General features: G+C 44.9%; 49 protein-coding genes and 1 rRNA gene (1 of these 50 cut by a window edge). 29 read left to right on the top strand and 21 right to left on the bottom strand.

The window, feature by feature from the left end; translation table 11 throughout:
• The first annotated feature begins 192 nt into the window (after window positions 1-192).
• A 5S ribosomal RNA gene (rrf, locus tag BMX95_RS16890) occupies window positions 193-304 on the top strand.
• Between the two features lie 278 nt (window positions 305-582).
• Here the strand turns inward: rrf and BMX95_RS16885 are convergent.
• Together BMX95_RS16885 and BMX95_RS16880 are read right to left on the bottom strand one after the other, a co-directional pair.
• Window positions 583-1,029 (bottom strand): hypothetical protein, encoded by a 447-nt coding sequence (locus tag BMX95_RS16885; protein WP_081203602.1) that lies wholly within the window; start codon window positions 1,027-1,029, stop codon window positions 583-585.
• 211 nt (window positions 1,030-1,240) lie between these two features.
• Window positions 1,241-2,497 carry an aminotransferase class I/II-fold pyridoxal phosphate-dependent enzyme gene (locus BMX95_RS16880; RefSeq protein WP_081203601.1) on the bottom strand — a complete coding sequence of 419 codons (1,257 nt, stop codon included), beginning with the start codon at window positions 2,495-2,497 and terminating at the stop codon, window positions 1,241-1,243.
• A 296-nt stretch (window positions 2,498-2,793) separates the two neighbouring features.
• Between BMX95_RS16880 and pafA the strand changes: the two genes are divergently transcribed.
• The 4 genes from pafA (at window position 2,794) to BMX95_RS16860 (ending at window position 10,688) form a co-directional block, all read left to right on the top strand.
• Window positions 2,794-4,446 (top strand): alkaline phosphatase PafA, encoded by a 1,653-nt coding sequence (gene pafA, locus BMX95_RS16875; protein ID WP_165759075.1) that lies wholly within the window; start codon window positions 2,794-2,796, stop codon window positions 4,444-4,446.
• Between the two features lie 304 nt (window positions 4,447-4,750).
• A complete protein-coding gene (locus tag BMX95_RS16870) occupies window positions 4,751-7,603 on the top strand; it encodes a M16 family metallopeptidase (protein ID WP_081203599.1) in 2,853 nt (950 codons plus the stop codon).
• 1,019 nt (window positions 7,604-8,622) lie between these two features.
• A complete protein-coding gene (locus BMX95_RS16865; protein ID WP_081203598.1) occupies window positions 8,623-9,162 on the top strand; it encodes a hypothetical protein in 540 nt (179 codons plus the stop codon).
• A gap of 347 nt (window positions 9,163-9,509) precedes the next feature.
• Window positions 9,510-10,688 (top strand): trypsin-like serine peptidase, encoded by a 1,179-nt coding sequence (locus BMX95_RS16860; RefSeq protein ID WP_081203597.1) that lies wholly within the window; start codon window positions 9,510-9,512, stop codon window positions 10,686-10,688.
• 130 nt (window positions 10,689-10,818) lie between these two features.
• Here BMX95_RS16860 and BMX95_RS16855 read toward each other — a convergent pair whose 3' ends face one another.
• From BMX95_RS16855 to BMX95_RS16830, 6 genes are all read right to left on the bottom strand, one after another.
• Window positions 10,819-11,877, bottom strand: coding sequence for a class I fructose-bisphosphate aldolase (locus tag BMX95_RS16855; RefSeq protein WP_081203596.1), 1,059 nt, complete (start codon window positions 11,875-11,877; stop codon window positions 10,819-10,821).
• 259 nt (window positions 11,878-12,136) lie between these two features.
• The gene (gene fbaA, locus BMX95_RS16850) at window positions 12,137-13,204 is read right to left on the bottom strand and encodes a class II fructose-bisphosphate aldolase (protein ID WP_081203595.1); all 1,068 of its coding nucleotides are present in this window, start codon (window positions 13,202-13,204) and stop codon (window positions 12,137-12,139) included.
• 144 nt (window positions 13,205-13,348) lie between these two features.
• A complete protein-coding gene (locus tag BMX95_RS16845; protein ID WP_081203594.1) occupies window positions 13,349-14,224 on the bottom strand; it encodes an MBL fold metallo-hydrolase in 876 nt (291 codons plus the stop codon).
• 189 nt (window positions 14,225-14,413) lie between these two features.
• Window positions 14,414-15,514 (bottom strand): hypothetical protein, encoded by a 1,101-nt coding sequence (locus BMX95_RS16840; protein WP_081203593.1) that lies wholly within the window; start codon window positions 15,512-15,514, stop codon window positions 14,414-14,416.
• Between the two features lie 14 nt (window positions 15,515-15,528).
• The gene (locus BMX95_RS16835) at window positions 15,529-16,305 is read right to left on the bottom strand and encodes a helical backbone metal receptor (protein ID WP_081203592.1); all 777 of its coding nucleotides are present in this window, start codon (window positions 16,303-16,305) and stop codon (window positions 15,529-15,531) included.
• Window positions 16,306-17,556: 1,251 nt separating this feature from the next.
• Window positions 17,557-18,924 (bottom strand): pyridoxal-phosphate dependent enzyme, encoded by a 1,368-nt coding sequence (locus BMX95_RS16830; protein WP_081203591.1) that lies wholly within the window; start codon window positions 18,922-18,924, stop codon window positions 17,557-17,559.
• 175 nt (window positions 18,925-19,099) lie between these two features.
• Here BMX95_RS16830 and BMX95_RS16825 point away from each other — a divergent pair, with 175 nt between their 5' ends.
• The 3 genes from BMX95_RS16825 to BMX95_RS16815 all read left to right on the top strand — a co-directional run bounded on the left by BMX95_RS16825 (window position 19,100) and on the right by BMX95_RS16815 (window position 22,992).
• Window positions 19,100-19,759: an alpha/beta fold hydrolase gene (locus tag BMX95_RS16825; RefSeq protein WP_081203590.1), complete on the top strand. Its 660-nt coding sequence runs from the start codon at window positions 19,100-19,102 to the stop codon at window positions 19,757-19,759.
• Between the two features lie 78 nt (window positions 19,760-19,837).
• Complete coding sequence (locus BMX95_RS16820; RefSeq protein ID WP_081203589.1) at window positions 19,838-20,434, top strand: hypothetical protein; 597 nt, start codon at window positions 19,838-19,840, stop codon at window positions 20,432-20,434.
• 272 nt (window positions 20,435-20,706) lie between these two features.
• Window positions 20,707-22,992, top strand: coding sequence for a Tex family protein (locus BMX95_RS16815; RefSeq protein ID WP_081203588.1), 2,286 nt, complete (start codon window positions 20,707-20,709; stop codon window positions 22,990-22,992).
• Window positions 22,993-23,222: 230 nt separating this feature from the next.
• Here BMX95_RS16815 and BMX95_RS34980 read toward each other — a convergent pair whose 3' ends face one another.
• Both BMX95_RS34980 and BMX95_RS16805 read right to left on the bottom strand, forming a co-directional pair.
• On the bottom strand, window positions 23,223-23,777 hold the full coding sequence (locus tag BMX95_RS34980; RefSeq protein ID WP_081203587.1) for an anti-sigma factor: 555 nt from the start codon (window positions 23,775-23,777) through the stop codon (window positions 23,223-23,225).
• Window positions 23,778-23,801: 24 nt separating this feature from the next.
• Entirely contained in the window at window positions 23,802-24,386 is a 585-nt protein-coding gene (locus tag BMX95_RS16805) for an RNA polymerase sigma factor (protein WP_081203586.1), read from the bottom strand.
• Between the two features lie 227 nt (window positions 24,387-24,613).
• Between BMX95_RS16805 and BMX95_RS34975 the strand changes: the two genes are divergently transcribed.
• Window positions 24,614-24,979, top strand: a complete 366-nt coding sequence (locus BMX95_RS34975; protein WP_081203585.1) for a DUF6249 domain-containing protein — start codon at window positions 24,614-24,616, stop codon at window positions 24,977-24,979.
• Window positions 24,980-25,161: 182 nt separating this feature from the next.
• Here the strand turns inward: BMX95_RS34975 and BMX95_RS16795 are convergent, their stop codons facing one another.
• A complete protein-coding gene (locus BMX95_RS16795; RefSeq protein ID WP_081203584.1) occupies window positions 25,162-26,748 on the bottom strand; it encodes a S41 family peptidase in 1,587 nt (528 codons plus the stop codon).
• 519 nt (window positions 26,749-27,267) lie between these two features.
• Between BMX95_RS16795 and BMX95_RS16790 the strand changes: the two genes are divergently transcribed.
• The 14 genes from BMX95_RS16790 to BMX95_RS16725 all read left to right on the top strand — a co-directional run bounded on the left by BMX95_RS16790 (window position 27,268) and on the right by BMX95_RS16725 (window position 41,680).
• Window positions 27,268-28,116: an N-acetylglucosamine kinase gene (locus BMX95_RS16790; RefSeq protein ID WP_081203583.1), complete on the top strand. Its 849-nt coding sequence runs from the start codon at window positions 27,268-27,270 to the stop codon at window positions 28,114-28,116.
• A gap of 48 nt (window positions 28,117-28,164) precedes the next feature.
• A complete protein-coding gene (gene murQ, locus BMX95_RS16785) occupies window positions 28,165-28,983 on the top strand; it encodes an N-acetylmuramic acid 6-phosphate etherase (RefSeq protein WP_165759074.1) in 819 nt (272 codons plus the stop codon).
• A 270-nt stretch (window positions 28,984-29,253) separates the two neighbouring features.
• Complete coding sequence (locus tag BMX95_RS16780; RefSeq protein WP_081203581.1) at window positions 29,254-30,501, top strand: T9SS type A sorting domain-containing protein; 1,248 nt, start codon at window positions 29,254-29,256, stop codon at window positions 30,499-30,501.
• Window positions 30,502-30,625: 124 nt separating this feature from the next.
• The gene (locus tag BMX95_RS16775) at window positions 30,626-31,189 is read left to right on the top strand and encodes a hypothetical protein (RefSeq protein WP_081203580.1); all 564 of its coding nucleotides are present in this window, start codon (window positions 30,626-30,628) and stop codon (window positions 31,187-31,189) included.
• 311 nt (window positions 31,190-31,500) lie between these two features.
• Window positions 31,501-32,400, top strand: a complete 900-nt coding sequence (locus BMX95_RS16770) for a prephenate dehydratase (protein ID WP_081203579.1) — start codon at window positions 31,501-31,503, stop codon at window positions 32,398-32,400.
• 19 nt (window positions 32,401-32,419) lie between these two features.
• Window positions 32,420-33,595 (top strand): pyridoxal phosphate-dependent aminotransferase, encoded by a 1,176-nt coding sequence (locus tag BMX95_RS16765; RefSeq protein WP_081203578.1) that lies wholly within the window; start codon window positions 32,420-32,422, stop codon window positions 33,593-33,595.
• A 7-nt stretch (window positions 33,596-33,602) separates the two neighbouring features.
• Window positions 33,603-34,451: a prephenate dehydrogenase gene (locus BMX95_RS16760; RefSeq protein WP_081203577.1), complete on the top strand. Its 849-nt coding sequence runs from the start codon at window positions 33,603-33,605 to the stop codon at window positions 34,449-34,451.
• 108 nt (window positions 34,452-34,559) lie between these two features.
• The gene (locus tag BMX95_RS16755) at window positions 34,560-36,251 is read left to right on the top strand and encodes a DEAD/DEAH box helicase (RefSeq protein ID WP_081203576.1); all 1,692 of its coding nucleotides are present in this window, start codon (window positions 34,560-34,562) and stop codon (window positions 36,249-36,251) included.
• A 97-nt stretch (window positions 36,252-36,348) separates the two neighbouring features.
• Window positions 36,349-37,437, top strand: coding sequence for a chorismate mutase (locus BMX95_RS16750; RefSeq protein WP_081203575.1), 1,089 nt, complete (start codon window positions 36,349-36,351; stop codon window positions 37,435-37,437).
• Window positions 37,438-37,451: 14 nt separating this feature from the next.
• Window positions 37,452-37,880 carry an IS200/IS605 family transposase gene (gene tnpA / locus BMX95_RS16745; RefSeq protein ID WP_081203574.1) on the top strand — a complete coding sequence of 143 codons (429 nt, stop codon included), beginning with the start codon at window positions 37,452-37,454 and terminating at the stop codon, window positions 37,878-37,880.
• A gap of 9 nt (window positions 37,881-37,889) precedes the next feature.
• Window positions 37,890-38,909: a 3-dehydroquinate synthase gene (gene aroB, locus BMX95_RS16740; protein ID WP_081203573.1), complete on the top strand. Its 1,020-nt coding sequence runs from the start codon at window positions 37,890-37,892 to the stop codon at window positions 38,907-38,909.
• A 51-nt stretch (window positions 38,910-38,960) separates the two neighbouring features.
• A complete protein-coding gene (aroA, locus tag BMX95_RS16735) occupies window positions 38,961-40,244 on the top strand; it encodes a 3-phosphoshikimate 1-carboxyvinyltransferase (protein WP_081203572.1) in 1,284 nt (427 codons plus the stop codon).
• Between the two features lie 135 nt (window positions 40,245-40,379).
• Window positions 40,380-41,375: a chorismate synthase gene (locus BMX95_RS16730; protein ID WP_081203571.1), complete on the top strand. Its 996-nt coding sequence runs from the start codon at window positions 40,380-40,382 to the stop codon at window positions 41,373-41,375.
• Window positions 41,375-41,680, top strand: a complete 306-nt coding sequence (locus BMX95_RS16725) for a thiamine-binding protein (RefSeq protein ID WP_081203570.1) — start codon at window positions 41,375-41,377, stop codon at window positions 41,678-41,680. The genes BMX95_RS16730 and BMX95_RS16725 overlap by 1 nt, the downstream gene beginning before the upstream one ends.
• Before the next feature lie 44 nt (window positions 41,681-41,724).
• Here BMX95_RS16725 and BMX95_RS16720 read toward each other — a convergent pair whose 3' ends face one another.
• Window positions 41,725-42,447, bottom strand: a complete 723-nt coding sequence (locus tag BMX95_RS16720) for a M15 family metallopeptidase (RefSeq protein WP_081203569.1) — start codon at window positions 42,445-42,447, stop codon at window positions 41,725-41,727.
• Window positions 42,448-42,524: 77 nt separating this feature from the next.
• Here BMX95_RS16720 and BMX95_RS16715 point away from each other — a divergent pair, with 77 nt between their 5' ends.
• From BMX95_RS16715 to BMX95_RS16705, 3 genes are all read left to right on the top strand, one after another.
• Complete coding sequence (locus BMX95_RS16715) at window positions 42,525-44,219, top strand: L,D-transpeptidase family protein (RefSeq protein ID WP_081203568.1); 1,695 nt, start codon at window positions 42,525-42,527, stop codon at window positions 44,217-44,219.
• Between the two features lie 14 nt (window positions 44,220-44,233).
• On the top strand, window positions 44,234-44,668 hold the full coding sequence (locus tag BMX95_RS16710; RefSeq protein WP_081203567.1) for a septal ring lytic transglycosylase RlpA family protein: 435 nt from the start codon (window positions 44,234-44,236) through the stop codon (window positions 44,666-44,668).
• Window positions 44,669-44,730: 62 nt separating this feature from the next.
• On the top strand, window positions 44,731-45,300 hold the full coding sequence (locus tag BMX95_RS16705) for a hypothetical protein (protein WP_081203566.1): 570 nt from the start codon (window positions 44,731-44,733) through the stop codon (window positions 45,298-45,300).
• Window positions 45,301-45,372: 72 nt separating this feature from the next.
• Here BMX95_RS16705 and hisB read toward each other — a convergent pair whose 3' ends face one another.
• The 6 genes from hisB to hisG all read right to left on the bottom strand — a co-directional run bounded on the left by hisB (window position 45,373) and on the right by hisG (window position 51,585).
• Window positions 45,373-46,512, bottom strand: coding sequence for a bifunctional histidinol-phosphatase/imidazoleglycerol-phosphate dehydratase HisB (hisB, locus tag BMX95_RS16700; RefSeq protein WP_081203565.1), 1,140 nt, complete (start codon window positions 46,510-46,512; stop codon window positions 45,373-45,375).
• A gap of 23 nt (window positions 46,513-46,535) precedes the next feature.
• Entirely contained in the window at window positions 46,536-46,964 is a 429-nt protein-coding gene (locus BMX95_RS16695) for a c-type cytochrome (protein ID WP_081203564.1), read from the bottom strand.
• Window positions 46,965-46,999: 35 nt separating this feature from the next.
• Complete coding sequence (locus BMX95_RS16690) at window positions 47,000-48,286, bottom strand: PQQ-dependent sugar dehydrogenase (protein ID WP_081203563.1); 1,287 nt, start codon at window positions 48,284-48,286, stop codon at window positions 47,000-47,002.
• A gap of 61 nt (window positions 48,287-48,347) precedes the next feature.
• The gene (hisC, locus tag BMX95_RS16685; protein ID WP_081203562.1) at window positions 48,348-49,406 is read right to left on the bottom strand and encodes a histidinol-phosphate transaminase; all 1,059 of its coding nucleotides are present in this window, start codon (window positions 49,404-49,406) and stop codon (window positions 48,348-48,350) included.
• A 36-nt stretch (window positions 49,407-49,442) separates the two neighbouring features.
• Window positions 49,443-50,714, bottom strand: coding sequence for a histidinol dehydrogenase (gene hisD / locus BMX95_RS16680; protein ID WP_081203561.1), 1,272 nt, complete (start codon window positions 50,712-50,714; stop codon window positions 49,443-49,445).
• Between the two features lie 16 nt (window positions 50,715-50,730).
• The gene (gene hisG, locus BMX95_RS16675) at window positions 50,731-51,585 is read right to left on the bottom strand and encodes an ATP phosphoribosyltransferase (RefSeq protein WP_081203560.1); all 855 of its coding nucleotides are present in this window, start codon (window positions 51,583-51,585) and stop codon (window positions 50,731-50,733) included.
• 446 nt (window positions 51,586-52,031) lie between these two features.
• Here hisG and BMX95_RS16670 point away from each other — a divergent pair, with 446 nt between their 5' ends.
• On the top strand, window positions 52,032-52,520 hold the full coding sequence (locus tag BMX95_RS16670; RefSeq protein WP_081203559.1) for an OsmC family protein: 489 nt from the start codon (window positions 52,032-52,034) through the stop codon (window positions 52,518-52,520).
• Between the two features lie 34 nt (window positions 52,521-52,554).
• Here BMX95_RS16670 and BMX95_RS16665 read toward each other — a convergent pair whose 3' ends face one another.
• Entirely contained in the window at window positions 52,555-53,214 is a 660-nt protein-coding gene (locus tag BMX95_RS16665; RefSeq protein WP_081203558.1) for a hypothetical protein, read from the bottom strand.
• Window positions 53,215-53,334: 120 nt separating this feature from the next.
• On the opposite strand from BMX95_RS16665, the gene BMX95_RS16660 reads away from it, so the two are divergent.
• Window positions 53,335-53,691, top strand: coding sequence for an acylphosphatase (locus BMX95_RS16660; protein ID WP_242673226.1), 357 nt, complete (start codon window positions 53,335-53,337; stop codon window positions 53,689-53,691).
• Window positions 53,692-53,791: 100 nt separating this feature from the next.
• A complete protein-coding gene (locus tag BMX95_RS16655; protein ID WP_081203557.1) occupies window positions 53,792-54,541 on the top strand; it encodes a 3-keto-disaccharide hydrolase in 750 nt (249 codons plus the stop codon).
• A gap of 112 nt (window positions 54,542-54,653) precedes the next feature.
• On the opposite strand, the gene BMX95_RS16650 is transcribed toward BMX95_RS16655, so the two are convergent.
• Both BMX95_RS16650 and BMX95_RS16645 read right to left on the bottom strand, forming a co-directional pair.
• Complete coding sequence (locus BMX95_RS16650) at window positions 54,654-55,880, bottom strand: peroxiredoxin family protein (protein WP_081203636.1); 1,227 nt, start codon at window positions 55,878-55,880, stop codon at window positions 54,654-54,656.
• A gap of 383 nt (window positions 55,881-56,263) precedes the next feature.
• Window positions 56,264-56,503 carry the final stretch of an NAD-dependent epimerase/dehydratase family protein gene (locus tag BMX95_RS16645; RefSeq protein WP_081203556.1) on the bottom strand. The gene runs 708 nt beyond the window's last position, so only the last 240 of its 948 coding nucleotides appear in the window; its start codon lies off the right edge, out of view — the gene reads right to left on this strand; the stop codon is at window positions 56,264-56,266.

Genomic DNA, 56,503 nt, shown 5'->3' with positions numbered 1-56,503 from the left:
TGACGTTGATAGGCTACAGATGTACAGATGGTAACATCAAAGTCGAGTAGTACTAATTACCCGTACGCTTTAATTTTTTTAACAATTTTGAATACGAATAATATTTATTGTTAGTTCTATTACGATCGCATTTACAACTTCCCAATATGTAATCTTATTACGGTTTAGACATAACATCTTAACTAAAGATCTTATGGTGATTATACCGAGGGTGTTCACCTCTTCCCATTCCGAACAGAGAAGTTAAGCCCCTCATGGCCGATGGTACTACACAACAATGTGGGAGAGTAGGTAGTTGCCATATTTATTGTAAAAAGCCTCTTGACTGGTGTCAGGAGGCTTTTTGCTTTTTATACCTCCCTGGAAAGGGCAGAAGGCAAAGGGCAGAAGGCAAAAAGAAATACAACCACAAGCCACACGCAATACACTTCTTCGCAGCAAACTCCTAAGAACATTGCCCCCAGAACTTAGACCCCAAGAGCTAAGAACTCAAGAGCTAAGAACCCAAGAACTTAATAACCCAATAACGGGAACTCGAACCTTTAAACTTTAAACTTTCAACTTGAAACTTTAAACTTTAAACTATCTGAACGACTTAATATTAGTGATGGCTAAATTGGCGAAGTCAACTTCCATATCCGGTAAATAAGTGCCGGGCGTAAACTCATCATTTCGCTTTAATTTATACCGCAGGTTGTTACTGTGTCTTTTACTTACGAACATCAGGTCATTGAAAGTGTCGCGGTAGAAGCCCAAACAGAAAATATTTATATAATACTTTCCTTCTGGCACCTTGAAGATGGTGAATTGATTATCGATGGGATGGTAAATACGTTTTACAATGCCGGCTCCGGTACGATCAAAACGGTCGAATATTACCAATACAGAATCAACCAGGGGATTTTGAGCATCCCGTGGGTGCAAACGGATCAGTACATTCACACTGTCTGGTAGTTTTTTACTTTGTGCATTTGCCGTTGTAGCTGTCATAAACATCAGCAGCAAGGCCAGCACACAGACCGCTTTCATAGATATTGATGTTTGGGTACCGGAATAAAGTTCATTACATGCCTGGCAATTTTTACTTCGTCAAATTACTATTGAAACTTTTGATCTCTAATAAGTAATAACGCTTATTCGAATAATTTCTTATTTAATATCTCAGGCTTTTGGGTAATAAACATAAAAAAATCCCGGAGGTTCACCCCGGGATTAAAATAAATGCTGTAAATCAATATGTTTAAGCTTCTGCCATATCAGGAATAGCCGATACTTTATAAGCGCCGGCATCCAGCTTCTGTTTGGTTTCAGAGAAGGCAGTGAGCGTTCTTTGAATATCTTCATCAGTATGAACGGCAGTAGGAATAAGCCGGTAAATGATGTGTCCCTTTGGAATTACCGGATACACTACGATAGAACAGAAAATACCATAGTTTTCGCGCAGGTCCATTACCATGGCGGTAGCTTCTTCCACACCGCCTTTCATGTAAATAGGGGTTACCACAGAATCAGTATTGCCAATATCGAAACCTCTTTCCCGCAAACCTTTTTGCAGTTTGGTTGCTACATCCCACAACTTTTCCTTTAACTCAGGACGGGTTTGTAACAACTCCAGGCGCTTCAGGTTACCAATTACCAGTGGCATAGGTAAGCTTTTAGCGAAGATCTGGCTGCGGATGTTATAACGGATATAATCGATGATGGCTTTGGGACCGGCAATGAAGGCGCCGATTGAAGCCATAGATTTAGCGAATGTAGAGAAGTACACGTCAATTGCGTCCTGCACTCCCTGTTCTTCACCAGCACCGGCGCCGGTTTTACCCAGGGTACCAAAACCATGGGCATCATCTACCAGCAGGCGGAATTCATATTTAGATTTCAGTTCGGCAATTTCTTTTAGTTTACCCTGGTCGCCGGCCATACCGTATACGCCTTCCGTAATAACCAGGATACCACCGGCTTTTTGTTTGTCGATCAGGGCAGTAGCGCGTTGCAGCTGCTTTTCCAGATCTTCCATATCGTTGTGTTTGAAAACATACCGGTGACCGGGATGTAAACGAACACCGTCTATGATACAGGCATGGCATTCAGCATCATAAACAATAATGTCGTGACGACCGCACAACACATCGATCAGGCTTACCATACCCTGGTAACCAAAATTCAACAAAATGGCATCTTCCTTACTTTCAAATTCGGCCAGTTTCTTTTCCAGTAACTCGTGGTTGTTGCTGTTTCCACTCATCATACGGGCACCCATCGGTAATGCCAGTCCGTATTGAGCAGCACCTTCTGCATCGGCTTTTCTTATTTCAGGATGATTGGCTAAACCCAGATAATTGTTCAAGCTCCACACGATCATTTCCTTACCTCTGAACTTCATTCTGCTCCCGATCTCACCTTCCAATTTAGGAAATGCAAAATAACCATGAGCCCTTTCACGATGTTGACCTATTGGACCATAATTCTTTAGTAATCTTTCAAAAATATCTGCCATAATATGGATTTTAATTAAAGGGTTATTGCTGCTGTTTTTGGCGAATGGCGCAAAGGTAGCGTTTTTAATGTTTTGATAACCTTGCGTGGTGGTTTAATGGCTGCCCGTATGGGCGGTTTCCTGGTTTAACGGCGAATGGTCCCGATTATTTGAATGAATATTCTAAAAGTTTGTAAAATCGGGCCATTCAAACAAGTTAGCAATCAAAAGATTAAGCAATCGTTTGTCTGCCCGATTTTATGAAATTTTAATGTACGGGGTTTGGTAGCCGGTTATCTTTGCCAAAACTTTTTTTAATGCGCCTTCTATTAGCAACTACTTGTTTTTTGCTGTTTTGTTTTATTTCACCCGCTCAAACAAAAACGGCTACAACCGCTCCCACTACTGTTAACCGACCCAAATTGGTAGTAGGTATTGTTATAGACCAAATGCGTTGGGACTACCTCTATCGTTTTTATGACCGTTATGCTGCCGATGGTGGTTTCAAACGTTTCCTGAACCAGGGCTTCTCCTGCGAAAACACCATGATCCCTTACGTACCCACCATCACGGCCTGTGGCCATACCTGTATTTATACCGGCAGCGTGCCGGCTATCCATGGCATTGTAGGCAACGGCTGGTTCGATCCCCAAAGAAATAAGAATGTATACTGTACTGAAGATTCAACTGTGTCAACCGTTGGTGCGGAAGCAGGTCTGCCCGGCGCTATGAGCCCTTTTAATATGAAGGTTACCACTATTGGCGATGAGTTAAGACTGGCTACCAATTTCAAAGGCAAAGTAATTGGTGTAGCTGTAAAAGACAGAGGTGGTATTTTACCTGCCGGTCATTCAGCCAATGCGGCATACTGGTATGATTCCCGTAACGGAAACTGGATAACTTCAACATACTACATGAAGGAGCTTCCTAAATGGATGCAGGACTTCAATGCCCAGAAGCTCGTAGATAAATACTATGGAATGGGCTGGAACACGTTGTACCCAATCAACTCCTATGTACAAAGTACGGCCGACGAAAAAAGCTATGAAGGCACTCCTTTCGGCGCCGATCAAAAAGCTTTTCCATACGATCTTAAGAAATTTGCAGGTACCAATTACACTAATATTTGCACTACTCCGTATGGTAATTCCATGACGGTTGAAATAGCAAAAGCAGCTGTGATCGGCGAACAACTGGGCGCTGACAATATCACCGATATGCTGGCCGTGAGCTTTTCTTCGCCAGATTATATCGGCCATACATTCGGTCCTAATTCAGTTGAACAGGAAGATGATTACCTGCGCCTGGATAAAGACCTGGGCAGCTTCTTTAACTTCCTCGATGCCAAAGTGGGTAAAGGACAATACGTGGTGTTTTTATCAGCTGACCACGCCGTAGCACACGTGCCTGGTTTCAGCAAAGAAAATAAATTGCCTGGCGGACTGGCGCCTGCCGCCAAATGGAATACCGAGCTGGCTAAAATATTGAACGAAAAATTCGGTAACGGCAAACTGATCATTGGTAATTTCAATCATCAGATCTACCTGAACCACCAGTTGATCGATTCTATGAAACTGGATGCCAGTGCGGTTAAAAAAACGATCATTAATTACCTTATTCGTCAGCCTGAGGTAGGGCAGGTGTTTGACCTGAACAAACTGATGGAAGTGCCTTTAACGGCTAAACAACGCGATATGGTAGCCAATGGTTATAACCAGCATTTAAGCGGCGATATTCAGATGATGCTGCAGGCCGGCTATATGGAAGGTTACGCTACCGGTACTACCCACAGTGCCTGGAACCCCTACGATTCTCACATTCCGTTGCTGTTCTATGGCTGGAATATACCCAAAGGCAAAACCAATCGTGAAGTGTATATGACCGATATCGCGGCTACACTGGCAGCCATGCTGCACATACAAATGCCCAGCGGTTGTATCGGACATGTTATTGAAGAGGTAGCGAAGTAGATATAAACTAAACTTGTTATAATAAGAAGCCCGGTATTATTGCCGGGCTTTTTCGTTTTAAGTTTAAAGTTTAAAGTAGAAAGTTTAAAGTTTAAAGTTGGAAGTTTAAAGTTTAAAGTTGGAAGGAAGAAGCTCTCTGCTCTTATGTTGCCGTTATTGGGTTCGTGGGTTATTAGGTTCTGAGTTTGGGGTTTTGGGTTGCCGCGTTGCGGCCTTTCTGCCCGCTGCCTTCTGCCTTTTTTTATCAACGGCTCTTAAGGTTATTGCCTCTCCCAATATTTTTGTAGTACCAAAAACAACTAACATGATGAACTCTTTGCGTGTTGCGCGGTGGCTGTTGCTGCTGATTGGTATGTTTGTTATTCAACATACTTCGGCCCAGTTAAACCTGAAAAGCAAATTACCGGTTGATACAAAGGTTAAAATCGGAAAGCTGGCCAATGGGTTAACGTATTACATTCGTCAGAATAAAAAGCCCGAACAGAAAGTTGAATTAAGGCTGGTATTGAATGCCGGTTCCATTCTGGAAGAAGACGACCAGCAGGGGCTGGCCCACATGGCCGAACACATGGCCTTTAACGGTACCACCCATTTCAAGAAAAATGACATCGTGTCCTTTTTACAGAATATTGGCGTTGGCTTTGGGAACGACCTGAATGCGTACACCAGTTTTGATGAAACAGTATATATATTGCCGGTTCCCACAGATAAATCCGGTAACCTCGAAAAAGGTTTCCAGGTGCTGGAAGACTGGGCGCATAACGTAACCTATCTCGATGAAGATATCAATGGCGAACGCGCTATTATTCTGGAGGAAAGCCGCATGGGCAAGGGCGCCAATGACCGCATCTTCAGAAAAGTGTATCCGCATCTGTTTGAAGGATCAAAGTATGCAAAGCGTTTACCTATTGGTATCGACAGCATCATTAAAAACTTCCCGGTTGATAACATTCGCCGTTTTTATAAAGACTGGTACCGGCCCGATCTGATGGCCGTGATAGTGGTAGGGGATCTTGATCCGGCCAAAGCAGAGGAGATGGTGAAGAAACATTTTGCCGGATTGACCAACCCAACTGCTGAACGCAAAAGAGAATACGCCGATGTTCCACCTTACAATGTTTCACAGGCCATGATAGTAACCGATAAGGAGGCTACCGGCTATCGGGTGTCTGTAAATTATCCCGCCATTAAAAAAGAAGCTTCGGTAACGGTAGGCGATTACCGCCAGGAGCTGATTCAACAGATGTTTGTTTCCATGTTGAATGAACGCCTGCAGGAACTTACCCAGAAAGAAGATCCACCGTTTATTTATGGCGGGGCTGATTTTGATTCGTATGCCCGCGGGTATGAGAGCTTTAATGCCATGGCTGCAGCTGGTACCGGTGATGTTAGAAAAGCCATGAATGCACTGGCTGAAGAAATAGAACGGGTAAAACGGTTTGGGTTTACCCAACCTGAATTGCAACGCGCCAAAAAAACGATACTGGCGCAATATGAACGTACTTACAACAACCGTACTAAAACAGAATCGGCCGACCTTGTGGATGAATACATGAACAACTTTTTGGTACAGGAACCCATACCCGGCATTGAAAAGGAATTTGAATATGTAAAAGCGATGTTGCCCGCTGTTACGCTCAATGAAGTAAACGGGGTATCGAAGGGTATTAAAGACCAGAAGAACCTGTTTGTATATATGAGCGGTCCGGAAACAAACGACAGCACGGCCCCAACCGATAAAGAACTGTTGGCAATCATCGATGAAAAAGCAAACGCCGACCTTAAACCGTATGAGGAAAAAGCAGTGGCAGCTTCCCTGTTGAGCAAAACACCCACGCCTGGTAAGGTACTGGCTGTTACAAAAAATGCACTGCTGGGCACTACTGACTATAAATTAAGCAACGGTGTTACGGTAACGTTAAAACCAACCGATTTCAAGAGCGATCAGATCATTATGGGCGCTACCCGGCCCGGTGGTAAAAACGAATATGGGGTGGTTGATAAGTATAGTGCTGAATATATGGTACAGGCTACCAGTGCCATGGGACTGGGGCAGTTTTCGCCTACGGATTTAAGTAAGGTGCTGGCCGGTAAAACGGTTAATGTGGAAGCTGTTTTTTCAGCCATTTCAGAGGGCTTCCGGGGTACCAGCAGCGTAAAAGACCTGGAAACGCTGTTCCAGCTCACTTACCTGCATTGCACGGCGCCGCGCGGCGATACGGCCTTATTCAGGGCGTTCATACAAAAGAATAAGCTACAGTATGCTTTTATCAGTTCGAACCCGCGGGCGGCATTTGCCGATACGTTGTATAAATCATTGTTCGATAACAATCCGTTAGCACCGGTAGTAGTGCCTAACAGCAGCTACTTCGATAAGGTCAGTTATGACCGGGTGCTGGCTATCAATAAAGAGCATTTCGGCGATGTAAGCGGGATGCAGTTTGTATTTACGGGCAGCTTTACAGAAACGGAAATAAAACCGCTGATTGAAAAATACATTGCCAGTTTACCTTCCAGCGGTAAAAAATTCAATTTTGTCGATAATAAAGTTCGGCCTGTAGCAGGTAAAAAAACACTGACGGTTAACAAGGGCAAAGAAGAACAAAGTCTGATAGTAGGTCTTTACACCGGAGAAATGCCTTATAGTGAAGCTGTTGAAATGAAAGCCCAGGCATTGAGTGAAGTCCTTAACATTCGCATTATTGAAGAGTTGCGTGAAAAAATCCAGGGTATTTATGGCGGGGGTACTTATGCCGAACTGGAAAAGTATCCATACCCTAATTACAGTTTTGTAGTACAGTTGCCCTGCGGGCCACAAAAGGTTGATACGCTGGTAAAAGCCATTAAGAACGAATTCAGTGAAATGGTTTCGAAAGGGCCTGATACCACTTACCTGAACAAGGTGAAAAAACAATGGCTGGAGTCGTACAAGCAGAACATAAAGGACAATGGTTTTTGGGTGGAAAAGCTGTTGCTGTTAAAATCGCAGGGTGGTGACCCCGACCGACTTGTTCATTATGAAAAGTATGTGAATATGCTAACACCTAAAGACATCCAGGAGGCTGCCAAACTGGTGCTGTCGGGAAACGAATTCCTGGCCATACAGTTACCTGAAAATGCAAAAGGTACGGCTGCCGAATCTAAAAAAGGATTTTAGCAGCTAAAACACTAAGGAGAAGTCAGTTGTAAGTAGTGAGTAGTGAGTGGTGAGTGGGTTCCCGATATTCGTACATTTTCAATTTCCGCGAGGTTGCGACTATCCGGATTTCCCGAAGTTTGCGAGCCCACTCACAACTCATTACCCACTACTCACAAAAAATCCCGCTTATAACGGGATTTTTTTTATGTATTTTGTTGAATTGCAGTACATATGAACAAGGCCGTGAGGATGAGCAAAAACGAAAAAGTAGAATCCGCGCAAATGCTGGATGAACAAGGAGTTGGTGAAAATTATGCTCATTCGTTTTAACACTAAAAACTCTAAAAAATATTTTTTTATTTTCCCCTAAACACTAACTTGCATCAACAAACGGTTATAGCAAAACTCCTCCCTATTAGTCTTGTACTGCTTTTACGACGAGCGTTTAACGCTGGATTTGATCATTTGTGCTAGTAATGTTTTTTTTGCATGGCACTGTTTTTCAAGAACAGAAAATACATACGGATTATGAAGATGCAATCATGTGAGCTGGATAACTCGCGTGGGTGTATTAAATATAATATTATAGATAAAGATATCCCGGAGGAAGAGGTGTCTTAGTACCGGCTTTAATTAGTGGCAGGTAAAGCTTTGTTCATACAGGCATCGTTAAGTTGCTCTGAAAATTACCTGTTTAACGATTTCGCTGGTTTAGGGGTTGCTAGATCACGACAGTCGGCCGCATGGCTGGCTGTCTTTTTTTTGCCCCTGATAGTTACCGCGACGGCTTCCTGCTTGCAATGACGTAATACTATAAACGAAAATAGCATTGCGTGGCTATCTCTGCCTTCTGCCCTCTGCCTTTCTTAATAAAATGCAAAGGCTTAATGCAACAATCAATTTTATATTGGTTTTAACGGTTTAACCTGCTGAATTTCAGATTATATCTTAAAATTTGTTAATTGTAGAGTTGTCCACATAAACGTATCGATAAGGCATGTATTTTGGACTTCTATTCGTAACCAAATCGATGATTTATGAAACGGGTTTTACAAGTTTTGCCAGTACTTGCCTTTTTAACTACAGCTTCTTTTATTTCGTCACAGGCACAGGTTAGTGTAAGCGTGAATATCGGTGCGCAACCCAATTGGGGGCCTGCCGGTTATGAATCGGTTGATTATTACTACCTGCCCGATATTGAATGTTACTACTATGTTCCGCAGCGCCAGTTTGTTTACCTGAACGGTCCTAACTGGGAGTTCTCGTACAATTTACCGGCGCGTTGCCGCGGCTATGATCTGTATAGCGGTTATAAAGTCGTTTGCAGCGGTCCAAGACCATATATGCATTATGCAGACCATCGGGTAGCTTATGCCCGTTACAGAGGTTATAGAGGCCACCAGCCGGTAATACGGGATTGTGGTCCACGTGGTGGTTATGTTGAACATCATTATTACGACGGCCCACGCGGTCATGGTCATGGATATGGCCATTATGAAGGTCGTGGACATTATGAAGATCGTGGGCATTATGAAGATCATGGCCGGGGACATGGCCATGGTCACCACAAATGGTAATTCAGGGACGGATTCAATAATAAAAGGTGAGTTGCTGTTTAACAGTAAACTCACCTTTTTAATTACGACAAGCATTACCACAATCATTGTTTCAGATATTCTATTTCTTTTATATTGCGTCCCTGAAACCGAAACGCCCTGGTTTGTACCTTCTTTTAACATCAGCCCCTTCTGCCGAAAGAACTGTTTTGAGTTAATACGTTATTTATATGATCAGGCACATGCATTAACTGCATGATGACACCGTATTGCCATACGCTTTGTTAACTATTCCATTCCCTTTGTGAACAGGCAAAATTTGATTCAAGGATTTAAAAACCAAATTTATAACCTGAAAAACAAACTTTATGGCAACAAAAACCATGTCACAGAGACCCAATGGGGGTCATTCAGAAAGATTTTCCGAATTGGCTTCGGAAGTTGAACAAAGAAGAAAAGTATTGTCCGAAACTCCGGTCTTTGAAACAGAAGAGGTTGAAGGTGGCTTTGAAATGTTAAAACCAGAAGAAATGCACCGGGAAACAACCAATGTTTTATCGCAGGCAGGTATGGCGCTTCGTGAAAACATAATGGAGGAAGCAGGCACAAATACTGAAGACGATCAACCGTTGGATGCCATATTTGCCAGCTATGGCGAACTGTTGGCGAAGCTGCAACAAACACAACCTGTTATGGGCGAAATTCAGGAAGAGTTGGAAGGCCGCACACCTGCCAACAATACCACTTTTCCATTCAGGGCCATTTGCCGGCTCATCATTTCCGGCAGTGACAACACCCGCTGGTATGGGACCGGTTTTCTAATTGGACCCCGTACTGTTATTACAGCTGGGCATTGTGTTTATTTGCATGAACATGGCGGCTGGGCACGCAGCATTGAAGTTATTCCCGGATTAAGCAGTGAAAGCCGTCCTTATGGTTCTGCTGTTTCCCGCATCTTTAAATCGGTAGCAGGCTGGACCAAAGGCAAAAACCGCAACCAGGATTATGCAGCTATTATTCTGCCAAATAATTCTCAACTGGGTACTCAAACAGGCACGTTTGGTTTCTCTGTTATGAAAGATGAACTGCTGGAAGCTGCCACATTGAATATGGCCGATTACCCCATCATTCAACATACGCGGCAGGCTTTCTTCAGGTTCCAGAAACGGCAGTTCCAGCAACAACGTGGTGTTTTTGAAGGCCAGTATCAACGTCAGTATGAACAACAATCTGAGCAAAGCCAGGAAGGAATGGAAGAACCGACCGATATGCCGGAAGAAGCACCAAGACTGAAGGAAGGTTTACTGAATATGACCAACCAGTTGTGGTTTGCTTCTTTGAAGGTTAGCTCTGTAACGCCCAACCAGATCCGTTATGACCAGCAGGTACAACGGGGACAAAGCGGCGCACCAGTTTGGGTAAAATCGGGTGGAAGCCGTTATGTAGTGGGTATTCATACAAGCAGTTTCCTGTCGGGCATAGGTGCCCTTCGCATTACACCACAGGTGTATAAAAATTTAATGGAGTGGAAGTCGAAAGGTATGTAAGAGTGAAATATGAAGTAAGAAGTACGAAGTAAGAAGTATGAAATAAGAAAGGTGAGCTTCGCAATAATAGCGGGCTCACCTTTCTTATTATCTTCCTGCTTCTTACATCTTACTTCCTACTTCAGCATTTTTATGCAACGGTAATATCTTTATCCAGATATACGTCCTGTGTAGCATGCAGCAACTCAATACCTTCTTTCATGGGGCGTTGAAATGCTTTACGGCCCAGGATCAATCCCATGCCACCGGCTCTTTTATTGATCACAGCGGTATATACAGAATCTGCCAGATCGCTGGTGCCCTTGCTTTCGCCACCACTGTTGATCAAGCCTACGCGGCCTGCATAACAATTCAATACCTGGTAACGGCACAGATCGATGGGGTGATCGGTAGTGAGTTTTTCATAAACCAGCGGTGATGTTTTACCATGTTTGGTAGCCAGGTAACCGCCGTTATTGGTAGGTAATTTTTGTTTTATGATATCGGCCTGCAACGTAACACCCAAATGGTTGGCCTGGCCGGTAAAGTCGGCTGCCGTGTGATAATCCACTCCGTCTACTTTAAAACCATTGTTACGGGTATAACACCATAAGATGGTGGCCATGCCCAGTTCGTGCGCCAGTTCAAATGCTTCCGCCACTTCTTTCAGCTGACGGGTGCTTTCGGCAGAACCCCAGTAAATAGTAGCACCAACAGCTACTGCTCCCATGTTCCAGGCACTTCTTACTGTACCGAACATGGTTTGATCGTATCTGTTGGGAAGGCTTAAAAATTCATTGTGATTGATCTTTACAATAAACGGAATGCGGTGCGCATATTTACGGCTCATAATGCCCAATACGCCATATGTACTGGCTACGGCATTGCAACCGCCTTCAATAGCGAGTTTGATAATATTTTCCGGATCGAAATAAATGGGGTTGGGTGCAAAGGCAGAACCACCACTGTGTTCGATGCCCTGGTCAACCGGGAAGATGCTGCAAAAACCAGTATCGGCCAGGCGACCATGGCTTAACAGGGTTTGCAAACTGCGCAACACCTGGTTGCTGCGATTGCTGTTTACCCAAATTTCTTCAACGTGATTGGGAGAGGGGAGGGTAATGGTTGATTTTTCAATAGCAGTACTCTTGTGCTCTAACAGATAAGAGGCCTTGTCACCTAACAGATCGATGATTTTTTTTGATGGCATACTTGTTTATTTGTTTGTGTGAATTGTCAATCGTTAATGCAATTCAGAAGCCAGCTTATAGCTTTAAGGCAAAGCTGTAAGCCAAATTCAGCGTTCTGTATTCCGCTTACGGCTTAGAGCTTATGGCTTACAGCTGTATTTATTCGCCCAAAGATAGGCTGTACAAGTGTGCCATACAACGAAAGGCCCGACGTTACCGCCGGGCCCTGGATCATAATATTTTAACCCGGAAATGAATTCCGGAATTAACTTCTAAAAATTAAGCGTTTCTGTTAATGCAATTCAAATCATCAAACGCTATTTCTAAACGTTTAATAAAGTTTTCTTCGCCTTTACGTAACCAAACGCGGGGATCGTAGTATTTTTTGTTTGGCTTATCTGCACCTTCGGGGTTGCCCAACTGGTCTTGCAGATATCCTTCATTCTTTTTGTAGTTAAGCAGAATACCTTCCCAGAAAGCCCATTGCAGATCGGTATCGATATTCATTTTAATGGCGCCATAACTGATGGCCTCGCGGATCTGATGCTGGGGAGAACCACTGCCACCGTGAAATACAAAGTATACGGGCTTTTCGCCGGTTTTGTATGTTTTTTGAATATAGTCCTGGCTGTTCTTCAGGATCTCCGGACGCAATTCAACATTACCCGGACTGTACACACCATGCACATTACCAAACGCAGCAGCTACGGTAAACATAGGGCCAATTTTACCTAATTGCTCATAAGCATACGCTACGTGCTGTGGCTGGGTATATAATTTTTCGTTCTCAACGCCGCTGTTGTCAACGCCATCTTCTTCACCACCGGTAACACCCAGCTCAATTTCAATAGCCATGCCCAGAGGCGCCATGCGTTTATAGAATTCAACAGAAGTATGAATGTTCTCTTCAATGGGCTCTTCGCTCAGATCGAGCATGTGAGAGCTGAACAGGGGTTGTTTTTTCTCTTTGAAGAATTGCTCACCGGCATCGATGAGGCCACTCACCCAGGGTAACCATTTTTTTGCAGCGTGGTCGGTGTGCAGCACAACCGGTACACCGTAATATTTTGCAACGTTATGTATATGCAACGCACCAGATACACCACCGGCGATATTGCCCTGCAGCTGATCGTTGGGCATACCTTTACCGGCAATGAATTGCGCACCGCCATTAGAGAATTGAATAATTACCGGGGAATTTACTTTTGCGGCTGTCTCAAGGGTAGCGTTGATCGTATTAGTGCCAATTGTATTAACTGCCGGTAAGGCAAACTGGTTTTCTTTGGCATCTTTATACAAAGCTTCGAGTTCTTCACCAAAGAGCACTCCTGGTTTGTATTTCTTCATCGTTTTCTGTGTTAAAGCGTGTTGTTATTTAATTGACTGTCAAAAGCGTTGGAAAATATTTAATAGATAATGGCTTTTTTTAATGCAACGCGAAGATAGTTAATTAGCAATGAATGTTGGTGTATTTGTTACATGACGTAAGTGTTACTTTCCATTCAATGGCTGGCCCCGCAAAATGTTGGTGGCCACTTGTCCGGGCAATACCCTGAACACCGGAATGTTGATCGCATATCTGTTACACAATTGCAGTATGCGTTCATCAATTTCTTCATCGCTATACCGGGAGGAAAAATGCCCGAGAATAAGCTGTTCGATATTTGACCCGCTTACCATTTCCATCACCTCATCGAGGTAACTGTGCCGGTGATTGGGCCGGGTAATGGTGTCATCGTCGAGCAAAAAGGTAGCTTCGTGAATGAGTATTTTTGAGTTCTCCCAACGCGTAAGATCTTCAATGGGCATATCGCCGGAGTAGCTAATTAAATTGGTTTGTACTTCGGTATGGGTCCTGGCCTTGCCCTTTTGTTCAATAATGCGCCTGATATCTTCCTGAGGTAATTTTCTAAGCTCAGGGTTCAATTTCATTTTTGTTTGAATGACCTTATAACTAAGGCTCCTGGTACCGGGCCCTTTTTCGTCTGTATGGGTATTGGGAATGGCTCTGATAAAAATATCTTCTTTTATCCGTACTTCGTTTTCGGCGGAGATAGGCGTCCATATCGTACCGGCAACATGCGGGTCGAACTTTGAGGAGAACTCCTGTAACGCAGGAAAAGAACCACTGTCTTTGGGATAGTAGATAACAGGGAAACCTGGCCGGGCATTCAGTTGATTGAACTGCAGCAAACCGGTTACATGATCACGATCGGCATGGGAGATAAACACATGTTCTATTTTCCTGCTTTTCTGCAACAGGTTCGACATAAGGCCATCGCCTGCATCGAACAACAGCCGCAGTTCTTCAATGAAATACCAGGTAGAAAATAAAGCGGTTGAATAGCCGGTTATAGTGAATTGCATGGTTGGTTATAGTTCATAGTTGAAAGTTCAAAGTTGAAAGTTCAAAGTCTCGAGTTAATGGGTTAATAGTTTATTGGGTTTTTAGTTCATTGTTCTTAGTTCACCGCGTTGCGGCACTTCTGCCTTCTGCTTCGCCCGCCGAATCCGCCGGCTGGCGGAGTAGGAGGGCCCTCTGCCTTCTGCCTTGTATTAATCCTCGATCTTGCCCAGGTTTTTCTGGATCAGTTTTAAGTTCTTTTGCAGGGTTTGTTTTAACTGGCGTTTTACCAGCTGGCCCATGGAAGAACATTTGTAAAATTGCGGGTTATGAAAATAGTCGCCCAGTTCAACCCGCAGCTGGTGTAGTTTTTCGGGCACAGAGATATGGTCTTTCGACATAATGTTCAATAACTCCATTAACCGGAACCGTGAAGAAGCAACGCGAAAAGCCATCATGGTGCGTTCTTCCGTCTGGTACTGGTGAATGCTTTCTTTATTCAGCAGCTTGGCACACAGATCAACCAGTGTGTAATTCTCTTTAAAGAATTGCGGCATGTATAAGTTCTTGCGCCCCTCGTACGATTGCTGATCGAAGTCGATGGCCCTGATGCGGTACTGATAGTCCTCGATATCGGGCGTAATGTCAACCACAAAATTGTACGAACGCATATCGCCCAGTAACCGTACAAAACAACGCTCGTTGAATTTTACGAATTCCTTGGCCAGCCTGATCTTGTTGGTATGCGGATCGCTGAGGTGCTGGTCAATGAATACATCACCGGGAATACCGGGAATATGTTCCTCTACCAGGGTGTTTTGATTGGTGAGGTACGTAATGCGGTTGGGTGAAAGGATATGTTCCAGCTCCAGCCCGTATATACGCGATGCATCAGCTATTTTAATATAGTAGTGATCGTAATTATCGTTGTACTTGTTTACGATGCGGATACGAAAAGGATTGGAGTTACCAAAACTGCAATAGTCAATACGCGCTACATCGAGGTGACTGGTAAACGTAAGATCCCCCTCCGTTTTCAGGATCGCATACATTTGAACCAGACCGTTCCGAATGTATTCCCAGTCGCGCATATCATACACTACCGTTTCCCAATAAGTATCGTTGCCCTTTTTATCTTTTAGGGGAAGGGAATAGGTAATGCGCAGCAGATCGTTGTATGATACGGGCAGCTTTACTTCACGGCCATGATTTTTCAAATACCCACGCAAGCGGTCGTGCACCGGGAACATTGGTTTTTTGCGGGACGGCTTATTGGGTTCGTTTGTATCAATGTTGTCAATCATCGAATTCATATTCACCAAAGTTACTATAACTGCTGCAATAAGCTCGTAAAGTAGGCGGGGGCATGTAATAAGCGGCTTCCGTACCAGCTGAACATTTCCCCATCAACCAGAATAATGCGGGTATTGGGTAATTCGGCCTGCAGTTCATCGATGTGTTTTTGCTGAAAGGGGTAGGGCTCCGATGACAGCAGCAACAGGTCGCACTGGGCCAGCTGCCAGGTATCGATGGCGGGATAGCGGGTGGTATGGTCAAAGATGTTTTTAAAGCCGCAACGGCCAAGCATATCATGAATGAAGGTGTCGCTGCCGATGGTCATGTAGGGATTGCGCCAGATCAGGTATCCGGTTTTCACGTCCCGGTTTTTGTTTTGCAGGTCGGAAAAGGCGGCATTGATCTGACTGATCAACCGGGTTGCCCTGGACTGGGTGCTGGTGATGGCGCCAATTTGTTCTATCATCTCCATGGCATCGGCCAGGTTGTTTACATCAGTTACCCATACGGGGTAGTGCTGTGCCAGTTCTTCCACCTGTTCTTTTACGTTCTCTTCTTTATTGGCAATAATGAGGTCGGGTCTCAATTCCTGGATGACACTTGTTTTGATGGCTTTGGTGCCACCTACTCTTGTTTTTTCGCGAAACCAGTTATTGGGATGAATGCAAAATTTGGTGATACCGGTCACCTGGTCATCGAGCTGCAAAGTATAGAGTAATTCTGTTATGGAAGGAACCAGTGATACAATACTGCGGGGTGAAGCAGGCAATTCTACCGGTCGGCCCATCTGATCTATATAAACACTCATCTGAACTGGATTTATGGGATGAATGAGATGTGTTGGGATGTTTAATAAGAAGCAAAGGTAAAGAAAGCGGCAATCGTGAACGGAGGGATTCTGACCGGAAATAGTAGAAAGATAAAAATTATTGAGGATGTAAGAAGTAAAAGGCTTACAGATTAAGGCCTTCTTCAGGACCGCTGCTGCCTCCTGCTAAAAGCATTGTAGGTTTTAGCAGGAGGGGTTATTGGAGTTAAGCAGACGGTTTTTAACACACAGGAATTGGAACTACCTCGGTCTTGTGGACGTTGGATTTTAAATTACTTGGTTATTCATTAGGATATCCGACGGTTTTCACAGGGATATTCGTTTTGTCATGGACATTGGATCTGGATAATGGCTTTTTATGAATGATATCGGATTGTTAAAAAGTGAAGTTGACTGATACCGGATTTTTCTTGATTTTTCCTGGATATTGAACACGAACGATTTTCCTGGATATTGGAATAGATTGATTTGTAATCAATCAACTTCAGTAACAAAGTTAATACAGATACAAATGTTAACAAGAGCAAAAAAACTCGATTAAAATCGTTCGGTATTTACTGCTAAAATCGTAGCTATCCAGCACTAATATGCGTAGTATTGCTGCATGGGTGGGGGAGTATTACGAAATAGTACATAGTACATTTTACTTATCGTTGATCCAGATCAAATATTTTATAAAAATATATGTTTGAAAGGCGCTTCCAGTAAGGGTTTCAGCGTGTTGTACAAGCTTAATCCGGTTTTTCCACACATTAAACGAAGAAGGATAGCCATTGATCGAATAAACTTAAACTACCGGAAAAATAACAGAATCTTTGTACTGTCAACACGCAGTTGACGTACCCTTTAAAAGTTCTGTACCGGATTTACACGAACGACCTTACTCCTGAAACCATAGAAAATGCCCCTAAACCCTTTACTTGATTTATAGTTTTTTTGGTTTTTGATCCGTACCCCGTATCCAATATCGTGAAAACCAGAAATCTCTATCAGCAAACCAGTCCTTAGTAAAACCGTCCAAAGTACCTGAACAAGATTTCACAAAAGCGCTCTGCTAAATGCGGGGCGCTTTGTTTTTAATGGGCAGAAGGCAGAGATGGCCTCGTGAATTTTGAGCAATCATTATAAATAGTAAAAGCCGGCAACCTTTATACCAGGGATGCCGGCTTTGCTGTATTTATGTGTGTAATAATGGCCGTATTTCTCTCTGCCCTCTGCCTTCTGCTATTCTTAACTCCCTAACGCCAATATCACATCGTACTTGGTAACTATGTGATAATTTCCTAATTCATCTTTGCTCAGCACGGCGCCATTGTCTTTATTGATGAGGGTGCGCAGTTTTTCAATTGGCGTATTAAAATCAACGATAGGGAAGGCGGGTTCCATTACTGTTTCAATGGTGGCATTTTTTATATCGGGGTTGGAGAAGATCTTTTGGAATAATCCGCTTTCACTGATGGCACCAACAGGGCCACTGCCATTGATCACCGGAATGTGCTCGATGTCGTATTTACGCATCAGCTCAACCGCCTGGGATACGGTATGATTGGGTTCAATGGTAATGAGTTTTTGTTTGGCCGCTCGTCCATTAATGATGTCCTTACAGGTCTTGACATCCATAAAACCGCGTTCCATCATCCATTGGTCGTTATAGATCTTGGCTACATAACGGCTGCCATGGTCGTGGAAGATACAAACCACCAGGTCGTCTTTTGTCAAAGGCTGACTGGCAGCAATTTGCATAAGCCCCTGCAGGCAACTGCCGGCGCTGTATCCGCAGAAGAGGCCTTCGTCTTTTGCCAGGCGGCGGGCCATAACAGCGCCATCCCGGTCGGTCACCTGTTCAAAATGATCTATAACGCTCATGTTGTAATTCTCCGGCACAAAGTCTTCCCCAAAACCTTCGGAAATGTAGGGGTGTACTTCATTCATATCCACTTCGCCTGTGCGAAAAAACTTGGTGAGCAGCGAACCATATACATCGATGGCCCAGATCTTGATATTGGGATTTTTTTCTTTGAGGTACATGGCCGTACCCGTTACCGTACCACCGGTACCGGCCGTACAAACCAGGTGGGTGATTTTGCCATCGGTTTGATTCCATATTTCAGGACCGGTGGTTTCATAGTGAGCCAGCCGGTTGGCCAGGTTATCGTATTGGTTACTATGGAAGGAATTGGGTATTTCTTTAGCGAGTCGGCGGGCTACTGAATAGTAACTGCGTGGGTCATCGGGTTCCACATTGGTAGGGCACACAATTACTTCGGCGCCTACTGCTTTCAGAATGTCTACCTTTTCCTTTGATTGCTTATCGGTAGTGGTGAAAATACATTTATATCCTTTTACACAGGCTGCCAGTGCCAGGCCCATGCCAGTGTTACCGCTCGTACATTCAATTATGGTTCCACCTGGTTTTAATTTGCCTTCCTTTTCTGCCACCTCAATCATTTTAACCGCCATGCGGTCTTTGATAGAGTTGCCGGGATTAAAATAATCTACTTTGGCAACAACAGTGGCCGGGAGTTGTCTGGTGATCTTGTTGAGCTTGATAAGTGGCGTATTTCCAATCGTTTCGAGAATATTATTTTTAATATCCATGTAGGTTTTGTTTGTTCGTGACAAAGGTAAGTTTTTAATATCTAGCAGGGTGGTAGCGGGTTACAACAAGTTGAGAGCACTTCCCGATTTGATGGGTTTATTAACTTGTTAACTTTTCAACGCGTCAACCTTTTTAACAATCTGCCGGGTTAAATTTGTATAGGAAATTCCTGCTATGAAAGTGTATTTTATTGCCGGGTTGGCAGCCGATAAACGGGTTTTTAAATATATTCAATTGCCAACTGGATGTGAGGCTGTTTTTTTGGACTGGATATCACCTGACAAAGCTGATACACTCCCTTCTTACGCATTGCGTTTGGCTTCAACCATCAACACGGATGAACCTTTTGCGCTGGTAGGCTTATCGTTTGGCGGTATGCTGGCTACCGAAATAGCAAAAGTGTATAAACCTGCTGTTACCATCCTTATTTCAAGTGTGCCTGTATCGAAAGAATTACCCGGTTATTTTCGCATGGCCGGTAAAATCGGATTGCATAAAATAGTGCCGGTATCGCTGTTAAAGTCAACGGCTGCTACCAAACGGTTATTTACCCGGGAAAAACAGGCCGATAAAATAATGTTGTTAGACCTCATTAACGAAAGTGATTCGGAATTAATTCGCTGGAGTGTGGATGCTATCCTGAACTGGCAAAACGACGTGGTTCCACAACCCCTGTGGCATATTCATGGTAAAAGCGATGAAATATTACCGGTACGGTTTACACATCCTACCCTCACCATCCCCAAACAGGGGCATGTTATGGTAGTTACAAAGCCCGATGTAGTGAATGAATTTCTGGCCAAAGCGTTACAGGGATATACATTGAAGTCATGATCAGGCTTTTTTTAGACATTCTTGCAATAGTAGCTCCATTTTAATACTTTAGGGCTTACTTTTTTAATCCTTAATTGTATGAAACCGTTAACCAAACCTGTTATTCTTATTTCAGCATTTTTTATTTTGATGATGGCGGCTGCCTGCAAAAAAGACAGCGACAAAAACAATGACAAGGCTGCTATTGTTATCGAGGGGTTTAAGATGAAAGATGTAGCCGGTAATGATTTTGGCCGTTATGGACCAGAAGACAACGACTGGACATTTAAGAACACCTTAAACGCGCGGGAAATGGCCCTTTTTGATTTTGTTCCTGCCGGTGTTAACCTGAATAATACGGTGGAAACTGCCATTTCGGACTATAGTTTAATGCCTAGTCCTAACCCATGTACGTATGACCAGTATTTTCAATTAAGCCTTGCTGATTCGGTGCTGGTGAAAGTAGTGGTAGTAAATAATAAACTCGATGTGTTACAAAGAACCGCTGTAAAAGGGAAAGGCTACCTGGGATTTAGATTATTTTATGGCGATACGCTGCAGTTTCCAGACAAATCTTCGTTGCGGGTGTATTATAGTTTTTCTGCTCAAAATAAAGAAAACTATAAAACCGGGTATGGAGATATAAAAATATGCAGAGGGGGCATATATGGGGTTGTCAGTTCCTGTTTTCCATAATAAGAAAAAATATTCATTAGAAAAGGCGGATATCATTCCGCCTTTTTTGGTGGCAGGGAGGTGCTAAAAAATAGGTTTTTTTTACTTACCTACAATGTTTTTATAAATCCTACATTTGAGCAGTCCTAATAAAAAATCTGGTACGTTTTTTAGGAAAAAATGTTGTTAGTAAAAACAAGTTTTTTCTTTGTTTTCATGCCTTACATTTGCGACCCCTTATTCTGAGCCAGGGTGAGCCGTAAGACATTAAAAAAACTGCAAATTCTCAATAGATGGAAGTAAAGTACATTCAGAAGATCGCTGAAAAATTATCATTCAGCATTAAGCAGATCACGAATATTCATGATTTGCAAAGCGAAGGCGCAACCATTCCTTTTATGGCCCGTTACCGTAAGGAAGCGACCAACAATATGGATGAGGTGGGTATTGGCCAGGTGGTTGAACAGATCGCTTATTTTTCTGAACTGGATAAACGCAAAGAAACGGTGGTAAAAACGATTGAAGGCCTGGGCAAATTAACCCCCGAGCTAAAAGATCGTATTGAAAACTGTTACGATTCAACCGAGCTGGAAGATATTTATCTTCCTTACAAACCCAAACGTAAAACAAGGGCTACCCAGGCTATTGAAAAAGGACTGGAACCATTGGCGAAACTGGTTTTTGAACAGGGTGTTGAAAATATGGATGAAGAAGCCGCCAAATTCATCAACGAGCAGGTGAAAGATATCAAGGAAGCCATGCAGGGCGCCCGCGATATCATTGCAGAGTGGGTGAGTGAAAACGAGCAGGCGCGTAATAAAGTTCGTCAGGAGTTTACGGAAACAGCCAAGCTGTCGTCGAAAGTACTGACCAGCAAAAAAGAGGAAGAGGAAGCACAGAAATACCGTGATTACTTCGAGTTCAACGAAAACCTGGCCGATAGTCCTTCTCACCGCATCCTGGCCATTCGCCGGGCCGAGAAAGAAGGCTACCTGGTTATGGACATCAATATAGACAAACAAACAGCTGTTGACGACCTCAACAGAACGTTTGTGAAAAGCAATAATCCATTTGCTACGGAAGTAAAGAAAGCGATCGACGATTCGTTCGACCGGTTGCTGAAACCTTCTATTGAAAATGAGTTCCGCCTGGCAAGTAAGAACAAAGCCGATGAAGAAGCCATTAACGTATTCGCCGAGAACCTGCGTCAATTGTTGCTGGCTTCGCCATTAGGTTCTAAAAAAGTACTGGCGCTGGACCCTGGTTTCCGTACCGGTTGCAAACTGGTTTGTCTGGATGCACAGGGTAACCTGGTATACAATACCGCCATCTACCCACACCCGCCACAGAACGACTGGCAGGGCAGCGTATCTGAATTAAAATTCCTGGTTGATAAATACGAAATAGACGCCATCGGTATTGGTAACGGTACCGCCGGCCGTGAAACCGAGCAACTGGTACGCAGCATCGATTTTGGCAAACCGGTTAGCGTGTTCCAGGTAAATGAAAGCGGTGCTTCTATTTACTCAGCCTCTGAAGTAGCCCGTGAAGAGTTCCCCGATCAGGATGTAACCGTAAGGGGCGCTGTGAGCATCGGCCGCCGTTTGCTGGATCCACTGAGTGAACTGGTAAAGATCGATCCCAAATCAATTGGTGTTGGTCAGTATCAGCACGATGTAAACCAAACCCGCCTGAAAGAAGCGCTGGACAGGGTAGTAGAGAGCGCGGTGAACTTTGTGGGTGTTGATGTGAACACGGCTTCCAAACACCTGCTGGTATATGTGTCTGGTTTAAGCAATACACTCGCTAAAAATATTGTTGAATACCGTGCGAAGAACGGGGCTTTCAAAACCCGTGAAGAATTGAAGAAGGTACCTATGATGGGACCCAAATCATTCGAGCAGTGCGCAGGGTTCTTACGGATCCCCGGTGCTGAAAATCCATTGGACAACTCTTCGGTTCACCCGGAAAGCTATCATGTGGTAGAAAGCATGGCCAAAGACTTACAGGCATCACTCGAAGACCTGATCAAAAAAGGCGAGCTGCGCAAGAAGATCAACAAGAAACAATACATTACGGAAAGCATTGGTGAATACACCATCGATGATATCTTAAAAGAATTGGAAAAACCTGGTCGTGACCCCCGGGCGCAGATCGAGGAGTTCCGCTTCGATGAAACCATTAAAGCCATTGAAGACGTAAAACCTGGTATGACGGTACCGGGCATCGTTACCAACATCACCAACTTTGGGGTGTTTGTTGACATTGGCGTTAAACAGGATGGGCTGGTGCATATCTCTCAACTGAGCAACACCTTTGTGTCTGACCCCAATGAAGTAGTGAAACTGAACCAGAAAGTAATGGTTACCGTTTCTGAAGTGGATGTACCCCGCAAACGTATTTCCCTCACCATGAAAGATCAGCAGAAAGGTGGTGGCGGCGGTGAAAGACGCAGTGGCGGTGGTGGTGATCGCAAACCTGCTGCCGGCGGTGCTGGTAAAGGACAGCCGAAGAAACAGGAGCCGTTGAATCCGTTCCAGGCGAAGCTGGCGGAGTTGAAGAAGAAGTTTAATGATTAGTTGACAGGTTGACGAGTTGACACGTTAACAAGTTAATACAATATAAAAGCCCATTCTGGAATCCAGGATGGGCTTTTTAGTTGAAAGTTTTAAGTTGAAAGTTCCGGGTTATTTGGTTATTATGTTATTGGGTTCTTAGTTCAGGGATGCCACGTCGCGGCACCCTGCCGTTTGCCGATCCTCCATTGCCCATTGCCCATTGCCTATTGCCTTTCCCTACTGCCCACTGCCTACTGCCCACTGCCTTCTGCCTTTTCTCTCTGCCCTCTGCCCTCTGCCTTCTGCCTTCTCAAATACATATCCAGAGCCACCAACCCAAGTACCACATTCACCATCATAAAAATAGTAGTATAGGTGCTGTTAAAGAGGCTGCTGGTATCTACTTTGTCGAGGTTGATCTTATTGAGGTTGACAAGTGAATTATCGGTATTGCTTGCGCCCGTCCAGTGGATCTGAGCAAAGGCGGCTACCAGGAAGGCGATAATGGTACAGATAAAAAAGCCGAATATTCCCCAGATGATGCGTTTATTGATATAGGTTTTGGCGGCAGGAGCAATATGATGTTTGCTGATGGACTCCATAATATTCTGTGTGAACCGCATGGAGGGTTCGTCCAGTTCCAGGCGATGGCTTAGCAGGTCCTGCAGCTCCAGTAGTTCCTGGTATTTGGCTCTCCATACCGCATTGGAAGCAATGAGTTGTTCAATAAACAAGCGCTCCTCAGCGCTGCCAGCACCATCGAGATACTCCCACAAACGTTCCTCTATATTTTCCGGCTTGTTCATTTTTATACTGTTTAAAGTTACTGATTAACCAACCATGTCTTTTACTTCCTCTGTAAAATGCTTTTCCATTTTTTCTTTCAACCGTACCCGGGCCCGGTGCAGTTTTACCTTGGCGGTATTGGGATCAACGCCGAGTATGCGGCCAATTTCTTCCAGGCTTTGTTCGGCCTGGTAAAATAAGGTAATGATGCGGGCATCATCGATGCTCAATAATCGCAATGCTTCGTTGATTACCTGTATTTTCGATTTTTGTTCAACCTGGTTCGCCCGGAAAGCTGAATTCTGGTTATCGGCCAGTTCAAACACCTGCTCGGTATCCAGCGAATGAACGGGTACTTTCTTCTTGCGTAAAAAAGTGATGCAGGTAGTGGTAACAATGGTATACAACCAGGTACTGAATTTTGACTCACCCCTGAAATCGGCCAGGCTGCGGTATGCTTTTACAAATACGTCCTGGGCTATTTCTTCCGCATCTTCCCGGTTGGTGGTATAACGCAGCACAATGGTAAAAACGTAATTCTGGTATCGTTTTACCAATTGGGCATACAGTGCCTGTTCGCCTTGCAGCACTTTGTTTATGATCTCATTATCAACCGGTCCGGTTTGCATTAGTATGAATATGACGATGTAAGTAATGATCAGGTTACACCTATATAGACACTCCCTGTGCCGGAAATCAGTCCCTTTGATTATCAGTATTTTATTTAGATGGAATATTGCCTTGTGTTCGGTTTCGATACTTGCTGTGTTCATTTATGAAAAAAAATCAGCCGGGTCTGTAACCAGCCGTCAGCGGCCGTAGTCATAGTTGTAAAGCACTTTAAAAAACAAAAACTATGGATAAAGGAGTATTGGCTATAATCTGGTTAATGGTATCCTCTTTAGGATTACTTATTCTGGTCTTCGGTATTAGGTATTTAATAAGCCGCGAAAACCTGGCGATGTTGGAAAAGGGTATGAACCCGAAGGAAAAAATAAACCGGCCGGCACCCTATACCAATTTGAAATGGGGATTGCTGTTGTTTGGTGCCGGCGCCGGACTGGCATTATCATATATCGTTACAAATATGCTGCATGATTATGAGAACCCGGCTTTGTGGTTTGCCTTTATTGCCATGGGTGGCGGCGGTGGGTTGATCTATTCTTATCGTATTGAGAAGAAGGAGTTGTTGGATGGAAGGGCAGTAGGCAGTGGGCAGTAGGGAAGGCAGAAGGCAGAAGGCAGAGGGCAGAGGGCAAAAGCTGCGCGGAATAATGCAATAACCCAATAACCCGGACCCAGAACTTTGAACTTAAAACTTTAAACTAAAAGCCCACCCCGGTATCCGAAGTGGGCTTTTATTATGTATTAACCTGTTAACTCGTCAACTTGTTAACCTGTCAACTAATTCTTCATTTCCGCCATCGCTTTCGTAATAGCCGCATCATCCGCATTGCTCACCTCATAATACCCTTCTGTGCGCCAGATTTGCCGGGCCAGCCAGGTTTTGATGCGTTTTTCTACTTCTACTTTATCACGTTCGGGAACGTTTGGTACGTTCACTGAATTTTTAGCGGCATAAGCTACCAGGCTGTTCCAGGCGGTGCGGGTGTCGGTATACCGACGGGCATAATCGGCCGGGGTTTTGAACTGATCGAAATAGGCTTTATTCTGCTGATAATAGATATAAATGAATTTGCTGAACAGTTGATTGTCGAACAGCACAAATACATTGCTGCTGAAGGTAGCTGTATCGAAGGGGATAAATACATCGGGGGTAATACCGCCGCCGCCATATACCACTCTTCCTTTTTTTGTTTTAAAGGCCGGGCCGTTGTGTTTGGTAACGGTATCGCCATTCACCAGTTCTCCGTTCTCGAAACGTTCAGCGAGTTCATCATTGTAAGCTTCGCGTCCTTTGTTATAAGGCTTTTGAATATTGCGGCCAATGGGTGTATAATAACGGGCAACGGTTAACCGCAATGCAGAGCCGTCACTGAGGTCATATTGTTCCTGTACCAGGCCTTTACCAAATGTACGGCGGCCGATGATGGTGGCACGGTCCCAGTCTTGCAGGGCGCCCGCTACTACTTCACTGGCAGAGGCAGAGCCTTCATCAACCAGCAGCACCAGTTTGCCTTTTTCAAACAACCCCGGGCGTTTACAATGGTATTCCATCTTCTCCGATTTGTTGCCCTGGGTGTAAACGATCAGGCGTTCGTCGTCGAGGAATTCGTCAACGATATCGGTGGCTTCGGTTAAAATACCACCACCGTTGCCCCGCAGGTCGAAGATGAGTTTTTTCATGCCCTTTGCTTCCAGGGTTTCCATGGCTTTCATGAATTCTTCGTACGTGGTGCCGGAAAATTTATTCAGGTGTATGTAGCCGGTAGTGGTGTCGATCATATAAGAAGCATCTACCGAGTACAGGGGTATAGTGCCGCGGGTAATGGCCGTTGTTACGGGTTTACCATTGCGTAAAACGGTAACCTGTACCTTGCTGCCGCCTGCACCCCGTAAAAAGTTCTTTATTTTATCGCCGGTGATCGATTTGCCGGTAACCACTGAGTCGCCTACTTTCAGGAATTTATCGCCTACCTGTAAACCGGCCTTGTCGCTGGGGCCGTCGGAAAGTACATTGGTAACATGAACGGTATCGTCGATGATGAAGAATTCAACCCCTATGCCTTCAAAGTTACCTTGAAGGTCTTCGTTTATTTCTTCCACGTTAGAGGCGGGGATAAAAACGGAATGGGGGTCAAGGTGGGCCAGCATGGCCTGTATGGCATCTTCGGTAAGGGTGTCGGTATTTACTTTGTCAACATATTTCAGGTTAACGAGGTCCATCACTTCCTGTAATACCGAACGTTTGCCACTGTTAAATATGCCGCGCGAACCGGGTACATTCTGCCTTAAAGCAGAACCTATGAACATGCCCACGATCAATACCACAGAAAATAACAGAGGCATCCATACTTGAAGTCTTTTCATCTGAGATTGTATAGTTTGTTTTAATAAGGCCGGGCAAAAATAAATCGCCTTTTTAAATTTGAAAGTAAATCACAACCAATAATACATCATATGGTAAAGCAACATTCCCCAAAGCCGGTTGTAATTAAATCGCGCACAAATATGTGTTAGCTGCTAAATAATTACCGGCTGTTTCCGGTCCCAGTTTCGCACCCGGGCTGTGAGTGAATTTGCCGGAGCAGCAAAGAAACAGCACCGCAAGGGATAGAAATCTGAAAATTTTGGGCGAAGTTCATAATTAATTTGCAAGAAACGCTTTTTTGTTTTGAATGGTTACAGACCGCATAAAAGCGGCACTTCAAACAAATAAAGGGTGGGGCAGGGTCCTGAAAACAGGGCCGGGTTGCGTTTTTATGCAAGGTATATGAGGCGTTTACGATATGGTTGTTTCAGCTATGCGTCTTACCTTCGCATGATGGCTATATGTGTAAACAAGCGTGTAGCAAGGGTTTGGAATTATTCGACTAAACGGTTATAAATATGGCAATACTGCTGGCAGATAGTGGGGCCACCAAATGTGAATGGTTTTTGGCAGAATCAAAAGAAAGCACCAAAACGGTTTTTACCCAGGGTATTAGTCCGTATTTTTTTAATGAAGAAAAAACGGTGGCTTTATTGCAGCAGGAATTGCTGCCTCATTTGCCGAAATCGGCCATTGTTGAGGAAATACATTATTATGGTACCGGCATGCGGAACCCGGTTAATGTAGAAATGGTGAGGAAATCGCTGGCTACGGTGTTTGAAAAGGCCGGAACAATTGAGGTGAGCGATGATATGCTGGCGGCGGCCAGGGCCCTGAATGGCCGTAAGGAAGGAATGGCCTGTAACCTGGGCACGGGTTCTTTTGCCGTTTATTACGACGGTAACAGCATTACCAAACAGGCCCCGGGTATTGGCTATATTCTGGGCGACGAAGCCAGTGGGGCCTACCTGGGAAAAAAAGTACTGCAGTATTATTTATACAATACATTCGATGAAGAACTGCGTTACAAGTTTGAAACAAGATATAACACCACACCCGTTGAGATCTTAGAAAACGTATACCGGAAACCCCTGGCAAACAGGTACATGGCTACTTTTTGCCTGTTTTTATCGGAGAACCGGGGGCATTATATGATAGAAAATATCATTGAAGACGGGTTGAACGACTTCTTTTTTACCCATCTGTGCAAGCTCTCTGAAAGCTGGAAACACCCAATCAACTTTGTAGGCGGCGTGGCTTTTGCGTTTAGTGATATTATCGATGAATTATGCCATTCCTATGAATTTGAGCAGGGAAAGATCCTGAAAGGCGCTATGGAAGGATTGATCCAATACCATGTACAATAATGAAAAAACCTTATGCCTAACCCGAATAAAACATTGAACAACAGAAATATGTCAGCTGAATTTACCAGGATTACAGAGCAGTCGAGCGATTACCGGCATCTGGAGCAAATGAGTATTAATGAGTTGCTTACCAGTATGAATAACGAGGATAAAAAAGTGCCGGTAGCTGTAGAGAAAGCCATCCCTCAAATAGAGAAACTGGTGACTGCTATTTCAGATAAAATGCTGGCCGGCGGCCGCCTTTTTTATATAGGTGCCGGAACCAGTGGCCGCCTGGGCATACTGGATGCCAGCGAAATTCCCCCCACTTATGGATTGCCGCAGGGACTGGTGATCGGCATCATTGCCGGTGGCGATGTAGCCATTCAACGCCCCGTTGAACAGGCGGAAGACAGCTGGGAACAGGGCTGGGCCGATTTAATGAAACACGCCATCGATGAAAAAGATGTAGTGATAGGTATTGCCGCCAGCGGCACCACACCTTATGTAATAGGCGCCCTTACCGAAGCCCGTAAAAAAGGCATTATTACCGGATGTATAACCTGCAATGCCGGCTCGCCGCTGGCCGATGCAGCCGAACTGCCCGTTGAGGTGGTGGTGGGACCTGAATTCGTTACCGGCAGCACCCGCATGAAAAGCGGTACCGCCCAAAAGCTGGTATTGAATATGATCTCTACCGCCGTTATGATCCAGATTGGCCGGGTAGAGGATAACAAAATGGTGAACATGCAGTTGACCAACAGCAAGCTGGTTGACCGGGGCACCAAAATGGTCATGGAAAAAACAGGCATCAGCAATTACGATAAAGCCCGCGATCTGTTGCTGAAATATGGCAGTGTGAAGAAGGCAGTGGATTCGTTAGGGTGATGAAAAGGCAGAGGGCAGAAGGCAGAGAGAAAAAAGCCATTAGCTGTAAGCAATGAGCCACTGCACGTTCTTAAAACTTTAAACTTTAAACTTAGAACTATACAGCCCATCCCGGTTACCGGAATGGGCTTTTATATTGTATTCCTTTTTAACATGTTAACTTACCTCGCCCGCCGTAGCCCTGGCGTAGGCGGGTCGACTTATTAACTCCCCCTTGCCACCTCCGTAAAAAGCTGTAACTTTTAGAAACATATCATTAAACTTATACTTATGAGGTACAGATTTTTACACACTTCTTTAGCTGCCTGTATGCTTATAGTAACCATACAGGTATCTGCACAACAAAGACAAACAACAGCTTTTGCAATAACAAGCTCAGAGAAAGGGAACTTCAACTGGACCGATGTAAAACAGATCGACTTAACAACGGGCACTGTTACCCGGTCTATCTTCGATGCCAAACAAACGAATTTCACGGTATACAATGCCCGAACAGGGAAAGAGATAAAACCCGTTACGCAAAATGGCGTAACTGTTACTACCAATGCAAGCATGCCGGTGGCTTCACTAGCTGCCGCCTGCGCATACGATCAACGGCATAACCGCCTGTACTATGCGCCCCTGTTCATGAACCAGCTCAGGTATATTGACCTGGACGAAAAAACGCCCAAGTTCTATTACTTCGATAACGAACCCTTTATGCAGGTTACAGATGCCGGCAATGAAGCCAATCATGTTACCCGCATGGTTATAGGAGCCGATGGCGATGGCTATGCGTTAAGCAATGATGCCAATCACCTCATCAGGTTCACCACCGGTAAAAAGCCCGTGATCACCGACCTGGGTGCTTTGCTGGATGATGCATCAAATGGCGATAAATCGGTTCATGCAAAATTAGTGGCATGGGGTGGCGATATGATTGCCGACGCAGCCGGTAACCTGTATATGATCTCTGCTTACCGTAACGTGTATAAAGTGAATATTCAAAGCAGGGTAGCCGTATGGCTCGCTGAAATAAAGGGCATGCCTGCCAGCTTTACCACCAATGGGGCTGTGGTTGATAATGAAGGCAACCTGATCGTAAGCAGCGCCAATACCGCTGAAGGATATTACAAAGTAGATATGAAATCCTGGAGCGCCACCCGCATCAACATAGAGGGAACGGTATTCAATGCCAGTGACCTGGCCAATGGTAACCTGGCGTTTCCCAATGATAAGGAAACTGTGCCATTGATAAACCGGCCAATTGTTCGCAACGATAAAATAGGGTTGTACCCTAACCCGATTTCGACCAACCTGGTATATGTAAGTTTTAAAAATAACGAATCGGGCCGCTACACTATTCAGCTGCTTGACCTGAATGGTAAAGTGATCACTGAAAAAATTGCGGTAGTCAATGCCGGGGGAAAGGTTGTGCCGGTGGCCGTGGAAAGCAATCTGGCCAAAGGGCCCTATATGATAAAAGTGTTAAGTAATAGTAAAAAACCTGTATTTGCCGACAAGCTGATCATTCAATAGAACAATAAAAAATATTTGGAAACCGCATTGCGAAGGCTGTAAATTGCTACAGCCTTCTTTCATTTTTAGCATGCCCTATGGCATAGTTTTTAGTGAGCAGGGAAGAAGAAGTCAATATTGGATTATGCACGAAATAGAACCATTTTACAATTGGCGTCACATTTATACCAGTGAGCAGGATGAGCGGTCACCGTTCTTCGGAAAGGTGTATTCTGAATTTACCTATACCCAGGCTATTTATAATTACCTGATACATCCGCAGTGGGACGATTTCGGTTCCCGCACCTTGTACCTGAAAGTACTACTGGCCGACTATGAAGAGAAGTATGCGATCATAGAACTTATTGGGGAGTGGAACGATGCCATCGAGAACGACATTATGGAATTGAAGCGGGAGGTGATCGATGTATTCTTTTATGAAGGCATTACCAAGTTCATCTTCATAGCCGAGAATGTACTGAACTTTCACAGCGGTGATAAGGATTACTACCAGGAATGGTTTGAAGAGGTTACGGATGAGGATGGCTGGATAGTGGTGCTGAACATGCCCGAGCAAACGCAGTACGATTTCAAGCGGGCCAAGCTTAACCGCTACATCGAATTGATGGATCTGCCCAACTGGCGAACCTATAAACCCTTCCACCTGTTTAAGAAAATTGATGAGCAAATGCGGAAAAGATTGGAATAGTCTAGTTGAAAACCGGGTTTTTAAATCGCTGAAAGTCTCACCGGGTAAAGGTTTTAGGTACAAAAGTGGAGGTTGGGCGCAGTAGAATTAATTGAAAAAAATTTGTACATAAGTAATTTGTTATTATTTTTGACCTAATGAATATCACAAAGGCATACCGTTTCTTTTACTTTTATTTTAGCTTCTATTTTAGAAATAGGCCGGGAATGCTTTTGTTGACAACAAAATAAGAATAAAGAAAAAGTTCAACATAAAGAGTCCCGGCAAAAAGCCGGGACTTTTTTTATGTCTTTTTACAAACCACCGCAATTATGGTCGACCGAAAACAACAACAGGAGAGCACCGACGCAACGCCAGGAAGTAATGGCTTGCAGGGTACAGGCATCAAGGTTTCTATCCAGGGATATGAAGGCAGTTTTCACCAGGTAGCAGCCCGCCAGTTCTTTGGGAAAAATGTAGAAGTGATACCCTGCGCCACCTTTCGCGATGTAGTAAAAATTGCCAGTAACAAAAAGGAAAGCAATGGTGGCCTGATGGCAATCGAAAATTCCATCGCTGGCAGTATTCTTCCCAACTACAACCTGTTGCAAAAGAGTTCCCTGCAGATCATCGGCGAAATATACCTCCCCATAAAACAACAACTGTTAGTTAACCCCGGGGTGCAGTTGGAGGATATACGAGAAGTGCACTCCCACCACATGGCCATTCAGCAGTGCCTCGAATTCCTCGACAAATACAACTGGAAGCTGGTAGAAACGGAGGACACTGCACTAAGCGCTAAACATGTTCAGCAACACCGCAGTAAACACATAGCCGCCATTGCCAGCAAACTCGCCGCCGACCTCTTCAACCTCGATGTAATCGCTCCCAACATTCATACTTTAAAAAATAACTATACCCGGTTTTTGGTTCTTGTGCCGCAGGATGTTGCAGAACCGGTAGCCGAAGCCAATAAAGCTTCCGTGAATTTTCATACCGATCACTCACGTGGCAGCCTGGCCCGGGTACTTAGCCGCATTGCCGATGCCGGCATCAATTTAAGCAAGCTGCAAAGCTCACCCATACCCGGTACCGATTTTCAATACAGCTTTTATGCCGATATGGAATTCGATACCCTCGACCAGTTCAATACTGTTATCGATGACATAAGACCGGTGACCCAGGAGTTGAGGATATACGGCGTGTATAAAAACGGTAAAACAAACAATTAATCCATCTCACACCAACGACATGCAAACATCAAAACGATTAGAAGGTATTGGCGAATATTATTTTTCGCAAAAGCTGCGGGAGATAGATGAGTTGAACAAACAGGGCAAGAATGTTATCAACCTCGGTATTGGCAGTCCGGATCTGCCGCCGCATGCCGATGTGATAAAGACCCTGCAGGAAGAAAGCGCCAAACCCAATGTGCATGCTTATCAAAGTTATAAAGGATCGCCGGTGTTGCGCAAAGCCATCAGCGACTGGTATAAACAATGGTATAAGGTAGAGTTGAACCCCGATACCGAGATCCTGCCCCTGCTGGGAAGCAAGGAAGGCATCATGCACATTTGCATGACCTATTTGAATGCAGGCGATAAAGTACTGGTGCCCAACCCGGGTTACCCTACTTATAGAAGCGCCGTGAAATTGGCAGGTGGTGAATGTGTTGATTATGATTTAACCGAAGCCAATAACTGGGAACCCGATTTCGAGGCATTGGATAAGTTAGTGGCCGCAGGTGGTGTATATAAACTGATGTGGATCAACTATCCCCAAATGCCTACAGGACAGCTGCCTTCGGCCAGCCTATTCGAAAAGATAGTGGCCTTTGGAAAGAAGCACAATATTCTTATTTGTCATGATAACCCTTATAGTTTCATCCTCAATGATAACCCCACCAGTTTGTTGAATGTTCCGGGGGCGAAAGAGGTGGCTATAGAACTGAACTCATTGAGTAAATCGCACAATATGGCCGGCTGGCGGGTAGGGGCCTTGCTGGGCGCCAAAGAACGCATTGACGAGGTGCTGCGTTTTAAAAGCAATATGGACAGTGGTATGTTCCTGCCGGCGCAATTAGCGGCTGCCAAAGCATTACAATTGCCCAAAAGCTGGTACGATGAAGTGAACGCTACCTACAGAAAGCGTCGCGAAAAAGTATTTGACCTGCTCGATCTGTTGCAATGCGTGTATGATAAAAACCAGGCCGGCATGTTTGTTTGGGCAAAGATCCCGGCTGCTTATAAAACCGGTTACGAACTGAGCGATGAAGTATTGTACAATACCGGTGTATTCATAACACCCGGTGGCATTTTTGGTAAAGCAGGGGATGGCTACATACGGGTAAGCCTGTGCAGTACAGAAGAAAGATTTGCAGAAAGCATTCAAAGGATAAAAGCATTTAAACCAGCATTAAAAAGTTAATTCAACCATGTTCAATACCGTTACCATAGTTGGGGTAGGCTTAATCAGCGGTTCCTTTAGCCTGGCTTTAAAAGAGCGGGCACTGGCAAAAAAAGTGATTGGTGTAAGCCGTACCGAAGCAAGCGCCCAAAAAGCCATAGAGCTGGGTTTAATAGACGAAGTATTGCCTTTGGAAGAAGCCGTAAAACAGGCTGACCTCATTTACGTTGCCATACCGGTTGATGCTACCATTCCTGTAATGCAACAGATAATGGACCTGATCACCGATAAACAGATAGTGGCCGATGCAGGCAGTACCAAACATGCGTTGTGCGCAGCAGTGGCCGATCACCCCATGCGCCACCGGTTTGTAGCTACCCACCCCATGTGGGGAACGGAATACAGCGGTCCTGAAGCTGCCGTGCGGAACGCCTTTGCCGGCCGCAGCTGTGTGATCTGTGAAAAAGAAAAAAGTGATGCCGCTGCAGTTGCAATCATTGAAACAATTTATCGTCAATTAGGTATGCACCTGGTGTACATGGATGCCGACAGCCACGATATGCATACGGCGTACATCAGCCATATTTCCCATATCACTTCCTTTGCCCTGGCCAATACGGTTTTGGAAAAGGAAAAAGAAGAAGATACCATTTTTGACCTGGCCGGTGGTGGTTTTGAAAGTACCGTACGGCTGGCAAAAAGTAACCCGGCGATGTGGGTGCCTATTTTCAAACAGAACCGCGAGCATGTACTGGATGTACTGAACGAACACATCAGCCAGCTGCGCAAGTTCAAGGCCTGCCTGGAAAAGGAAAATTATGCCTACCTGCTGGAGCTGATAGAACAGGCAAATAAGATAAAAAGGATCTTGAAATAAGTTGAAAATATTCAATGAAAAGCCCCATGGGCGGACATTTGCTCTTTGAACAGGATTAATTAGGTCGACGGCCATAATAACAGTACCTTTGCGCCAAATTTTCTGACTATGATTACATTTGATGCATTGGGTTTGGATGAACGGCTGATACAGGCTACCAATGCTTTAGGATATGTTAACCCCACCCCGATTCAGGAACAGGCGATTCCTGTTTTACTGAGCGGAACAAAAGACCTGGTGGGTTTGGCACAAACGGGTACAGGTAAAACGGCTGCATTTGGGCTACCCCTGTTGCATTTGGTAAATGAGCAGTTGAAACATCCCCAGGCATTAGTGGTTTGTCCTACAAGGGAATTGTGCATGCAGATCGTGAACGAAGTTGAAGGGTTTAAAAAATTTATACCCGGTATGTTTGTGGCGGCGGTATACGGCGGCGCCCCAATAGGCCAGCAAATCCGCGAGCTGAGAAGAGGTGTACAGATCGTTGTAGCCACACCAGGCCGGTTGATCGACTTAATTGAACGCAAGGCTATTGACCTGGAGCAGATCCAGTACGTGATTCTGGATGAAGCCGATGAAATGCTGAACATGGGCTTCCAGGACGATATTGAATTCATTTTGAAGAACACCCCCAAACGGGAAGCCACGTGGTTGTTCAGCGCTACCATGCCACCGGAAATTCGCCGGGTAAGCAAACGGTACATGAAGGATCCAATTGAGGTAACCGTGGGAAAAGTGAATTCTGCCAATAAAAACATCGACCACCAGTACTACATTACCAGTGCACAACACCGGTATGAAGCCCTGAAACGGTTGATCGATTTTAACCCTGGCATTTACGGCATCATTTTTACACGTACAAAAGCCGATGCCCAGGATATTGCCGAAAAATTAACCCGCGAGGGATACGATATCGATGCGTTGCATGGTGATTTAACGCAGCAGCAACGGGATAAGGTAATGGGCGATTTTCGCGAGAAAACCTTACAGCTCTTAATAGCAACGGATGTAGCCGCACGCGGTATCGACGTACAGGGTATCACCCACGTTATCAATTACGAGTTACCCGATGATGTGGAAGTATACACCCATAGAAGCGGCAGAACCGGCCGTGCCGGCAAAACCGGGGTGTGTATGTCTATAGTACACGTACGCGAGCTGGGAAAAATGCGTCAGATACAAACCATTGTACAGGCGCCTTTCCACAAGCTGGAGATTCCAACCGGCAAAGATGTTTGCCGCAAACAGTTCTATCACTTTATGGATAAACTGTTGCAGTTGGAGGTTAACCACGGCGATTATGAAGCGTATGTGCCCATGCTCGAAGAGAAATTCGCCGACATGAGCAAGGAAGAGATCCTGAAACGCGTAGCCGCGCTGGAATTCGACCGCTTTTTGAAATATTACGAGAATGCCGAAGACCTGAACGTACGGGAACAACGCAGGGGTGAACGCACCAATGGCGAACGCCTGACAGTGAGAAGAGATGGTAGTGGTGGCGGTGAGAGAAGAGGCGCCTTCACCGATACCAGAGGCCGTAAGTTCAACAGCGGTGGCGACTATACCAAGCTGTTTGTGAACCTGGGTACAAAAGATGGTTTTTATAAAGCCAGCTTCCTGCAGTTCATTTTAGATATGAGCGAACTGCAAAAAGAAGTACTCGGCCGTATAGATATGAAGGAAATGAATAGCTGGATCGAAATCGACAAAAGTGTAGCGAGTAGAATGATCCGGGCTATTGACGGAAAGAATTACAAAGGCAGAAGAATTCGAATGAACGAAGCTGACAGCCGACGCTAAGTAAGCCTGTTAACAAGTTGATAAGTTAACAGGTTAACGAACCGGCAGCAGCCCTGTCAAACAAGTAAACTTTTTAACTTATCAACTTAAATACAATATGCAACAAACATCGACAACCATGAAAGAAACCGTGCAACAGGTATGGAAAAAGCGCCCGATCATTATCAGTGGACCCTGCAGTGCCGAAACAGAAGAGCAGGTGCTGGAAACCGCTACCCGCCTGGCAAAGACAGGGAAAGTAGATATGCTGCGTGCCGGTATCTGGAAACCACGTACCCGTCCTGGTAGCTTTGAAGGTATTGGAACCAAAGGTTTACCCTGGATGCAACAGGCAAAAAAGATCACCGGTTTACCCGTAACAGTAGAAGTAGCTACTGCAAAACAGGTAGAAGATGCACTGACCTTTGATGTAGATGTACTTTGGATTGGCGCCCGTACTACGGTGAACCCTTTCAGCGTACAGGAAGTAGCAGACGCTTTACGTGGTGTTGATGTACCCGTGTTGATCAAAAACCCTATCAATCCTGATCTGGAATTGTGGACTGGCGCTGTTGAGCGTGTAGCCAAAGCAGGTATTAAACAAATAGGTTTGATCCACCGCGGATTCAGTTCTTATGGTAATACCGAATACCGGAATGCGCCCATGTGGCACCTGGCTATCGAAATGAAACGCCGCAATCCGGAGTTATTAATGATCAACGATCCTTCACATATTAGTGGTCGCCGCGATATTCTGCTCGATGTAGCTCAAAAAGCCATTGACCTGGATATGGACGGTTTGATCATCGAAAGCCATATCGATCCAGACAAAGCATGGAGCGATGCCAAGCAACAGATCACCCCTGAAAAACTGGGCGAAATGATCGGTGCCATCACATGGCGTAGAGAAGATGTAAACTCCGACGAATATCACGCCGCATTAGAGAAATTGCGTCAGCAGATCAATCACCTCGATGATGAACTGATGCAGATCCTGGGTCAGCGGATGAAAGTAGCAGAAAAAATAGGTGAGTACAAAAAGAACAACAACATCACCATTCTGCAAACCAACCGTTGGAACGAGATCCTGGAAAGAGCATTCCAGAAAGGTGAAAAACTGAACCTCAGCAAAGAGTTCATCACCAAATATTTTGATGCTGTACACATGGAGAGCATTAACCACCAGAATAAGATCATGAACAGCTAGTAAAGACTGTAAATATGAATAGCCAAACCAGCAAAGTGTATTTGTTCATTCATGTAATCACTTGTGTAAAGAACAAAGAGCCTTTGTTGACCAAGCCTGTTCGTACTGTTTTATTTGCCCATATAAAAAAGCATGCAACAGAAAATGGGATCAATGTGCTGTCGGTGAATGGCACAGACGACCATATGCATATAGTGGTGCAAATGATGCCAACACAGAACCTGGCGCAGATCATGAAAAGCATTCGTACCGATTCATCCGCCTGGATCAATGATGGCAATTTCATCAAGAGCCATTTTGAGTGGGAGGAAGGGTTCGCTGCTTTGAGTGTAAGCCCCAGTGGTATAAAACAGGTGTTGGACTATCTTGAAAAACAGGAAGAACATCATAAAACGAAGACGCTGGAAAGTGAGCTGGAAGTGTTTCAGAAAATTCAGATTTGATTAGCTTGTATGCAAACAAAAACTTACCGGTTTTCATCAGCCACCGTAAACTATTATTTCGATGCCGACTTTTCCAAACTGGAAAAAATGGTTGGCCGGGAACACGCGGTACTGATCACTGATGAACACGTTTTTCAGGCCCATAAAAAAAAGCTGAAGGGTTGGAATTGCATTACCCTGAAGCCGGGTGAAGAATACAAAGTGCAGGCCACGGTAGATTCTATCATTGAACAACTGATAGAATTCAAAGCCGATCGCAGCACCTGGCTCATAGGTATTGGCGGTGGCGTTGTTACCGACATTACCGGTTATGTGGCCGCCGTGTACATGCGCGGCATAAAATGTGGCTTTGTACCTACTACCATCCTGGCTATGGTTGATGCCTCTATCGGTGGCAAAAACGGCATCGATGTAGGTATTTATAAAAACCTGGTAGGCACCATTCGTCAGCCGCAGTTTTTATTGTACGACTACAGCTTTTTAAAATCACTGCCCAAACAGGAATGGGTGAATGGTTTTGCCGAGATCATAAAACATGGTTGTATAAAAGACCTGTCTTTATTCAAAGAGCTCGAAAAGAACAAACTCACCCATTACCAGAAAAATAAACCGGCACTGGCCAAACTCATTCGCCGCAATGCAGAGATAAAATCAACCGTAGTGCAGGCTGATGAGTTTGAAAAAGGCGAACGGCGCCTGCTGAACTTTGGCCATACCCTGGGACATGCTATTGAAAATATGTATGAGCTCAGTCACGGCCAGGCCATCAGCATCGGCATGACAGCCGCCTGCCAGATCTCTGAACAGCTGGTGAAATTTAAAGACAGTGAGCGCGTGATAAACGTGCTTGACCAATATGGATTGCCCACGCTCGCCAACTTCGATAAACCCAAAGCATTTGAGGTGTTGAAGATGGATAAAAAGCGCGAGCAAAAAGATATGAATTATGTGTTGCTGGAAAAGATAGGTAGGGGCGTTGTACAGTCAATACCTATGACGAAGTTAGAGACAATTATTAATGAACTTTAGTCAGTTGACCGGTTAACTGATCAACTGGTTAACTGGTCAACTTTTAATTTTATGGTAGTAACCATCCAACCATCAGAAATAAAAGGTTCCATTCAGGCGCCCGCCTCCAAAAGCTCTATGCAACGGGGATGTGCCGCGTCTTTACTCTTCAACGGAACCACCATCATTCGCAATCCCGGTCATTCAAACGACGATAAAGCAGCCCTGGGTGTTATCCAGGACATGGGCGCCATAGTAAAGAAACTCGACGATGGTTCTTTACAGATTACCGGCGGTGGTGTTAGTGCTGATTGTGATGCCGTGAATTGCGGCGAGAGCGGTTTGGGTATTCGGATGTTCACCCCCATCATCGCTTTAAGCGATAAGCGCATTACCATTAATGGGGAAGGCAGCCTGGTTACCCGCCCCATGGATTTCTTTGACGAAGTATTGCCGCAACTGGGAGTGGAGATCATTTCAAAAGAAGGTAAACTGCCCCTGCAGGTGAAAGGTCCGCTGCAACCAAAAAATATTACGATCGATGGTTCACTGAGCTCGCAGTTTTTGACTGGCTTACTGTTCGGTTATGCTGCGTCCAATGCAAAAGATGTAACCATTACGGTGAACAATCTCAAAAGCAAACCCTACATCGATCTTACCTTAACGGTAATGAAACAGTTTGGCTGGGAAGTGGAGAACCGGAATTATGAACAATTCCATTTTACCGGAACTGCCAAACCAGCTGCTTCGACCATTACCTATACGGTAGAAGGCGACTGGAGTGGTGCTGCCTTTTTACTGGTTACCGGCGCCATTGCGGGTGACATAGTTGTAAAAGGATTGGACGTTCAATCAACCCAGGCTGATCGTGCAGTGTTGCAAGCCTTACAGGCAAGCGGCGCCAGGATCTCTATTCAGTCTGAACAGATAGAGATAGGACCTGCCGCATTAAAAGCATTTCAATTTGATGCAACTGAATGTCCTGACCTGTTTCCGCCACTGGTAGCGCTGGCTGCTTATTGCAAGGGCACTACTGTTATAGAAGGCGTTAAACGGCTTACCCATAAAGAAAGCAACCGGGCGCTTACACTGCAGGAAGAGTTTGGCAAAATGGGCGTAGAAATAGAACTGCAGGATGACCTGATGCTGATAAAAGGCGGCAATGGATTAAAAGGTGCGGCCGTGCATTCACACCACGACCACCGTATTGCGATGGCCTGCGCGGTAGCAGCCCTGAAAGCAAACGGCGAAACCGTGATCAGCGAAGCTCAGGCGATCAATAAATCGTATCCGGATTTTTATGAGCATATTCAGGCATTAGGTGCTGTTGTGAAGAAACCGGTTTCGTCTAAGTAACAAGGCGTTGCAGGTTGCAAGTTACAGGGGAATACAATCTATCAGCCATGAAACCTGTAACCTGAAACAGAAAGTAAAATCACAGTTTGAGGTTGTATCGCAAAGCATATTAATTAAAGTAGATATTGTACTATAATGAACAGTTTCGGACGCATATTCAAAGTGGCCATATTTGGTGAATCGCATGGTGAAAGTGTGGGCGTGAATATTGATGGTTGCCCGGCAGGGTTGCCATTGACTGTGGAGGATTTCCTGGTAGACATCGAGCGTCGTAAAGGAGGCACCCAAAAAGGGACCACGCCGCGTAAAGAAGACGATCTGCCTATTTTTAAAAGCGGATTGTTCAATAACAAAACAACCGGTGCTCCCATCACGATCATCTTTGAGAACAAGAATACGCGTTCGGGCGATTATGAGAAGTTGCGCGACTTCCCGCGCCCCAGTCATGCCGATTTTGTAGCCCACGACAAGTTTGGCGGGTATGAGGATTATCGCGGCGGCGGTCATTTCAGCGGCCGGTTAACCGTATGTCTGGTAGCAGTAGGCGTAATTGCCAAAAAACTGCTGCAGTATCAGAACATCGCCGTTGCCGCCAACATTCTGGAGATCGGTGGTGAAAAGGACCTGGAAAAAGGATTACAAAAAGCCATCGATGCCAAAGATTCCATTGGTGGTATTGTAGAATGCCGGGCCAATGTACCTAAAGGACTGGGCGAACCATTTTTTGATTCAGCCGAATCATTGATCAGTCATGCCGTATTTGCGATCCCTGCAGTGCGGGGTATTGAATTCGGGACTGGTTTTGCCGCAGCCAGGATGTTTGGCCTGGAACACAATGATGCCATCATTGATACAAATGGTACAACCCGCACCAATCATGCTGGTGGTATAGTGGGTGGTATTAGCAATGGCAATGAACTGGTATTCCGTATTGCCATAAAGCCAACTGCTTCTACGCCTAAAGAGCAGGAAACGCTGAACTGGAATACGGGCGAAGTAGATACCTTCTCTGTAAAAGGCCGTCACGACCTGTGTATTGCCTTGCGTGTTCCGGTAGTACTGGAAGCAGTAACTGCCATGGTATTGACCGATCTGATGTTATTGGAACAACGCATTAAAAGAGTAGTCTGATGCATACCCACATAATCAATGCTTCTATACAGATAGTACCCATTGTACTGGATAAACATCCTTACCTGTGGGTTGATGACGCTATTGCCATCATACAGCAATCAGGCATCAAACATGAAGTAACACCTTTTGCAACCGTATTGGAAGGCACTTACGAAGAAGTGATGCGGGTGATCCATCAGGTGAATGAATTCTTATACGAGAAGGGTTGTTCTGAGTGGATTGCTAATTTGCAGATCCAGATCCGTAGCGAAGGAGATATTACGGGAAATGAGAAAACGGAGAAATTTACCACGCGCAACTGATCATGCCGATTCCCGGCATCCCGACAAAGTCGGGAACTCACCACTCACTTAACGAGTTCTTCAAAAGGGATGTCAAGCACCTCATATCCCCGATCATTGCTCCAATAGAAATGCCACCACTCTGTATCCAGTTTATTAAACCCATGTTTCTCCATTACTTCCTTTAATAGTTTCCGGTGATCCAGCACAGCGGCTGGTAAGGCCGTAAAATTGTGATGGGCCGTATCGCTGAAATTATCAAAGCCGGTTCCCATATCCAGCTCCCGACGGCTTTTTAAATCAATGATCGTACAATCAACCGCCAGTCCGCGATTATGTCCTGACCCTTTTACCGGGTTGGCCACATACCGTTCATCCAGAATCAGCTCCCAGAATTTTACCGTAACGCTATAGGGCCGGTAGGCATCAAAGATCTTAAGGCCATACCCACGGGAATTCAATTCCTTTTGCACAGTGGCCAGGGCCCGGGCGGCAGGTAACCGTAAAAAGGTGAAACGGGTGGCCGGAACGTATAGTTGTAAGTGGGTAAAATTATTGGTTGTCGCATATCGCAGATCGTATACCAAACCCGGGATCAACTTTAGCAATTCCACCATCTTTTTGGCAGAATCATTGCGTACAGTTAGTTGATAGTCAGCTGGTTTATTAATAAGCGACACACCGTATTTACTAACAGTTGTTGTTTGCGCCAGGCAGGTTGTGGCGTGGAAAAAAAACGAAACCACCATTAGGTAAATACCGAGCTTAAACACTATTTTGTATAACATTGCGACCGGTTTAAAGGCAATTGGTTAAGAAGTGAAAAGATACTAAACTTTATACCGGATAACCAGGATCAATAAAAATGAAAAAAGGTATTATTTCAGGCCTGCATGGGTGTTTGTTAATTGTAGCGCTTATAGTTGCTGCCTGCCACGGTGGAAGAACAGCTAAACCCCCGGCGCCTAAAGCCAAAGACATTGTAGAACAGCCAAAGGAATTGAATGTCAGCATTGAGCGGAACATTCAAACCTCCCTTGAATTTATTTTGGCCAGCAATGGTGTGCTGAACGATTCCATGCACCTGACAAAAGATTCCCTCGTAAACGATATTTATCAAAAAAGAAGTTACGGACCTGTATGGAGCAGCCAGGATAAATGGCTGCCGCTGAGCGACTCACTGGTTGATTTTATCGGCCATGCCACTGAATATGGTTTATTTCCTGCAGACTATCATTACAGCGTTTTAAAGAACATTCGCACCCAAACCGCACTGGATACCCAGGCGCAGAAAGATGCGGCCTTATGGTCGCGGGGTGAACTGTTGCTCACCGATGCATTTTTCAGAATAATGGCCGATCTGCACAAAGGCCGCCTGCCTTTCGACAGTGTAACCCTGCGCAAAGACACGCTGACCCTGACCGGCTATCTCAATTTGTTCGATACGCTTTGCCAATATAAGAACGTAGCCGGTTTAATGCATTCCCTGGAGCCCAAACATGAGGGCTATGATTCATTGAAATACGGGTTGAAGAACTTCCTGCAATCAATGGATACCCTGAGGAAATATACGTACATCCCTTACCCGGCCCAGACTTCGGGGGATTACATCAACAACCTGAAGCAAAGGCTGTTTGAAGAGGGGCTGCTCAATTCGCCTTATGATTACCTGGATACCACTTCCATGAAACTGGTGATCGGTAAATTCCAGCGTGACAAGGGGTTGCCGGAAACGGGGAAGCTGAATTCCAATACCGTAAATGCCCTGAACAACACCAGCTGGGAAAAATTTAAAAGAATAGCCATCACGCTCGACCGGTATAAGTTATTACCAGATTCAATGCCAGCTACTTATATCTGGGTGAACATTCCAGCCTACAGCATGAAGATCGTAGATTCGAATGTGGTGGTGATGGAATCGAACGTTATAGTTGGGCAGCCAAGAACAAGAACGCCATTGCTGACCTCGAATGTGGTGAATTTTATTACGTACCCGCAATGGACGGTCCCTTACAGCATCATTTTCAAGGAAATGTTACCAAGGATCAAGGCCAACCCATCGGGATATCTGAATAAACAGAACCTGATGGTGGTCGACAACAATGATAATGTGCTGAACCCCGATAGCCTGAATTGGGGAAAGTATAACAAAAATTACTTCCCCTTCCTGATAAAACAGCGGCAGGGCGATGATAACTCATTGGGTGTGTTGAAGTTCAACTTTGCCAATAAATACGCCGTTTATTTGCACGACACCAATGCCCGCTGGTTATTCTCAAAGGAGAACCGCGCTTTGAGTCATGGTTGTGTAAGAATTAAGGATTTTATGAAATTGGCCGATTTTTTGGTGAGAAATGACACCTTGCGGTTTCCGCCCGACACCCTGCGGAGCTGGATAAACAGGAAAGAAAAGCATTATGTGGCCGGTTTTTCCAGAGTACCCATTTTTATCAGGTATTTTACCTGTGAGGAAAAGAACGGAGGTATTCGCTTTTATAACGATGTGTACGGGGAAGACAGGACCTTATGCCAACGGTATTTTGACAGTAAGACCCTTTAAAAAACTCTAAGACTATGAAAAAATTATTGGTTGTAATGGCATTACTGGGCTCTTTTTTTGTGTCAAAAGCACAGATCAAAATGGACAGTGTTGCGTTGAATAAACAGCGGAATGTGCCTGTAACTCAATTTGGTGTGGCTAGTTTTTATTCCGATAAATTTGAAGGTCAGCGTACCTGCACCGATGTAGTGTTCACCCAGAAAAAGCTGACTGCTGCCTGTAACACCTTCCCGCTCAACATTTGGATAAAAGTTACCAATCTCAGGAACAATAAAAGTGTGATGGTCAGGATCAATGACCGCATGCACCCGTCGAATCCCCGGCTCATTGATATGAGCAAGGCTGCCGCCACTGCCCTGGGGTATACCGGCCATGGATTAACGAAAGTAAAGATTGAGTACATCGGTAAAAACAAACCCGACGAAGACGGGATCGCTGGTAATAATTAATTTTTTCAGTTTACAGGTACCGGCTATTTTTGCCCGGAAGGTTCTTTAAACCAAAACCGGGTATGAAAAAAAATGTAGGACTTCTGCTGGCCATCCTGCCAATATTGTTGCCTGCCTTTAGCCAGGATGACTATATACAGCGACCTACGTTAGGCATTTATTTCTTCTTCAATGATTTTAAAATAAGCGGTAAGTTAAAGGATATGTCGCCCGGGCTCGCCCTGAATTACATGACCGGGTTGAATGCGCATTTTGATTTCACTTCTACATTAACCGGCAGCGTTTTAAATTATAAGAAAGACAATGGCGTACCGCTGGGGCAGCAGGATAACCTGTTGCTGGAAGGCGATGTGTCATTGAAAGGAAAGCTGTTCTCCAACAAATACTGGGTAAGTCCTTTTTTGCAAATAGGCACCGGTATCTCCAGGTATGGCGGCTATTGGGGCGCCTTTATTCCCGCCGGCACCGGTTTTCAGGTGAATTTATTCAATGAAGCCTACTTTATATTCAATGCCCAATACCGGGTAGCTGTGACCGAAACCGTGAATGATCATTTCTATTACAGTGTAGGGATCGCGGGGGTGATTGGGAGAAGGAAGGAAAACAATAAATCAGTGCTGCCTGAAAATTAAAAGACCTGTCAGGTGCACTTCATTTGTCCGATTTAACAGATCGCTAATGTGCATCTGACAGGTCTGGTATAACTAAAGAACTCCTTTTGTAGAAGGTAAATAGTTCGACAGCGGATCTCTCTTCACCGCCATCCGGATAGCTTTTGCAAATGCTTTAAAGATCGCTTCTATTTTATGATGCTCGTTATCACCGTGGCATTCGATGTTCAGGTTGCAACGGGCAGCATCGGAGAATGATTTAAAGAAATGAAAGAACATTTCTGTTGGCATTTCACCAATGCGTTCTCTTTTGAATTCCGCATTCCAAACGATCCAGTTACGGCCGCCAAAATCGATCAGCACCTTGGCATCTGCTTCATCCATGGGTAAAGCAAATCCGTATCGTTCCATACCGCGTTTATCGGCCAGGGCTTTGCCAAATGCTTCACCTAATGCAATACCGGTATCTTCAATGGTATGATGTTCATCTATGTGCAGGTCGCCGTTAGCACGAACGGTAAGGTCCATTTTACCATGGCGGGCAATCTGATCGAGCATATGATCAAAAAATCCGAGGCCGGTATAAATAGCGCCCTTGCCGCTGCCATCTACATTCAGCTCTATCTTTATCTGTGTTTCGTTGGTATTGCGTTCGTGAATAACGCGGCGCAAACCCAGTTTCAGGTATTCGTAAATAGTGCTCCAGTGTGTGCTTTCCAGCGCAATCACCGGACGCAGTTCCGCCACTTTATCCTGTATTTCACCGGCGCCCAGGTTGGGATCCTGGTTCAGCCAAATGGCTTTACAGCCCAGGTTCTTGGCCAGTTGTACATCGGTAATGCGATCGCCGATAACATACGAATTGGCGATGTCGTAAGCCGGGTTGTTCAGGTATTGCGTAAGCATGCCTGTACCGGGTTTACGGGTAGGCGCATTGTCATGGGGAAATGAGCGGTCGATATGTACGGCGCTGAAATGGATGCCTTCGCCTTCGAGGCTTTTCATTACCAGGTTGTGCAAAGGCCAGAAGGTATCTTCCGGGAACGCATTTGTACCCAGCCCGTCCTGGTTGGTAACCATTACCAGCTCATAGTCCAGCTCACGGGCTATACGGCCCATGTATTCGAACATGTGCGGGTAAAAGGTCAGCTTCTCAAAAGAATCTAACTGATAAGTAGGAGGCGCTTCGTTTATTAAGGTACCGTCGCGATCGATGAATAGAATGCGTTTCAAAACAATATTTTAAAAGTTCACTATTATTTCAGCTTGGCCCGCATGGCTTTTACTTCACCCACTGCTACCAGGCTGGCTTTATTGCCAAAACTGTTGCGAATGTAAGTCAATACATCTGCAATTTCCTGATCTGATAAAGTAGATTCCTGGGGGGGCATGGGGTTGTGGAATTTGTCGCCGTCGATCTCTATTTCACCACCCTGTAAGCCTTTCAGCACAATCTTGATCAATGCTTTTTTATCGCCCAGTACCCATTTGGTTTTTGCCAGTGGCGGGTTCATGTTTTGTACACCCAAACCATCGACCTGATGACAGGCCAGGCACACAGTTTCATATACTGTTTTACCACGGGTCATAGCAGCTTTCAAACCGCCTGGTTGTGGTTTTGTTTGTTGCGATACAAAGGCTGAAGCAATAACCAATACCAGTATTGCGAGCATTACTTTTTTCATACGAATACTTTAGCTGAATTCTTTTTTGATTTTAATTATTTGCTGTAGCTCACTTTCCAGATAGTACCATTGTTGTCATCAGAAACATACAAGGAGCCATCAGGGCCTTGTGCCAGTCCGCAGGGGCGGTATTTTGCCCGGCCTGAGGTAACATCTTTAGGAAGCTGAGAGAATCCATCAGCAAACACTTCCCATTTACCGGAAGGCATGCCATCTTTGAAAGGCATAAACACTACAAAGAAACCAGCTTGTGGTTCCGGAGCACGGTTCCAGGAGCCATGGAATGCGATAAACGCACCGTTCTTATATTTTTCAGGGAATTGACTGCCGGTGTAGAACAACAAACCATTGGGGGCTAAGTGGCCGGGGAACTGGGCAACTGATTTTGTTTTGTCGGCACAACGATCAGCTTTTTTACGATCACCACCATATTCGGGGGTAACCAGTTTTTCGTGTTTGTCGTTGTCGTAATAGCAATAAGGCCAGCCGCAGTCAGCGCCTTTTGTTAAGCGGAACATTTCTTCAGCCGGGTTTTCAGCGCCTTCTTTTTGATTGAACAGTTCAGGGAAGAACTGGAACAACTGGTCGCGGCCATGTTGCATCACATACAAATTGTTTACTTCTGTGTTCCAGTCGAGGCCCACTACGTTGCGGAGACCGGTTGCATAACGTACACCTTCGGGATATGACTGATTCAATTTATCTGCTTTGAACTGCCAGATACCACCTGCTTTTTCCAGAATAGGGCAGGGGTCTTGTCCGGGTGAACCTTTTACGCGATCCTGAACCTGGCAGCAGTTGCTGGGAGCGCCGATGTTTGTATAAATGTTTCCGTTATTGTCGAGAACGATAGATTTGGACTCGTGTTGATTTTTGTTCCACAAACCGGTAACGATCTTTTGTTCGGAACCTTCGTCAACCTTGCCGGTTTTTTCATCGATCTTATAACGAAATATGTCTTCATCGGAGGAGGCATACAGGTAGCCATTCTTGATAGTAATGCCAGTTCCGACATAATTGCCAAAACCAGTTACTTCGTCTGCTTTGCCATCGCCGTTTTTATCATGCAGGTGAATGATACCTTTCCCATCTTTTAATTTTGCCAGTTTTACGAACACATCGCCATTGGCTGCTATGGTTAAATGACGGGCCCTTCCTAAATCAGCTGCAATAACTACCGATTTAAAACCTGTGGGTAAAGTTAAAGGCGCTTCGTCTCTTTTAACAGTGCCTGTCGATGATGATTTCACCCGGGTAGTATCACTGCCAAATGCAGCAGCTGCAAAAACTACTGAACATGCTAGGATCAAGACTTTTTTCATAATGGAATATTTAAAGCGCTTTTTATAAAGCGGGTTCTAAAATTACTGATTTAGCAGCCGATTATGAGACTGGTTTCCAGTTTTTAATGGCATTAACTACGGAAACGTTTTCCGCAGGCGTGCCCACCGTAATGCGTAAACAACCGGCGCAAAGCTCCACACTGCTGCGGTCGCGTACTACGATGCCTTTTTCCAGCAAATAGTTGTACATGGCTTTAGGATTTGTTACCTGAACCAGCAAAAAGTTGGCGTCGGAGGGGTAGATCTTTTGAACCGAAGGGATTGTTAACAGGTCTTTGGCCAGTATATCGCGCTGGGCAACAATTTCCCTGATCATATCATTCACCTGGCCCACTTCTTCCAGGGCCTGCAGGGTCAGCTCCTGCGAAGCCTGGTTGATATTATAAGGCGGTTTAATCTTATTCATCACCTGAATGATCTCCTGCGATGCAAATGCCATACCCACACGCAGGGCGGCCAGTCCCCAGGCTTTTGACAGGGTTTGCAGGATAACCAGGTTGGGATAATCGGCCAGCTCCTGGGTAAAGGAGCGAAACCGCGAAAAGTTAATATAAGCTTCATCTATCACCACAATGCCGGAGTAGTTATTTAAAATAACTTCTATGTCATCGCGGTCTAATGAATTACCGGTTGGGTTATTGGGCGAACACAAAAAGATGATCTTGGTATTGTCGTCGATGGCTTCTTCAATAGCCGGCATGTTTAACTGAAAGGCGGGTGTAAGCGGAACCTTTTTTATGTTCACATCGTTGATGTTTGCGCTTACCTGGTACATGCCATATGTGGGCGGACAAATAAGGATGTTATCTACACCGGGTTCGCAAAAAGCACGCATCAGTACATCGATACATTCGTCGCTGCCGTTGCCCAGGAAAATGTTCTCGATGGGAACACCTTTAATGGAGGCTAACTTTTCTTTTACTTTTATTTGTAATGGATCGGGATAGCGGTTGTACCATTTGGTAAGCGGTGATCCGAAACTGTTTTCATTGGCATCCAGAAAAGTGCTGGCCTCGCCCTTAAATTCATCCCGTGCGGAAGAATAGGGAACCAGCTTCTTTATATTTTCTCTTAGTAAATTATTTAGATCGAATGTCATTTTATTTGTTTTGAACTTTAAACACTGAACCTGGAACTATAACCGAACTTTAACCGCATTGGCATGCGCCTGTAGCCCTTCTGCTTCGGCCATAGCGATCACCGTTTTGCTGATGTTTTGTAATCCTTCCCGGGTTAATTGTTGAAAGGTGATCTTTTTTACAAAGCTGTCAACGCTTACCCCGCTGTATGCTTTTGCATAGCCATTGGTAGGCAGGGTATGGTTGGTACCGCTGGCATAATCGCCTACGCTTTCAGGTGAATAATGACCCAGGAATACGGAACCTGCATTGATGACCTGTTCAGCCATAGGCATTGGGTTGTTACAACTGATGATCAAATGTTCCGGGGCATATGCATTCAATAGGTCAATGGCTTCAGCTTCATTATTTACCAGTATGAGTTTGCTGTTGGCCAGTGCTTTTACGGCGATGTCTTTTCTGGGTAAAACGTCCACCTGTTTGTTGATCTCCAGCTCGATGCTGTTCACAACAGCCTGCGAACAACTAACCAGCACTACCTGGCTGTCGCTGCCATGTTCTGCCTGGCTCAAGAGGTCGGCAGCTACAAAGGCGGCGTTGGCCGATTCATCGGCGTACACCGCTACTTCACTGGGGCCTGCCGGCATATCGATGGCTAGTCCGTCCTGTTGCACCAGTTGTTTGGCGCAGGTTACATATTGATTGCCGGGGCCAAAGATCTTTGAAACGGCCGGTATGGTTTCAGTTCCATAGGCCATAGCACCAATGGCCTGTACGCCACCTACTTTAAATACTCTGGTAATGCCTACTGCTTTGGCAGCAAATAAAATGGCCGGGTGCAGCTGACCATTGGCATCGGGTGGGGAACACAGGATGATCTCTTTGCAACCAGCCAGTTTAGCCGGAACGCCCAACATTAAGATGGTAGAAAATAAGGGCGCTGTGCCGCCAGGGATATACAGACCCACTTTTTCAATGCCCACGCTTTTGCGCCAGCATTGTACCCCGGGCATCGTTTCAATAACCTCGGGTGGCGTGAGCTGTGTTTTATGAAATGTTTCAATATTTACTTTCGCCGAAAGGATCGCTGCTTTCAGTTTGGAATCGAGCGATTCCTGGGCCCTGATGATTTCTTCTTCTGTTACCACCAGGTTGTCGATGGTGGCTTTATCAAATTGCAGGGTGAATTGTTTTACCGCCGCATCGCCCTGTTGTTTTACCGCCTGCAGAATGTTTTTTACCGAATCTTCCAGCGCAGTGGTATTCATTACCGGCCGTTGTAACAAAGCCTTCCAGGCACTCCGTTCGGGATATTGATAAACTTGCATGATTACAATTAAAAAGTTAGATGATCATTTTCTCGATGGGCACAACCAGTATACCTTCGGCGCCAGCGGCTTTTAGTTGCTCGATGATGTCCCAGAAGGTATCTTCACTCAGTACGCTGTGTACGCTGCTCCAGCCGGTTTCGGCCAGGGGTAATACCGTTGGGCTCTTCATGCCGGGCAAAAGGGAAATGATCTCTTGTAATTTATCGTTGGGCGCGTTCAACAAAATGTATTTGTTGTGTTTGGCTTTTTTAACAGCGCGGATGCGGAACACCAGTTTCTCGATCAGTTTTTGCTGTTCGGCATTCAGGTTGTTATTGCGGATCAGCACGGCTTGCGATTGCAACAATACTTCCACTTCTTTTAGTCCATTCATGAGCAGGGTAGAACCGCTGCTTACGAGGTCGGCCACTACATCGGCCAGGCCAATGCCGGGCGCAATTTCTACAGATCCGCTGATTTCATGGATCTCCGCCTGTACATTATTTTTTGCAAGGAATTCATTAACGAGGAAGGGATAGCTGGTGGCAATGCGTTTGCCTTGTAATGATTGTACGCCTTCATATTGCTGAATGCGTGGAATGGCTACAGAAAGACGGCATTTACCAAAACCCAGTTTTTCAACAATGGCGGCTTTTTTGTTCTTTTCGTACAACACATTTTCGCCTACAATGCCAATATCGGCTACGCCATCTTCAACATATTGCGGAATATCGTCGTCGCGCAAAAAGAAGATCTCCAGGGGAAAATTATCTGCTTCAGTTTTTAACCGGTCTTTTACATTGCGCAGGTCAATACCGCATTCTTTCAGCAGTTGTACGGAATCTTCATACAGGCGACCCGATTTTTGAATGGCGATCCGAAGTTTCATTGGAATGTCGTTGTTTTTTGAATCCTATTAAAAATAAAAAGGGCTTACCATGCGGTAAGCCCTTCAAATATTCTGGCACTACACAAAGCACCATCGGCCTACCTGCTGAGGTAAGTATGATGATGATGGATGTGAGTGAGTATTGTCATAATCGAGGCGCAAAAATACTACATACGAGGTTACGGCAAAATTTTTTTTGTGAGAAAACGGGTTATACACAGTTCTGCAAAATAAAATTTGACGCATCCGTTTAATAATGTGTAACTTACGGGAAGCGAATTGGGATCCCTTAAACATTGCCTAATGCCAAACCGATCACGCATCCAACGATTTGCCATTCTGCTCTTACTGCTTTTTATGGCCTGGTTTACCCGGTGCAAACCCGTGACCGGTTCCACGCATGCAACATCTTATTCATCCCATTTATACCATATATAAACTCTGGTATGAGAGAACACCATTACAAAGTTAATATTACCTGGACGGGCAACCGGGGCAACGGCACCGCATCTTATTCCTCGTACGACAGGAACCATACTATTATAGCCGGGCAAAAACCGGTGATACCGGGCTCCTCGGATCCTGCTTTCCGGGGCGATGTTATGCGGTATAATCCGGAAGAATTATTGGTAGCGTCTTTATCCTCCTGCCACATGTTATGGTTTTTGCATTTGTGTTCTGCCGCTGGTGTAGTAGTGCTGGAGTATGTAGATGAGGCGGCTGGTACTATGGAAGAAACGGTAGACGGAGGCGGCCATTTTACCGAAGTGACCCTGTTTCCTACGATTACAGTTGCCCATGAGGAAATGGTTGAAAAAGCCGATGCCCTGCATGAAAAGGCGCATTCACTATGTTTTATTGCCCGGTCGTGCAATTTTCCGGTTCGCCATAAACCCATTTATAAGATCGCAGAGGCAATAGGCAATGGTGAATAGGCAATAGGGAAAGCCGCGACCCGGTTGTATTCGCTTAAAGCTTAGGGCTTTCAGCTGTATCGTTATGATAAGAATAGGAAATAGCACGCAGGAGCGGTTTCTTTAACACCAGCTTAATGAAAAGGTATAAGGCATGTAAAATAAAGATGGCCCAAACGAGGAAATCGAAGATCCGGCCCAGCATTTTTTCTTCCCCCGTATACATAATGACGTCCCGGTCAAGGTTCTTGGTGACAAACAATGCATCGAGGTAAACATAAGTACACACCAGCAGCAGCATTAGAAAAAACTCCTGCATAACAAACGGGTACAACTCAAAAGGTTTGTTCAATTGTTTTTTTACCTGGTAATAGAAATATACGCTTACCACATTGTAGGGGATGAGCGTGAGATAAGCATTGGGGGTATCGAAATAAATCAGATTTACGGTAAGACAGCTCAGCAACGCATTTACTTCCATACAGGGAATGCTTACCAGGTCGGGGTTGATAAATACGAGGTACACCCCACTGAATAAAAGCACCAGGAACAAGGAGCCTATGATCGTAGTTTTTGTTGTTGCCGGACAGTCACTGGAAAAACATACTGCCTCCGCTATATTATAGTGATACAGCATGTATTGCCCTAACCAGGCCATGATGAATGAGAAAACCACAATCAGGGTAATGGATCTTATCGCATTACTAAGGGGCATAAGGATCCTGTTTCATTGAGCTTAAAAGTAGCAAAATTTATTTGTCTCAGGTAGTGGCGGGCGTTCTTGTCGTTTTTATCTGCTGCCTGTTGTATTGTTGGTTGATAATCAGCTTTATTTATGCTGATAATCATAGTAATACGTGACCTGTTTATTGCAGGCAGCGCCTTGAATTTCCCATTATTGGTTAACTTTCAGGTTATGGAACAAACCATTTCAATTACTGTGATAGGGCTGGTGCAGGGGGTATATTACCGGCAAAGTACCAAGGAAAAAGCCCTGGAGCTGGGTATTTCGGGTATTGTAAAGAACCTGCCCAATGGCAATGTGCACATCCTGGCCACCGGTACGGCCCATCAGTTAGATGAACTGGTGCACTGGTGCAAACAGGGACCACCACATGCAAAAGTAAATTCGGTAAATGTTGAGCCCATGGAAAAACAGGTGTTTATGAGTTTTGTGATCCAGCGTTCTTAGTTATTCAGTTATTGCCGTATTGTGTTCGTTATAACAGCTAAACTTAATAACTTACGAACCCAATAATTTAATAGCTTTCTTTCTTCAAAAAACTCAACCAATGGTGCAACGATTCTTGTACAGCTGTATCCTGCTTTTTTGTGTATACTCCTTGCAGGCACAAAAAGCTCCGCGGCAGGGTGATCCTAAATTAACCGAATACTGGGAACCCGAAGTAAAAGTAATTGAACCCGGAAAAACAAGTGCCGATCCTCCTTCTGATGCGATCATTCTTTTTGGCGGACAAAATGCCGATGCCTGGGCAGCGAAAGACAACAGCGCGGCCAAATGGAAAGTAGAAAATGGCATCCTGACCGTTGCGTCCGGCACAGGTGAAATTCATACCAAACAAGGCTTTGGTGATTGTCAACTGCACATTGAATGGAGAACGCCCGCCGAAGTAAAAGGCGAAAGCCAGGGTCGTGGTAACAGTGGCATCTTTTTTATGGGCCGTTATGAATTACAGGTGCTGGATTCTTATAAAAACAGAACGTATAGCAATGGACAGGCGGGTAGCATTTATAAACAATTGCCGCCCCTGGTAAATGTCAGCAGAGGTCCCGGTGAATGGCAAACCTATGATGTGATCTTTACGGCACCCCGCTTTAGTGAAGATGGTAATGTAAAATCACAGGCACATATAACCGTGCTGCACAACGGCGTACTGGTGCAAAACGATGCCCATCTCTGGGGCAGCACACAATACATTGGTATTGCTACTTATGAAAAACATGGGGATAAAGAACCGCTGGTGCTGCAGGACCATGGTAATCCTACGAGCTTTAGGAATATCTGGATTCGTCCGTTGTGATAAATGTTACAAGTTTCAGGTTTCAGGTTGCAGGGAAGAACCCAATAGTTTAAAACCTGAGACCTGGAACTTGAAACCTGAAACCTGAAACTGCCATTAACGCCCCAGGCGCCTATTGCTTTAACAACTCATCCATTATAGCGTAAAATTCCTTCTTAAACGCCTCATAATGTTCCCCGGTTCCCGGTCCATAAAAGCCGGTATGAATTCTTTTCACGGAGCCATCACGGCCAAAGAATAAAGCGGTAGGCAACATTTTAATTCTTGTTAACTCCGGCAATGTTTTTTCAGTGCGCAATGAATCTGCTGCCCGTACGCCTGTGATCAGCATAGGATAGCTGATGTTGAACCGTTGCTGAAACCGGCGCAGGCTTTTTTGCGAGCGTTGAAAATCGGTGCTGTTTTCATACGCCAGTGCCACCATTTCAATACCCCGTTGTTTATTGTTGTTGTAGTAATCGCTTAAGAAAGCGGTTTCATCCATACAGTTGGGGCACCAGGAACCCATCAGTTGAACAATCACTACTTTATTGTGAAAGCGTGGGTCGCTCATAGAAACAAAGTTGCTATCGAGATCAGGGAAACGGAAATGCAGCCGGTCTTCCCCACGTTTCATATATACCGCCGACAGGGTATCGGGCACTTCTGCCTTTTCATCCCGCCAGGCAGTCCACTTTTCAATGGAGGTGGCGCCCGAAAAATATTCACCATCGGTAATAACCGAATCATTTTTTATAGTGGCCCTGAAATAATACGCATGACTGCCATCGAAAGTACTCAGGTGCAGGGTGTCGTTGCTTACGGCGCCTTCCAGGTAACGATAATCACCGGTGGGTGTTAATACGGTTCCGGTTAATGCCTTGCCATTTTGCCTGAACTCAACCACTGCGGGGTAGGGTTTCTTATCAATAAAAGTGGCCCCCCAGCGGCCGGAAATCTTTTGTTTGGTTTGTTTGGCCTGCGGGTATCGTTGGGATTGGTTATATACAAATGTAACCGGCATAACCTGCGTAACGTTGGAAGTACCTTTGATCCATACGCCGCGTAAGGTATTGTTGTTTACAACCTGTAACCTGAACTCCGATTCAAACACCGGCATTTGCACCAGGATGGAGTCCTGTTTTTGCTCAATGGCGGTTACCTCAATCTTTTCTGTGGCATTGCGGATAAACCAGCGGGGTTTCCCGTTTTTATATTGCATGGCTATATTGAAATCAATAGTGTGGCCATCAGTACGTTGCAAAGAGGCGCGCCACCATCCGGTGGGCAAAGGAGCGTTGGCGGTAGCGTTTAGAGCCAGAACGGTAATAAAACCGATGATCCAGGGAATCTTTTTCATAATACTTATCAAAACAAATTTAACCGTTGCAAGTTTAATGCATTCGTGCCTAATAAAAAGTTGGGGCTGCTTCATTTTTTTTGAAACAACCCCGTTGACAACACATAGCACTAAATGCCAAAAGAAAAACAGTGAATTATTTGCACCTTTTTAACAAAAGGAGTTGACATGCCGATCTTTATCAGCCTACCGGCTGACCAGACTATACTTTATGGGCCTTTTGATATTCTTTAACAGTGGAACAGAAAAAATGCAGAGAAAGGTATATAAGGTTGCAGATTATATACGATCGTTCCTGAAAAGTAATATACAATCCGGTTAAATCCAAATAAAACATGTCCCAACGGTTCGCCAGGACATGTTTACAAACAGGTGCTGATCAGTTATGGATGGCGAAGGTTTTCCAACATATCCTTCGTCATTTTATTCAGATCGAATTCGGGTTTCCAGCCCCAGTCTTTACCGGCAACTGAATCATCAATGCTTTGCGGCCAGCTGTCGGCGATAGATTGCCGGTAGTCGGGTTCGTAGCTGATGGTAAATTCAGGAATATAATTTTTAATGGCGGCACTGATTTCTTTGGGGGAGAAACTCATAGCCGACACATTATACGAAGTTCGGAT

Origin of the sequence: Niastella yeongjuensis (assembly GCF_900110245.1) — a bacterium.
GTDB lineage: Bacteria > Bacteroidota > Bacteroidia > Chitinophagales > Chitinophagaceae > Niastella > Niastella yeongjuensis.
Note: the sequence above shows the minus strand (reverse complement) of the source record. Positions and strands in the feature narration are given on the sequence as shown.

Coding starts and splice junctions, on each gene's coding strand:
- BMX95_RS16885 (WP_081203602.1), bottom strand. CDS start 1,029: ATGAAAGCGGTCTGTGTGCTGGCCTTGCTGCTGATGTTTATGACAGCT.
- BMX95_RS16880 (WP_081203601.1), bottom strand. CDS start 2,497: ATGGCAGATATTTTTGAAAGATTACTAAAGAATTATGGTCCAATAGGT.
- pafA (WP_165759075.1), top strand. CDS start 2,794: ATGCGCCTTCTATTAGCAACTACTTGTTTTTTGCTGTTTTGTTTTATT.
- BMX95_RS16870 (WP_081203599.1), top strand. CDS start 4,751: ATGATGAACTCTTTGCGTGTTGCGCGGTGGCTGTTGCTGCTGATTGGT.
- BMX95_RS16865 (WP_081203598.1), top strand. CDS start 8,623: ATGAAACGGGTTTTACAAGTTTTGCCAGTACTTGCCTTTTTAACTACA.
- BMX95_RS16860 (WP_081203597.1), top strand. CDS start 9,510: ATGGCAACAAAAACCATGTCACAGAGACCCAATGGGGGTCATTCAGAA.
- BMX95_RS16855 (WP_081203596.1), bottom strand. CDS start 11,877: ATGCCATCAAAAAAAATCATCGATCTGTTAGGTGACAAGGCCTCTTAT.
- fbaA (WP_081203595.1), bottom strand. CDS start 13,204: ATGAAGAAATACAAACCAGGAGTGCTCTTTGGTGAAGAACTCGAAGCT.
- BMX95_RS16845 (WP_081203594.1), bottom strand. CDS start 14,224: ATGCAATTCACTATAACCGGCTATTCAACCGCTTTATTTTCTACCTGG.
- BMX95_RS16840 (WP_081203593.1), bottom strand. CDS start 15,514: ATGAATTCGATGATTGACAACATTGATACAAACGAACCCAATAAGCCG.
- BMX95_RS16835 (WP_081203592.1), bottom strand. CDS start 16,305: ATGAGTGTTTATATAGATCAGATGGGCCGACCGGTAGAATTGCCTGCT.
- BMX95_RS16830 (WP_081203591.1), bottom strand. CDS start 18,924: ATGGATATTAAAAATAATATTCTCGAAACGATTGGAAATACGCCACTT.
- BMX95_RS16825 (WP_081203590.1), top strand. CDS start 19,100: ATGAAAGTGTATTTTATTGCCGGGTTGGCAGCCGATAAACGGGTTTTT.
- BMX95_RS16820 (WP_081203589.1), top strand. CDS start 19,838: ATGAAACCGTTAACCAAACCTGTTATTCTTATTTCAGCATTTTTTATT.
- BMX95_RS16815 (WP_081203588.1), top strand. CDS start 20,707: ATGGAAGTAAAGTACATTCAGAAGATCGCTGAAAAATTATCATTCAGC.
- BMX95_RS34980 (WP_081203587.1), bottom strand. CDS start 23,777: ATGAACAAGCCGGAAAATATAGAGGAACGTTTGTGGGAGTATCTCGAT.
- BMX95_RS16805 (WP_081203586.1), bottom strand. CDS start 24,386: ATGCAAACCGGACCGGTTGATAATGAGATCATAAACAAAGTGCTGCAA.
- BMX95_RS34975 (WP_081203585.1), top strand. CDS start 24,614: ATGGATAAAGGAGTATTGGCTATAATCTGGTTAATGGTATCCTCTTTA.
- BMX95_RS16795 (WP_081203584.1), bottom strand. CDS start 26,748: ATGAAAAGACTTCAAGTATGGATGCCTCTGTTATTTTCTGTGGTATTG.
- BMX95_RS16790 (WP_081203583.1), top strand. CDS start 27,268: ATGGCAATACTGCTGGCAGATAGTGGGGCCACCAAATGTGAATGGTTT.
- murQ (WP_165759074.1), top strand. CDS start 28,165: ATGTCAGCTGAATTTACCAGGATTACAGAGCAGTCGAGCGATTACCGG.
- BMX95_RS16780 (WP_081203581.1), top strand. CDS start 29,254: ATGAGGTACAGATTTTTACACACTTCTTTAGCTGCCTGTATGCTTATA.
- BMX95_RS16775 (WP_081203580.1), top strand. CDS start 30,626: ATGCACGAAATAGAACCATTTTACAATTGGCGTCACATTTATACCAGT.
- BMX95_RS16770 (WP_081203579.1), top strand. CDS start 31,501: ATGGTCGACCGAAAACAACAACAGGAGAGCACCGACGCAACGCCAGGA.
- BMX95_RS16765 (WP_081203578.1), top strand. CDS start 32,420: ATGCAAACATCAAAACGATTAGAAGGTATTGGCGAATATTATTTTTCG.
- BMX95_RS16760 (WP_081203577.1), top strand. CDS start 33,603: ATGTTCAATACCGTTACCATAGTTGGGGTAGGCTTAATCAGCGGTTCC.
- BMX95_RS16755 (WP_081203576.1), top strand. CDS start 34,560: ATGATTACATTTGATGCATTGGGTTTGGATGAACGGCTGATACAGGCT.
- BMX95_RS16750 (WP_081203575.1), top strand. CDS start 36,349: ATGCAACAAACATCGACAACCATGAAAGAAACCGTGCAACAGGTATGG.
- tnpA (WP_081203574.1), top strand. CDS start 37,452: ATGAATAGCCAAACCAGCAAAGTGTATTTGTTCATTCATGTAATCACT.
- aroB (WP_081203573.1), top strand. CDS start 37,890: ATGCAAACAAAAACTTACCGGTTTTCATCAGCCACCGTAAACTATTAT.
- aroA (WP_081203572.1), top strand. CDS start 38,961: ATGGTAGTAACCATCCAACCATCAGAAATAAAAGGTTCCATTCAGGCG.
- BMX95_RS16730 (WP_081203571.1), top strand. CDS start 40,380: ATGAACAGTTTCGGACGCATATTCAAAGTGGCCATATTTGGTGAATCG.
- BMX95_RS16725 (WP_081203570.1), top strand. CDS start 41,375: ATGCATACCCACATAATCAATGCTTCTATACAGATAGTACCCATTGTA.
- BMX95_RS16720 (WP_081203569.1), bottom strand. CDS start 42,447: ATGTTATACAAAATAGTGTTTAAGCTCGGTATTTACCTAATGGTGGTT.
- BMX95_RS16715 (WP_081203568.1), top strand. CDS start 42,525: ATGAAAAAAGGTATTATTTCAGGCCTGCATGGGTGTTTGTTAATTGTA.
- BMX95_RS16710 (WP_081203567.1), top strand. CDS start 44,234: ATGAAAAAATTATTGGTTGTAATGGCATTACTGGGCTCTTTTTTTGTG.
- BMX95_RS16705 (WP_081203566.1), top strand. CDS start 44,731: ATGAAAAAAAATGTAGGACTTCTGCTGGCCATCCTGCCAATATTGTTG.
- BMX95_RS16695 (WP_081203564.1), bottom strand. CDS start 46,964: ATGAAAAAAGTAATGCTCGCAATACTGGTATTGGTTATTGCTTCAGCC.
- BMX95_RS16690 (WP_081203563.1), bottom strand. CDS start 48,286: ATGAAAAAAGTCTTGATCCTAGCATGTTCAGTAGTTTTTGCAGCTGCT.
- hisC (WP_081203562.1), bottom strand. CDS start 49,406: ATGACATTCGATCTAAATAATTTACTAAGAGAAAATATAAAGAAGCTG.
- hisD (WP_081203561.1), bottom strand. CDS start 50,714: ATGCAAGTTTATCAATATCCCGAACGGAGTGCCTGGAAGGCTTTGTTA.
- hisG (WP_081203560.1), bottom strand. CDS start 51,585: ATGAAACTTCGGATCGCCATTCAAAAATCGGGTCGCCTGTATGAAGAT.
- BMX95_RS16670 (WP_081203559.1), top strand. CDS start 52,032: ATGAGAGAACACCATTACAAAGTTAATATTACCTGGACGGGCAACCGG.
- BMX95_RS16665 (WP_081203558.1), bottom strand. CDS start 53,214: ATGCCCCTTAGTAATGCGATAAGATCCATTACCCTGATTGTGGTTTTC.
- BMX95_RS16660 (WP_242673226.1), top strand. CDS start 53,335: ATGCTGATAATCATAGTAATACGTGACCTGTTTATTGCAGGCAGCGCC.
- BMX95_RS16655 (WP_081203557.1), top strand. CDS start 53,792: ATGGTGCAACGATTCTTGTACAGCTGTATCCTGCTTTTTTGTGTATAC.
- BMX95_RS16650 (WP_081203636.1), bottom strand. CDS start 55,880: ATGAAAAAGATTCCCTGGATCATCGGTTTTATTACCGTTCTGGCTCTA.